The organism is Vibrio aestuarianus (assembly GCF_028858425.1).
GTDB classification, from domain to species: Bacteria; Pseudomonadota; Gammaproteobacteria; order Enterobacterales; family Vibrionaceae; genus Vibrio; species Vibrio aestuarianus.
Genome location: NZ_JAKNYQ010000001.1, coordinates 1495946 through 1553616, shown reverse-complemented (window position 1 = coordinate 1553616; position 57671 = coordinate 1495946). Strand labels below are relative to the sequence as shown.

Annotated in this window: 56 protein-coding genes and 4 tRNA genes (2 of these 60 running past the window's edge); 28 read left to right on the top strand and 32 right to left on the bottom strand. The window is 43.0% G+C overall.

Features of this window, described 5'->3' with window-relative positions; translation table 11 throughout:
• From pulA to MCT08_RS07360, 6 genes are all read right to left on the bottom strand, one after another.
• A protein-coding gene (gene pulA / locus MCT08_RS07385) for a pullulanase-type alpha-1,6-glucosidase (protein WP_274678144.1) crosses the window boundary here: on the bottom strand, positions 1–67 show its beginning. The gene continues 5975 nt to the left of window position 1, outside the view; the window shows 67 of its 6042 coding nt (coding positions 1–67); its start codon is at positions 65–67; its stop codon lies off the left edge, out of view.
• Between the two features lie 376 nt (positions 68–443).
• Positions 444–1235 carry a hypothetical protein gene (locus tag MCT08_RS07380; RefSeq protein WP_274678143.1) on the bottom strand — a complete coding sequence of 264 codons (792 nt, stop codon included), beginning with the start codon at positions 1233–1235 and terminating at the stop codon, positions 444–446.
• A 186-nt stretch (positions 1236–1421) separates the two neighbouring features.
• Positions 1422–2396 carry a chemotaxis protein gene (locus MCT08_RS07375; RefSeq protein ID WP_171979645.1) on the bottom strand — a complete coding sequence of 325 codons (975 nt, stop codon included), beginning with the start codon at positions 2394–2396 and terminating at the stop codon, positions 1422–1424.
• 24 nt (positions 2397–2420) lie between these two features.
• Complete coding sequence (locus MCT08_RS07370; protein ID WP_425609325.1) at positions 2421–3200, bottom strand: substrate-binding periplasmic protein; 780 nt, start codon at positions 3198–3200, stop codon at positions 2421–2423.
• Positions 3201–3420: 220 nt separating this feature from the next.
• Positions 3421–4101: a response regulator gene (locus tag MCT08_RS07365; protein WP_053309398.1), complete on the bottom strand. Its 681-nt coding sequence runs from the start codon at positions 4099–4101 to the stop codon at positions 3421–3423.
• Positions 4098–5717, bottom strand: coding sequence for an ATP-binding protein (locus MCT08_RS07360; protein ID WP_053309397.1), 1620 nt, complete (start codon positions 5715–5717; stop codon positions 4098–4100). Before MCT08_RS07360 ends, MCT08_RS07365 begins: the two co-directional genes overlap by 4 nt.
• Positions 5718–6073: 356 nt before the next feature.
• On the opposite strand from MCT08_RS07360, the gene MCT08_RS07355 reads away from it, so the two are divergent.
• The 5 genes from MCT08_RS07355 to MCT08_RS07335 all read left to right on the top strand — a co-directional run bounded on the left by MCT08_RS07355 (position 6074) and on the right by MCT08_RS07335 (position 11138).
• Positions 6074–6307 carry a hypothetical protein gene (locus MCT08_RS07355; RefSeq protein ID WP_053309396.1) on the top strand — a complete coding sequence of 78 codons (234 nt, stop codon included), beginning with the start codon at positions 6074–6076 and terminating at the stop codon, positions 6305–6307.
• A 134-nt stretch (positions 6308–6441) separates the two neighbouring features.
• A complete protein-coding gene (locus MCT08_RS07350) occupies positions 6442–7884 on the top strand; it encodes a TolC family protein (protein WP_053309395.1) in 1443 nt (480 codons plus the stop codon).
• Positions 7881–8855 carry an HlyD family secretion protein gene (locus MCT08_RS07345; protein ID WP_053309394.1) on the top strand — a complete coding sequence of 325 codons (975 nt, stop codon included), beginning with the start codon at positions 7881–7883 and terminating at the stop codon, positions 8853–8855. The genes MCT08_RS07350 and MCT08_RS07345 overlap by 4 nt, the downstream gene beginning before the upstream one ends.
• A 5-nt stretch (positions 8856–8860) precedes the next feature.
• Entirely contained in the window at positions 8861–10009 is a 1149-nt protein-coding gene (locus tag MCT08_RS07340; RefSeq protein WP_274678142.1) for an ABC transporter permease, read from the top strand.
• The gene (locus tag MCT08_RS07335) at positions 10002–11138 is read left to right on the top strand and encodes an ABC transporter permease (RefSeq protein ID WP_274678141.1); all 1137 of its coding nucleotides are present in this window, start codon (positions 10002–10004) and stop codon (positions 11136–11138) included. The genes MCT08_RS07340 and MCT08_RS07335 overlap by 8 nt, the downstream gene beginning before the upstream one ends.
• 2 nt (positions 11139–11140) lie before the next feature.
• On the opposite strand, the gene MCT08_RS07330 is transcribed toward MCT08_RS07335, so the two are convergent.
• Positions 11141–11515 (bottom strand): ATP-binding protein, encoded by a 375-nt coding sequence (locus MCT08_RS07330; RefSeq protein ID WP_261915578.1) that lies wholly within the window; start codon positions 11513–11515, stop codon positions 11141–11143.
• 186 nt (positions 11516–11701) lie between these two features.
• On the opposite strand from MCT08_RS07330, the gene metA reads away from it, so the two are divergent.
• Positions 11702–12643 carry a homoserine O-acetyltransferase MetA gene (gene metA, locus MCT08_RS07325; protein WP_274678140.1) on the top strand — a complete coding sequence of 314 codons (942 nt, stop codon included), beginning with the start codon at positions 11702–11704 and terminating at the stop codon, positions 12641–12643.
• Between the two features lie 142 nt (positions 12644–12785).
• On the opposite strand, the gene MCT08_RS07320 is transcribed toward metA, so the two are convergent.
• Positions 12786–15701 (bottom strand): HD domain-containing phosphohydrolase, encoded by a 2916-nt coding sequence (locus tag MCT08_RS07320; RefSeq protein ID WP_274678139.1) that lies wholly within the window; start codon positions 15699–15701, stop codon positions 12786–12788.
• A gap of 207 nt (positions 15702–15908) precedes the next feature.
• On the opposite strand from MCT08_RS07320, the gene pilW reads away from it, so the two are divergent.
• Positions 15909–16637, top strand: a complete 729-nt coding sequence (pilW, locus tag MCT08_RS07315; protein ID WP_053309389.1) for a type IV pilus biogenesis/stability protein PilW — start codon at positions 15909–15911, stop codon at positions 16635–16637.
• A gap of 45 nt (positions 16638–16682) precedes the next feature.
• Here pilW and MCT08_RS07310 read toward each other — a convergent pair whose 3' ends face one another.
• The 3 genes from MCT08_RS07310 to MCT08_RS07300 all read right to left on the bottom strand — a co-directional run bounded on the left by MCT08_RS07310 (position 16683) and on the right by MCT08_RS07300 (position 18514).
• Positions 16683–16904, bottom strand: a complete 222-nt coding sequence (locus tag MCT08_RS07310) for a hypothetical protein (RefSeq protein ID WP_053309388.1) — start codon at positions 16902–16904, stop codon at positions 16683–16685.
• A 63-nt stretch (positions 16905–16967) separates the two neighbouring features.
• On the bottom strand, positions 16968–18011 hold the full coding sequence (gene rlmF / locus MCT08_RS07305) for a 23S rRNA (adenine(1618)-N(6))-methyltransferase RlmF (protein ID WP_274678138.1): 1044 nt from the start codon (positions 18009–18011) through the stop codon (positions 16968–16970).
• On the bottom strand, positions 18011–18514 hold the full coding sequence (locus MCT08_RS07300; protein WP_171979637.1) for a M48 metallopeptidase family protein: 504 nt from the start codon (positions 18512–18514) through the stop codon (positions 18011–18013). The genes rlmF and MCT08_RS07300 overlap by 1 nt, the downstream gene beginning before the upstream one ends.
• Before the next feature lie 171 nt (positions 18515–18685).
• Between MCT08_RS07300 and MCT08_RS07295 the strand changes: the two genes are divergently transcribed.
• Positions 18686–18916, top strand: a complete 231-nt coding sequence (locus MCT08_RS07295; RefSeq protein WP_053309385.1) for a glutaredoxin family protein — start codon at positions 18686–18688, stop codon at positions 18914–18916.
• 10 nt (positions 18917–18926) lie between these two features.
• Here MCT08_RS07295 and MCT08_RS07290 read toward each other — a convergent pair whose 3' ends face one another.
• Positions 18927–19796, bottom strand: a complete 870-nt coding sequence (locus MCT08_RS07290) for a LysR family transcriptional regulator (RefSeq protein ID WP_168521846.1) — start codon at positions 19794–19796, stop codon at positions 18927–18929.
• Between the two features lie 117 nt (positions 19797–19913).
• Here MCT08_RS07290 and MCT08_RS07285 point away from each other — a divergent pair, with 117 nt between their 5' ends.
• From MCT08_RS07285 to MCT08_RS07275, 3 genes are all read left to right on the top strand, one after another.
• A complete protein-coding gene (locus MCT08_RS07285) occupies positions 19914–21128 on the top strand; it encodes an MFS transporter (RefSeq protein ID WP_274673225.1) in 1215 nt (404 codons plus the stop codon).
• 43 nt (positions 21129–21171) lie between these two features.
• Positions 21172–21744 carry a DUF1415 domain-containing protein gene (locus MCT08_RS07280; RefSeq protein WP_168521844.1) on the top strand — a complete coding sequence of 191 codons (573 nt, stop codon included), beginning with the start codon at positions 21172–21174 and terminating at the stop codon, positions 21742–21744.
• A gap of 96 nt (positions 21745–21840) precedes the next feature.
• A complete protein-coding gene (locus MCT08_RS07275) occupies positions 21841–22416 on the top strand; it encodes a nucleoside triphosphate pyrophosphohydrolase family protein (protein ID WP_053309381.1) in 576 nt (191 codons plus the stop codon).
• 236 nt (positions 22417–22652) lie between these two features.
• Here MCT08_RS07275 and btuD read toward each other — a convergent pair whose 3' ends face one another.
• From btuD to MCT08_RS07245, 6 genes are all read right to left on the bottom strand, one after another.
• The gene (btuD, locus tag MCT08_RS07270; RefSeq protein ID WP_274678137.1) at positions 22653–23423 is read right to left on the bottom strand and encodes a vitamin B12 ABC transporter ATP-binding protein BtuD; all 771 of its coding nucleotides are present in this window, start codon (positions 23421–23423) and stop codon (positions 22653–22655) included.
• On the bottom strand, positions 23410–24405 hold the full coding sequence (gene btuC, locus MCT08_RS07265) for a vitamin B12 ABC transporter permease BtuC (protein WP_274678136.1): 996 nt from the start codon (positions 24403–24405) through the stop codon (positions 23410–23412). Before btuC ends, btuD begins: the two co-directional genes overlap by 14 nt.
• A gap of 118 nt (positions 24406–24523) precedes the next feature.
• Positions 24524–25552, bottom strand: a complete 1029-nt coding sequence (locus MCT08_RS07260) for a succinylglutamate desuccinylase (protein ID WP_274678135.1) — start codon at positions 25550–25552, stop codon at positions 24524–24526.
• Between the two features lie 227 nt (positions 25553–25779).
• Positions 25780–26382: a histidine phosphatase family protein gene (locus MCT08_RS07255; RefSeq protein ID WP_274678134.1), complete on the bottom strand. Its 603-nt coding sequence runs from the start codon at positions 26380–26382 to the stop codon at positions 25780–25782.
• Between the two features lie 2 nt (positions 26383–26384).
• Entirely contained in the window at positions 26385–26933 is a 549-nt protein-coding gene (gene cobU / locus MCT08_RS07250; protein ID WP_053309376.1) for a bifunctional adenosylcobinamide kinase/adenosylcobinamide-phosphate guanylyltransferase, read from the bottom strand.
• Positions 26933–27733, bottom strand: coding sequence for an adenosylcobinamide-GDP ribazoletransferase (locus tag MCT08_RS07245; protein ID WP_274678133.1), 801 nt, complete (start codon positions 27731–27733; stop codon positions 26933–26935). Before MCT08_RS07245 ends, cobU begins: the two co-directional genes overlap by 1 nt.
• A 289-nt stretch (positions 27734–28022) precedes the next feature.
• Here MCT08_RS07245 and MCT08_RS07240 point away from each other — a divergent pair, with 289 nt between their 5' ends.
• From MCT08_RS07240 to purT, 8 genes are all read left to right on the top strand, one after another.
• Entirely contained in the window at positions 28023–28706 is a 684-nt protein-coding gene (locus tag MCT08_RS07240; protein ID WP_274678132.1) for an NAD(P)H-binding protein, read from the top strand.
• 433 nt (positions 28707–29139) lie between these two features.
• A complete protein-coding gene (gene sbcB / locus MCT08_RS07235; RefSeq protein ID WP_274678131.1) occupies positions 29140–30564 on the top strand; it encodes an exodeoxyribonuclease I in 1425 nt (474 codons plus the stop codon).
• A gap of 135 nt (positions 30565–30699) precedes the next feature.
• Positions 30700–31065: a CidA/LrgA family protein gene (locus MCT08_RS07230; RefSeq protein WP_053309370.1), complete on the top strand. Its 366-nt coding sequence runs from the start codon at positions 30700–30702 to the stop codon at positions 31063–31065.
• Positions 31065–31745: an LrgB family protein gene (locus MCT08_RS07225; protein WP_053309369.1), complete on the top strand. Its 681-nt coding sequence runs from the start codon at positions 31065–31067 to the stop codon at positions 31743–31745. The genes MCT08_RS07230 and MCT08_RS07225 overlap by 1 nt, the downstream gene beginning before the upstream one ends.
• A gap of 209 nt (positions 31746–31954) precedes the next feature.
• Positions 31955–32842, top strand: a complete 888-nt coding sequence (cdd, locus tag MCT08_RS07220) for a cytidine deaminase (RefSeq protein WP_053309368.1) — start codon at positions 31955–31957, stop codon at positions 32840–32842.
• Between the two features lie 172 nt (positions 32843–33014).
• Positions 33015–33890 carry an AEC family transporter gene (locus tag MCT08_RS07215; protein WP_274678130.1) on the top strand — a complete coding sequence of 292 codons (876 nt, stop codon included), beginning with the start codon at positions 33015–33017 and terminating at the stop codon, positions 33888–33890.
• Between the two features lie 118 nt (positions 33891–34008).
• Positions 34009–35322 carry a ferredoxin reductase family protein gene (locus tag MCT08_RS07210; RefSeq protein WP_274678129.1) on the top strand — a complete coding sequence of 438 codons (1314 nt, stop codon included), beginning with the start codon at positions 34009–34011 and terminating at the stop codon, positions 35320–35322.
• A gap of 105 nt (positions 35323–35427) precedes the next feature.
• On the top strand, positions 35428–36603 hold the full coding sequence (purT, locus tag MCT08_RS07205) for a formate-dependent phosphoribosylglycinamide formyltransferase (RefSeq protein ID WP_168521823.1): 1176 nt from the start codon (positions 35428–35430) through the stop codon (positions 36601–36603).
• Between the two features lie 59 nt (positions 36604–36662).
• Here the strand turns inward: purT and MCT08_RS07200 are convergent, their stop codons facing one another.
• A complete protein-coding gene (locus MCT08_RS07200; RefSeq protein WP_053309364.1) occupies positions 36663–37313 on the bottom strand; it encodes a thiopurine S-methyltransferase in 651 nt (216 codons plus the stop codon).
• 350 nt (positions 37314–37663) lie between these two features.
• On the opposite strand from MCT08_RS07200, the gene MCT08_RS07195 reads away from it, so the two are divergent.
• Positions 37664–38440: a RelA/SpoT domain-containing protein gene (locus MCT08_RS07195; RefSeq protein WP_274678128.1), complete on the top strand. Its 777-nt coding sequence runs from the start codon at positions 37664–37666 to the stop codon at positions 38438–38440.
• Between the two features lie 56 nt (positions 38441–38496).
• On the opposite strand, the gene ihfA is transcribed toward MCT08_RS07195, so the two are convergent.
• The 3 genes from ihfA to pheS form a co-directional block, all read right to left on the bottom strand.
• Entirely contained in the window at positions 38497–38793 is a 297-nt protein-coding gene (ihfA, locus tag MCT08_RS07190; protein ID WP_053309362.1) for an integration host factor subunit alpha, read from the bottom strand.
• A 418-nt stretch (positions 38794–39211) separates the two neighbouring features.
• Positions 39212–41599 carry a phenylalanine--tRNA ligase subunit beta gene (gene pheT / locus MCT08_RS07185; protein WP_274678127.1) on the bottom strand — a complete coding sequence of 796 codons (2388 nt, stop codon included), beginning with the start codon at positions 41597–41599 and terminating at the stop codon, positions 39212–39214.
• A 19-nt stretch (positions 41600–41618) separates the two neighbouring features.
• Positions 41619–42602 carry a phenylalanine--tRNA ligase subunit alpha gene (gene pheS / locus MCT08_RS07180; RefSeq protein ID WP_274678126.1) on the bottom strand — a complete coding sequence of 328 codons (984 nt, stop codon included), beginning with the start codon at positions 42600–42602 and terminating at the stop codon, positions 41619–41621.
• Between the two features lie 251 nt (positions 42603–42853).
• Here pheS and MCT08_RS07175 point away from each other — a divergent pair, with 251 nt between their 5' ends.
• On the top strand, positions 42854–43336 hold the full coding sequence (locus MCT08_RS07175; protein WP_168786674.1) for a GNAT family N-acetyltransferase: 483 nt from the start codon (positions 42854–42856) through the stop codon (positions 43334–43336).
• Here MCT08_RS07175 and MCT08_RS07170 read toward each other — a convergent pair whose 3' ends face one another.
• The 8 genes from MCT08_RS07170 to uvrY all read right to left on the bottom strand — a co-directional run bounded on the left by MCT08_RS07170 (position 43337) and on the right by uvrY (position 48601).
• Complete coding sequence (locus MCT08_RS07170) at positions 43337–44446, bottom strand: GGDEF domain-containing protein (RefSeq protein ID WP_274678125.1); 1110 nt, start codon at positions 44444–44446, stop codon at positions 43337–43339. It abuts the gene before it with no gap.
• Positions 44447–44840: 394 nt separating this feature from the next.
• Positions 44841–44916 (bottom strand) — tRNA-Gly (locus MCT08_RS07165).
• 23 nt (positions 44917–44939) lie between these two features.
• Positions 44940–45026: transfer RNA gene (locus MCT08_RS07160), tRNA-Leu, on the bottom strand.
• Between the two features lie 86 nt (positions 45027–45112).
• Positions 45113–45188: transfer RNA gene (locus tag MCT08_RS07155), tRNA-Gly, on the bottom strand.
• A gap of 3 nt (positions 45189–45191) precedes the next feature.
• A tRNA-Cys gene (locus MCT08_RS07150) sits at positions 45192–45265 on the bottom strand.
• 255 nt (positions 45266–45520) lie between these two features.
• Positions 45521–46078, bottom strand: coding sequence for a CDP-diacylglycerol--glycerol-3-phosphate 3-phosphatidyltransferase (gene pgsA / locus MCT08_RS07145; RefSeq protein ID WP_168521808.1), 558 nt, complete (start codon positions 46076–46078; stop codon positions 45521–45523).
• Positions 46079–46124: 46 nt separating this feature from the next.
• Positions 46125–47957, bottom strand: a complete 1833-nt coding sequence (uvrC, locus tag MCT08_RS07140) for an excinuclease ABC subunit UvrC (RefSeq protein ID WP_274678124.1) — start codon at positions 47955–47957, stop codon at positions 46125–46127.
• The gene (uvrY, locus tag MCT08_RS07135) at positions 47957–48601 is read right to left on the bottom strand and encodes a UvrY/SirA/GacA family response regulator transcription factor (protein WP_053309355.1); all 645 of its coding nucleotides are present in this window, start codon (positions 48599–48601) and stop codon (positions 47957–47959) included. Before uvrY ends, uvrC begins: the two co-directional genes overlap by 1 nt.
• A 441-nt stretch (positions 48602–49042) precedes the next feature.
• Between uvrY and MCT08_RS07130 the strand changes: the two genes are divergently transcribed.
• Positions 49043–51406, top strand: a complete 2364-nt coding sequence (locus tag MCT08_RS07130; protein WP_274678123.1) for a DNA polymerase II — start codon at positions 49043–49045, stop codon at positions 51404–51406.
• Between the two features lie 81 nt (positions 51407–51487).
• On the opposite strand, the gene MCT08_RS07125 is transcribed toward MCT08_RS07130, so the two are convergent.
• Positions 51488–52255, bottom strand: a complete 768-nt coding sequence (locus MCT08_RS07125; protein ID WP_274678122.1) for a nucleotidyltransferase domain-containing protein — start codon at positions 52253–52255, stop codon at positions 51488–51490.
• 134 nt (positions 52256–52389) lie between these two features.
• Here MCT08_RS07125 and yeiP point away from each other — a divergent pair, with 134 nt between their 5' ends.
• Both yeiP and MCT08_RS07115 read left to right on the top strand, forming a co-directional pair.
• Positions 52390–52956, top strand: a complete 567-nt coding sequence (gene yeiP / locus MCT08_RS07120) for an elongation factor P-like protein YeiP (protein WP_168521802.1) — start codon at positions 52390–52392, stop codon at positions 52954–52956.
• Positions 52957–52958: 2 nt separating this feature from the next.
• Positions 52959–53279, top strand: a complete 321-nt coding sequence (locus MCT08_RS07115) for an HI1450 family dsDNA-mimic protein (RefSeq protein ID WP_053309351.1) — start codon at positions 52959–52961, stop codon at positions 53277–53279.
• A gap of 90 nt (positions 53280–53369) precedes the next feature.
• Here the strand turns inward: MCT08_RS07115 and yqfB are convergent, their stop codons facing one another.
• Positions 53370–53705, bottom strand: a complete 336-nt coding sequence (gene yqfB, locus MCT08_RS07110; protein WP_053309350.1) for a N(4)-acetylcytidine aminohydrolase — start codon at positions 53703–53705, stop codon at positions 53370–53372.
• Positions 53706–53880: 175 nt separating this feature from the next.
• On the opposite strand from yqfB, the gene hutC reads away from it, so the two are divergent.
• From hutC to hutU, 4 genes are all read left to right on the top strand, one after another.
• Positions 53881–54594 (top strand): histidine utilization transcriptional repressor HutC, encoded by a 714-nt coding sequence (gene hutC, locus MCT08_RS07105; RefSeq protein WP_168786824.1) that lies wholly within the window; start codon positions 53881–53883, stop codon positions 54592–54594.
• 127 nt (positions 54595–54721) lie between these two features.
• The gene (gene hutI, locus MCT08_RS07100; protein ID WP_274678121.1) at positions 54722–55936 is read left to right on the top strand and encodes an imidazolonepropionase; all 1215 of its coding nucleotides are present in this window, start codon (positions 54722–54724) and stop codon (positions 55934–55936) included.
• On the top strand, positions 55929–56942 hold the full coding sequence (hutG, locus tag MCT08_RS07095) for a formimidoylglutamase (protein ID WP_274678120.1): 1014 nt from the start codon (positions 55929–55931) through the stop codon (positions 56940–56942). The genes hutI and hutG overlap by 8 nt, the downstream gene beginning before the upstream one ends.
• 72 nt (positions 56943–57014) lie before the next feature.
• Positions 57015–57671 carry the start of a urocanate hydratase gene (gene hutU / locus MCT08_RS07090; RefSeq protein ID WP_274678119.1) on the top strand. 1041 nt of this gene lie beyond the right edge of the window, so the window shows 657 of its 1698 coding nt (coding positions 1–657); the start codon lies at positions 57015–57017; its stop codon lies off the right edge, out of view.

The window sequence follows — 57671 nt, the reverse complement described above, 5'->3', positions numbered from 1 at the left end:
CATTACAACCCGCTAGCATACCAATTGAAGCAAACGCTAAAGTCATTCTTGTTAGGTTTGTTTTCATTGTTGAAATCCGTGTTTTAACGTTATTGCTAGTCCTGCTCTCACTACTGGCAGAAAACCATTGAGTCAGTAGATGTATGGCTACATTTACCTAAGTTAACGTTATAGTTACGGCACCACCCATTACCTCACCCTTGCTTCGCTATGTTTAAGGCGTAGAGCTAAAGGATGAGAGTCAAAACACAGAGTTCAATCACAATCAGGACAAACGAGATGAAAGGTAAACATCGGAATTTTGGGAAAAATGTGATCTGAAATACAAACCGTAGAATGAGGATCAAGTGAAGATGAAAGATTATTACATTTCAACCAATGTAATAGAGTTTGATCTTAGTCCCATCAACCACTTAGCCTGTTTAGTTAAGAGAGGGTTAAATTTATTCAGGTAATTGCAAGGGAATAATCGTTCTATTTTCAGGGTGAAGAGCATCTAGGCTATGACGCCAATGTTTATCAATTAGCTTATCCATTAACCCGCTGCTTCTTGCCTTAATCAAAGCCCGCTCTATGATCGGTTTGTAGGGTTTCGCATCTTGACTAAGGTAAAAAATAAAATCACTTTGATATTGCAATATCAAACGTTGCTCGATAGCAAGGTAAGGGTAAGATTCAGCCTCATAGGAGATCTCATTCATTCCTCTCGGAAAATAATGGATAGGACCTTCTACCGATAATTTCCGGTATAGCCCCCGCCACTCTCCGTCTTGTTCATAAACGTGAAGGTTATTTGCTCGCCATACGTCGACATCGTACCAACTAATACCGAGCCCTGCCGTTAAACTTGAACGCTGTAAATCACTCAAAGTGTGGATCTGGTCAAATGTGCTTTGTAGCTGTGGCGGAATTAACAATATTCTTTGCCCAATAAGCCCATTGGTCAGAGGTACGTTGACTGATGGATACTGCGCGTCGCGATCTTTGGTTTGAAGTAACCACATTACGGACAACTGATTATTTTCAACCATTTTAGTAATACGCTTTTGCGGAATACTCTTCTCCGTCGCCACAACATTGGCATTAATACCATCCGTTTTCAGTGCTTCAATAAGCAGTTCGTGATAATAAACGTGACCATCATCTTGCAGCGTAGGTAGACGTAAGGTTAGGACACGCTCATGTGCAAGCACTTGAGCACTAAAACAAACTAATAAAAAAGAAACCCATTTCATAATGCCATCCAAAGCCGTCAACCATCTCAACTATAGTTCGTTTATGGGAAATATGGTTTGTTTAGCGAGGGATAAAATACGTTTTTCAAACACTCAATGGATTTTGAGTACAATTTTGCAATAAAAGTGGAGGATTGCAGACATGGGCCTCAAATAGAGGCCCATGAAAGCTTAAATAACGAGCAATTATTCGAAGATATATTTATCCATCATCGTCACCATTTTACCAATTTCTGGTTTGGTAATGGTGTCATTCGCGCCTAAGGCCAGTGCCTTAGCTCGGTTATCCTCACTCATCAATGATGAGAACATGACAATTGGGGTATCACGGTACGCATCATTCTCGCGCAGACGTTTAAGTAAATGCATACCGTCCATGCGTGGCATTTCTACGTCAGTAACGATCGCGTCAACCAATTCTGAAACCGCCATATTTTCGGCTTTAGCAACACGTTCAATGTCCATTAATTTTTCGTAAGCTTCACCACCGTCTTTACAGGCGATAATGTTATAACCCGCTGAACTCAACGTATCTTGGATTAAACTACGAATAAACGCTGAATCATCAACAACCATAATGGTTTTTGCATTACGTTTATTGACCATTTTTTGATTCAAATCAACAGAACGATCCACCTTGACGTCGTATTTTTCCATACTCAATTCAGGGTTGATATCGGCAATAATTTTCTCAAAATCCAAGATCATGATCAGGTTACCGTCTTTACGTACCACGGCCACTACACAGTCTTGTTCACCAGCTTCAAGAAATTGGCTCGGTGATTCAACATCATTCCAAGAAATACGATGAATACGGCTAATACTGTCAATTAAAAAGCCATTAGTCATACGGTTAAAATCCGTCACGATAACAAATTTTCGCTCTAATGTTTGACTCGTCGGTACACCCAACCACCCCGCAAGATCAACCAACGGTGTGAGAACATCACGTGAAGAAAATACACCTATCATGTGGGGTTGTGCATTTGGGTAATCTGTTGTGTCAGGAACTTGTATCACTTCCCTTACTTTCGCAACGTTAATACCGTAATAACAGGTTTTCGTGCGTCCATCTGGCAGTACCTTTTCTAAATGAAACTCAATGATTTCAAGTTCGTTGGTACCACTTTCAGTTAAAATTGTACTACTTGGGTTGCTCATACTGGTCACTAATCTTAAAGGTGGTTATCGGTATTTGTTTAGTATGGCTTGATATCGATTCACGCCATCATCATTATTGGTATTTTTAACTTTATCAATACCCTTTTGTAAATCGTCTAACAGGGCTTGGTCCACATTTTTGTTAAAAGCATAGTAAAGTAATCCCTGTTTTAAGACATAAACCGTTTCAAACTGATCTGTTTTGTATCCCGCTTGCTTAATCCACCAATGCGCAGATCGTTCATCATAAGCGATTAAATCAATACGTTTTTTTATCAACAGTTTTGCCAGCATGGTGACATTGGTCGATTCTTGCATTGATTCCCTAGGAACGCCATATTGAAGTAATAATTGTTCGCCAACATCATCTCTTATGACACCAATCTTATATGATGTAATTTCTAAAGGTTCTTCTAGCGTAATATTACTTCCTTTACGCGCAATGATCGTCACTTTAATAGTATCAATCGGCCCAACCCAACGAAATAGATCTTCCCGATGTTCGGTTCTGGTTGTAGAAAAAAGCACTGCATCTTTTTTCAAAATAGCAGAGCGATACGAACGAGCCCATGGTTGCAAAACGACTTGACTGAGTAAAACCTCGTGCCCAGACAAAGTAGCAGCTTCTTGGAGTAAATCGACTGAAATCCCCGTCACAGCGCCTTGATCAACAAAATTAAAAGGCGGATAAGATTCCGTATAATAAGTCAGACTTTCAAGGCCATTCGAATGTACGGGTATCACGGTGAACATGGTCAACAAAACGGTAAGTAGAATAAAACGCATGGTTTTTAGTGTGCTCATTCTTTACCTCATGTAACGTTACCTGCCTTTTGTTCTTAAACTTTAGATGTACTTCGAAAAGTCGTCTAGTTAATCGAAAATTTCTACGAATAAATATAAAAACATCATGAGTTAAATAATAAATGAAGCTGGTAATGGAAATTCCCACGAAACAACAGCTAAGTAACAACTTTACCCTATACTTACATGCTGTGGAAAAAGACTCCTCTAATAGAGCCTGCTATCTCATCACTTTTTTATAGCAACGCTCAGGCCTTCCAACAGTGCCATAATTTAAATCTGCCTCTAATTCACCACCACTAATCAAATACTCAAGATAGCGCCTTGCCGTGGTTCGACTAGCACCAATCTGCTCTCCGGCTTCGTCGGCAGTTAGACTGCAAGGCTCGTTAAATAAATGACGTATTTTATCCAAGGTGACTGAATCGATACCTTTAGGTAAACGACGGTGAACCGATGATTCACCTGAGCTTGCGGTTAACATTTTGTCGACCAGCCCTTGATCAAGGTCAGTGGCAGAGCCAAGCTCGCTTTGCTGAATTTGGTACTTCTTCAATGCAGATTCTAAGCGTGGAAACATCACCGGTTTGAGAAGGTAATCCACAACACCACCGCGCATTGCCTGTTGTAATGTTTCAACATCACGAGCAGCGGTGATTAAAATGACATCACATCCTTGGTTATTGCCACGAACTTGTTGCAGAATGTCGAGCCCCGTGCCATCTGGTAAGTAGACATCCAATAAAACTAAATTCGGTTTTAATAGCTCCAATTGCATCACGGCTTCAGCCTGTGTCGTGGCTATGCCAACCACATCAAAACCGCTGATTTGTGTCAGGTAGCGATGATGCAATTGCGCAATAGCAATATCATCTTCAATGATCATGACACGGGTATTCATATTTGTTCTTCCTTAGGTAAATAAACGGTCACTCTTGTACCAAATGTTTTGTTGCTCTTCATTTCAAGACTGCCTTGATAACGATCAGTCAATTGCTTCACTAAATACAGGCCAACACCTCGGTTATGAGAAGCTTTACTCGACACCCCTTTTTTCCACAGCATCTCTGGTGACCATTGCGCAGGTAAACCACATCCTTGGTCATTCACTTCAAGGATGATTTCATTGCCGTAGTCACCAATAGAGACCTCTATAATACGCCGCTCTTGGGTAATTCGTTGTTCAGTTCGAATAGCAGTAAGTGTGGCATCAAACGCATTATCAATGAGATTGCCCAACAAGGTGACGATATCCTCAGCGTTGATCCTGTTAGGCAAAGGTTCTAAACGCGAACCTTCTTCCACAATCAATTCCAGCCCTAACTCACGTGCTCGTTCCGTTTTTCCTAGCAACATTCCGGCTATCAGCGGGTCTTTCACCGTTTCTCTTAAAAATTCGATAAGCTGTTGGTAGTGAGCGGTTTCTTGTCCAATCAACTGTTGTACTGCTTCTAACTCACCCATTTGCACTAATCCACTGATAGTATTGAGTTTATTTCTATGTTCGTGAGTTTGTGAACGCAACATTTCTGCATACTCTTTGGTTTGCGATAATTGCTCGGTCAATTCGTTGATCTCGTCCCGCAGACGGAAACTAGACACCGCACCAACCACTTTTCCATCAACCGTGATAGGACTACGATTCGCAATTAAACGCTGTTGATTCAGAAACAGTTCAATGTCGTTATCCGGCAGGCCACTTTCAATAACTGTCATCAAGTCACTTTGAGGCAACGAAAGAGAAAGCGCTTTATTGAGCGCGGTTTCTCTATCAATACCTAAAATGTCACAAGCACTCTTGTTAATGGAACGAAGAATACCTTGATGATCAATACTTAAAATACCCTCTTTCAAGGTACTCATAGTCACATCGAGCTCTACATACAAGCGCCCGATCTCTTCTGGCTCAAAACCTAAAATCGCTTTTTGAAAACGCCGAGACGCGTAGCTCGATACCACTGCATTGGCGGCAACAACCAACAGCGCCATTGCAATAAGATAAATTAAAAAGGGCTCGATGCGATCTTGTAAACGTTCAATTAAATAACCGACAGAGACAACACCAATAATCTGACCTTCTGCATTAAATACCGCGGCCTTGCCCCGAACCGACTTACCTAATGAGCCTTGTGCAAAAGAGACATATGACTGACCTTGCACCAAGGCTTGTTCGTTATCGCCTCCTTTCATCGGTAAACCAATGCGTCCATCAATGGGATGTACCAAGCGAATACCATTTTGATCGCCAATTACGATGAATGCCGCGCCAATAAGTTGTGTTAATTCTCGAAATCGTTCTTGGTACTCACTGCCACTGGCTGATTCGATCATAGTAACGACACTCGGTGACTGTGCTAAAAACGATGCAACACCGAGAGCTTTTAACCCCATTTCTTGTTCTTGCTCATGCTTGATGTAGACAAACCCCGCTGCAACTAATAGCAGTAATTCGATAAGTCCAGACAAGGTCATGATAATCAGCATCCGTTTACGAAAGCTGATACGACTCCAAACCATATTGTTCTCCTTCCGCCAAGAGAAAATAACATCAATTTAACATTCAATCGAAAAGATAAAGAGATAACTGTGAACACAAAGGGGCATGAGAATACTAAGAGGATAATGAATGTTTACTTTGCAATATCACCCACCAACAATAAGCATCAACACACATAAAACGTTGTGATTATTTTTTTGTGATGAGTATCACGCCGAATTTAGGTATTTTTTAGTTCATCACTGCATATGACTTGTATACTTAATGAGCAAAAACGATGAGGTAATGGCAGAACACACCTCGTTGGAGATAGCCCTATAATAACCATACCAATTGCTATCGATCGATTCACAACATTGTCAGAAGGAAACTTACAATGAAACGCGATGCCTTTGGAATTTGCCTTTCTCGGGACATGCTGTTTGATAACCTGCATTCAACGTTCACACACGTAAGAGCTTATGAACTCAAAACGGAGTCGAATGAAGACCTAAGGGTGTTACTCGCTTTCCCGCAGATGTCTGGAAAAGATGTCCTCTCCACCATGCAAGGTAGCCAAAAACTTGAATGGAGAGCCGATTACTTTTGCCCATCTCATCATAAGCATTGAATTTTATTGAGATGCATTCCGTGCTAGTGTCTATAATTCACGCCGCTAGTCGGCATTTCAATCATAAAAGTGCTGTTGACTTAGACAGCAAATAATTAGAGTATAAGCTCTAATTATTACAATTCGAGCTTAGCATGAAAGCGAAAACCATCAGTCTTGTACTATCTGCATTATTTGGCGCAGCTTCCTCTTCTCCATTTGCTGCGCCGATCTCCTTCCAACAAGCGTGGGAACTTTTGCAAGAAAGCAATAATTCTCTTGCTGCTGGTCGGGCTAACGTGGAACGTTATCAGCACATCAAAAATTCCACAAATAATTTAAACCTACCTTCCGTAACTCTAGGCGCAAACTATACACGTTTGGATCAAGATATCACGCTGTCTGGAAAACAGATCTTCGATAGCACAGGGCAATCTATTTCCCCTTCTTTACCTCCAATTTTCGGACCTATAATTGCTAGTGCTGGCGCAATAACATCAACCATTGCTGAACGCGATATTTTTAGCTCTTCGATCCGAGCTGTTTGGCCTATTTTTACTGGCGGACGAATTGATGCCGCACAGTCAGCAGCGGAAGGCCGGCAAGAAGAGGCACAAAGCCAGTTAGCGATGGAGACTCAAGCACGCTATGAAGATCTCAGCAAATACTACTTCAGTGTGTTGCTGGCAAAAGAAGTGTTAATCACACGCCAAGCCGCAGAATTGGGTCTAACTAAACATCGTGATAATGCATTGAAACTTGAGCAACAAGGTCAAATTGCACATGTCGAACGTTTACAAGCAGAAGCTTCTCTCGATAAGGCGATTGTAGAGCGCAAGAAAGCGCAAAAGAACTTAGATATTGCACAGAGTGCTTTGACACAAATTCTGGGTCAAAATGAAAAAGTTGAGCCCAATGGTTCACTGTTTATTAACAGCAGCTTGCCTCCTCTTTCGATTTTTGTTGATCAAACACTGAACACTTATCCAGGACTTGCGTTACTTGAAGCAAAGGAAAAACAAGCCAACAGTTTAATGAAAGCTGAAAAAGGCAAATACTATCCAGAAGTTTATCTTTATGGAGATTACAACCTCTATGAAGATGACTCACTGGCCAGCCAGTTAAAACCAGATTGGTTAGTGGGTGTCGGGGTCAACATTCCTTTGATCGAATCTTCTGGCCGTAGTGATCAAGTCAAAGCCGCCCATAGCGCTATCTCACAAGTAAAGTATTTAAAAGCACAAGCTAAGCAAGATTTGAGTGTATTAGTTGAAAAAACCTACCTCGAAGCAGAACAAGCCTTAGAAGAGGTTACTGGGTTAAATTCTAGCTTATCACTTGCCAATGAGAATTTACGCTTACGCCAAAAAGCTTTCAGCCAAGGCCTAGCAACGTCATTAGATGTCGTCGATGCCGAACTGTACCTAGCGAGCATTAAAACTCAGCGCTCATTGGCCAGCTTTAACTACTTACTCTCTTTGAATAAATTATTGGCACTAACCAGCGAAATGAATACGTTTCCTAACTACAAACAATCAGCAATTCCGTTAAATACAGCATTAACCAACCCATCAATTGATCAAAAGGATGCCTTATGAAAGCCGTAAAACCAACATTGATTGCTCTCTCAGCTATCATTGCGATCTCTTGGGTGGGTTATCGCTTTTATCAAGCTTATCAACCAGAGCCGATTCGTCTACAAGGTCAAATTGAGTCAGAGCAATACAGCATTTCTTCAAAAGTACCAGGTCGTATTGACCAAGTCTTAGTGCGAAAAGGTGACATTGTCGAACGAGGACAGCTTATTTTTACACTGCATAGCCCAGAAATTGAAGCCAAATTAGAACAAGCGATTGCAGGGCAAAAAGCCGCAGGTGCATTAGCGAAAGAAGCTGAAAATGGTGCTAGAAACCAACAAATTCAAGCAGCTAAAGATCAGTGGCTTAAAGCCAAAGCTGCTGCTGATTTGATGGAAAAAACCTACTTGCGCGTTAATAACCTCTACCGTGACGGTGTGGTAGCAGAACAAAAACGTGATGAAACTAATACCCAATGGCAAGCAGCAAAATATACAGAAAGCGCAGCTTTTCAGATGTACCAAATGGCAAAAGAAGGAGTTCGCTCTGAAACCAAGCAAGCCGCTGCAGAGAAAGAACGCATGGCTGCTGGTGCTGTAGCAGAAGTTGAAGCGTACGCAGCGGATACCAAAATTGAAAGTTGGTTTGATGGTGAAGTCTCACAAGTACTGTTAAAAAGTGGCGAATTGGCCCCACAAGGATTCCCAGTTGTTACCGTGGTAGATACAAAGCAGTCATGGGCGGTACTTAATGTCCGTGAAGATCAACTCAAGCACTTCCAGAAAGGAGCAACGTTTAATGCTTATATCCCAGCACTAGAGACCAACGTAGAGTTTCAAGTTGCTCATATTGCCGTGATGGGTGACTTCGCCACTTGGCGCTCGACTGATGCCTCTCAAGGCTTTGACCTACGTACATTCGAAGTTGAAGCGCGCCCGACAACGCAAATTGAAGGACTGCGTATGGGCATGAGTTTAGTAGTTGAGTTATAAGCCGTATGTCAATTCAACCTCGTTCACAGTGGCCTTTACTGCGTCATGACCCTTGGTTATTGTCGTGCCTAACCTGGGTGCCCATTGTATTGGCATTCAGTATTTGGTGGATCTTTTCACAAGGCATTGCTCGTGACTTACCGATTGGCGTCGTAGATTTATCTCATAGCCAGCTATCACGGCAATTGGTGAGGGAGCTTGATGCGACCTCTACCCTAACGGTTGAGAAACATTACCAAGACGTTAGTCAGGCTAAAGCTGCGCTTATTGAAAGCGATATTTATGCGTACGTTGTCATTCCGTATGGTTTCGATAAATCCATCATGCGTGGTGAACAGCCACAAGTTTCCACCTTTTTTAATAGCCAATATATTTTGGTTGGCAAGTTAATCAATTCTGCTGTTGTACAAGCTCAAAGTACCTTCAACGCACAGATTGATGTGATGAAAACGTTAGCGTCAAGCAACCAAACTACCCTAAGTGCAATGGGACGAGCCGTTCCAATACGCACCCAACTGACGCCATTATTTAATCTAAACACCAACTATGCCCAATTTTTAGTGTCAGCCGCTATACCCGCGATCTGGCAAATTGTGATTGTTGTTAGCACCATTATGATACTCGCGGCTAACTATCGTCATTTTGGGTTAAAAAACTGGCTGGGTGACAGACCACTATACGTATTAGTAAGAACTCTCAAGTACTATATCCCTTTATTTATGCTGCAAGGTATAGGGTTTTTGATCTGGTTTTATCAGTGGCTTGATTGGCCAATGCAAGGGAGCTTTGGCATTTTAATTATTGCGCAAATTTTCACGACTATAGCCTGCATCATCATGGGAGCACTGTTCTTTTTCTTGACCTTAGACTCAGCAAGAGCAATGAGTTTTGCTGGTGCTTACACCGCTCCAAGCTTTGCCTTTATGGGCATCACCTTCCCCGCAACAGATATGAACTCTCTCGCACAGTTATGGCGTAATATATTGCCTATTAGTCACTATATCGAGGTACAGGTCAGTCAAGTAAGTTATGATGCCAGCGCATGGCGTTCATTTGAATATTTGGTCCCTATGTTTGGCTATGCGTTACCACTAGCCTTGATACTATTGTTGATCAAAAAACATATTAAAGCAGAGCAGTTAAACCATGACTGAAACAATAAAATTCCTCGCTCTGCTTAAAGCGGAGTTAAAAGCATTCTTTACCAATCCGGTTGTCTTACTCACCGTATTTGGTGGGGTTGTTTTTTATTCGTTTTTATATCCACTGCCCTATACTCAACAAACACCAAGAGGGCAGCTGCTAACCATCGTCAACTTAGATAAGAGCCAAGCCAGTTATCAACTTGAACGCATGGTAGACGCAACCCCTCAAGTTAAGGTTGTTCAGAGAAATAGTACCATTGAAGAAGCTAAACACGCTTTCTTGGACAGACAAGTCAGCGGCATTCTCGTCATTCCTGAACATTTCTACAGAGATTTATTACTAGGCAAAAGCCCCACGCTCGCTTACGCTGGCGATGCTTCTTACTTTTTAGTGTATGGCACTATTGTTGAGGGGCTTGTGCAAGCTGGTGGTACGCTGGCCGCACAAAGTAAGGTTTCGCGTTTAGTTATTGAAGGTGAACCTATGGCGTTCGCTTCACAGCACTTTTCAGCAACAAACATCAATCTTAAGCCCACTTTCAATGCACGCATGGGTTATGTTGATTACGTCGTTCCTGCCGTGTTTGTTTTGATCTTACAACAAACCCTAGTGATGGCATCGGGGCTAATGGGAGGCACGCAAAAACATGGACATGGGTATTGGTCAAACACCACTCCCTTGCGGCTGCTACTGGCACGCAGTGTAGTTTTGGTTGTCGTTTATTATCTTCTCAGTATGTATTACTTTGGCGCGAGCTTTAGTTCACATGGTGTTAATACGATTGGCAATGCATCGCAAATACTGTTGCTGCTTTTACCCTTTTTACTTTGCTGTTGCTTCATCGGCATTTGGCTCGGTGCGATTACACCAAGACGTGAATTAGTTACCCTTGTGGTGTTGGTAAGCTCAATGCCACTGGTTTTCTCTGCTGGTTTTATTTGGCCAATCGAAGCGATTCCTAGTCCAATGGTGTGGATATCAAACCTATTCCCAAGTACACCAGCAATTCAAGGTTTCCTTGGTTTAAACCAAATGGGCGCATCCTGGTCTCAAATTGAGCCAAAGTGGTGGTTATTGTGGGCACAGACAGCTGGCTGGGGAGCACTCGCTCTTTATCAGTTACGTCGAGTTCACTAGCATTACTCTTGCCACTGTTGGCGCATTCGTTCAACAGTGGCGTCATCAACCTCATGAATATTTTGAAACTGCCCACGGCAAATGATTATTTTTAACCTCGCCTTGTAGCGTTTAGCTAATTGCTTATACACTTTCATCTCCCAATGACGGACAAAAGTATTCGACACGACCACGCTTTCCCCTTTAGCTAACCACTGCTGTGCTTGCCGTTGGCACCATTGGTGTGCTTGTTGGATTTTTTCCGGGTGATAATGGTATTCACCATGCTCATTAACAAAGTACATATCAGCTTCTAAATGCCGACCTGGCATTGCCTTGGCTAAGGTGGATTTCCCCGAGCCAGGTAAACCTCGAACTAAAGTTAGCGTTAATGTCATAAACGGCAGCATAATCAAATTGGACGTTGGCACACTATATACCCAAACGGCTTGAAGTGCAGATAAGCGGCGAGTTGGAAAGGTATAGCGAATTTTCAATTAGATTAACTTTACTGTCGACAATCAGTTTTTATTGAGTTAACTTTGGAAGTATAGACGTCCATGATATAGCTTAGGGAGAAAGCTGTGCCGATTAAGATCCCCGATCAACTACCCGCTAGTGATGTGCTGCGTAACGAAAACATTTTCGTGATGTCAGAAACACGCGCCTCGACTCAGGGCATTCGTCCACTTAAAGTTTTGATCTTAAATTTAATGCCTAAGAAGATCGAGACAGAAACTCAGTTTCTACGTCTACTGTCTAATAGCCCACTACAAGTAGATATCGAACTACTGAGAATTGATGACCGCCCAAGTAAAAATACGCCAAACGAGCATTTAGATAACTTTTATCGTCAGTTTGAAATGGTTAAACATCGCAATTTTGATGGACTGATCATCACCGGTGCTCCACTCGGTTTGGTGCAATTTGAAGATGTGCTTTATTGGGATCATCTAAAAAGTGTCATGGCGTGGGCAAAAAATCATGTTACGTCAACATTGTATGTGTGTTGGGCTGCGCAAGCGGGGCTAAAGCTGCTTTATAATTTGCCTAAACGCACACGAAAAGAAAAACTGTCGGGTGTTTACCATCATGAAATTCAGAATCCATTCCATCCTATTTTGCGTGGTTTTGATGACTCATTTTTAGCACCGCATTCACGCTACGCTGACTTTTCACCTGAATATTTAGCAGAGCATACTGATTTAGACATTCTCGCCACCTCTGATGTAGCAGGCGTGTATCTGGCATCAACCAAAGATAAGCGCAATGTGTTTGTCACCGGGCATCCAGAGTATGACGCCCATACTTTGCACGGTGAATATGTTAGAGATCTAAGTGAAGGTATGGAGCCTGCGATCCCTGTCAACTATTATCCCAATGACAACCCAGACAACAAACCAATAGCAAGCTGGAGAAGCCATGGCCATTTGCTATTTGCTAACTGGTTGAACTATTGTGTATACCAACAAACGCCATATGATCTTGAACACTTTAGTGAAGATAAATTTACAAAAGATACCTAAAGCACTTTCATTTTCGTCAACATCAAATTAGATCATGTATTAAGTAAATGACAGAGGATGGCTTGCTAAGTCACCTTCTGTCATCCTAGCCTTCCATTATTAACGGAATGCTGACTCAAGTTTGCTGGTTAAAACGCCTCTCTTACGCCGCTACGTATTTAGAGATATCAACGCTATCGATCTGCTCTGCGGCCATAAATTGCTCGGCATATTGCTGATAAATCCCCGATGTCAGAAATAGCTTAAATAGCTGGGCATCAATATGCTGATCCTTAGCCATAAAACTCATGATGTTAATCGACTCAGATAATGTTTTCGCTTTCTTATAAGGTCGATCAGAACTGGTGAGTGCTTCAAAAATATCGGCAATCGCCATAATTCTTGCTGTAAGTGGCATTTCCTCGGCTTTAAGCCCCATAGGGTAACCTGTGCCATCCATTTTTTCATGATGTCCACCAGCAATACTTGGAATATTTTTCATTGAGCTGGGGAACGGTAATCGCTCTAACATTTTTATTGTTTGAATAATGTGGTCGTTGATGATGAACCGCTCTTCCTCTGTCAAGGTGCCGCGTTGAATAGATAAATTATACCGCTCCCCCAAATTAGCTTGATATTGGGGTTTTACCATAGAGAACCGAGGGTCGGTTTCAGTAATAACTTTCCAATCAATAAGATGCTCAGGCTTATCTTGTAAAAGCTTCTCTTGCACTGGTAGTTGCTCTGGTTTGTCTGAGTAACGTTCTGCCTCTACCCATGACAGACCAAGTCGGTTGCTGAGTGTTCTGCCCCATGAACGGTTACCAATTTGTCCAATACGTTCAATTGACTCATGAGATAAAAACTCCCCCCCCTGATTAACCTGTGCAATAAAGGCAAATTCATCATCCAACTGCTGCCACTGTAATTCTAATTGCTGGCGTAATTCTGTTGGTAATTCATTCTTCAGCGCTATTTTATACATCTTAATTTCAGCATCTCGTTTTAGCACTTCAAAGCGTGTTCGTATTTCATGAATTCGGTTATATATCGTTTCTAACTTCACCGATTTATCAACCACATACTCTGGTGTAGTTATTTTCCCACAGTCATGTAACCATGCCGCAATGCGCAACTCTTCCCACTCTTCTTCATTTAAGCGAAAACTCCTATAAGTATCATCGTTATCATGAGCCGCTTTTGCCAACCATTGAGTTAACACAGGGACTCGTTGACAATGATTACCTGTGTAAGGAGATTTGGTATCAATCGTACTCGCCATTAACTGAATGATTGAATCTAATAATGCTTTTTGCTCCGCCGACATTTTACGAGCTTCAATGGTGACTGATATATAACCTGTCAGTGCTTCGATAAAATGAAGTTGATGAGCAAGAATACGCTGCTTATTTTCTTCCGAGGAAGAAAAGCCGATCGTACCAATCACGTTCCGTCTACGATCAAGCAATGGAAAAAAAAGATACCAGTCTGATGGCTGCGCAATGGGCTTGGACGAGAATTTACGAAGTTGCTGAGCCGATATTGCAGCATAAGTCTGTTGTCCAATAAGTTTATCCATCAATTGCTTTAGACGCTCATCATCAACATCTAAGGTTTGGTATTGTTCAACATTACGCTCTCCCGTACCCTCAGCCCAAACATAGTGTGGAACCAGTTTATTTTTTTCTGAATCTAAGAGATAAACGAACGTTCCTTTTGAACCCGTTGCACGTGCGGTATCTTTACACACTCGGCCCAAAAGTTGTTCGAGATTGTGTTCTTGTGCGATAGCATTGGTCATGGAGATAAAGCGGCTGAGTGTATTTTGCATCCCTGACAAAGAACCGCGCAGCTCATTGATTTCTTTAATGTTTGAAGGGGATAAAGGCGATACTGTAAAGTCCAACTTTTCAATAGACTTCGCTTTTAGCGATGCTTGTTTGATTGGCTTCGATACCCATCGAGATACATAATAGATCATCGGTAATAAAATCAGGAGTAACAAAAATGAGCTTAGCAATGCATTAAATAAGATCTCTTCACCACTATCAAATAAGTCCGAAGCTCGGGCGATAATCAAAAGATACAAATCTTCTTTCTTATAAATTGGGATATTCACCACCTGGGTGTACCACAGATCCCCATTTATCCACTCACTATGTAGCGTATTCTTTTCACTCTTAGATTCACTAGCATGATACTCAATAGCTGACAACATCACGGCTTCATTAATGTTCTTGACCATAGGCTCACTTTGATTGCTAAAATTAGCCTGCTTGTCAAATACCGAAGGGTCACTATAGGCATAAACATACTCACTGCTGTCATAAAGTACACGTATAGAAGACGGTTTTTTCAGCGTTTGCTGTAAAGTTCGCGACAGTTCCTTAGATAACAAATTAGCAGACACAACGGCACCAGAAGCATGTCGTTGACTCACATCCAAGCCAAATTGACCAAGTTTTTGTGAATAGTGAGGAACTGAGATATTAACCCCGTTTATTTTGGTATTTTGAAACCAAGAAAAAGTACGGCTATCAGTCCTGTTATCGACACTGCTTGTGGTAGCAAGCCACTGTTTATTCGCATCATAAAAAAGATGTGTATTCTCTTTCGTGGTAAACGAGTGGTTTTCGACCATAAACATCGTATTCGCTGGGGCATCAAAATCGCTGTTTTTAATATCAGGACCAAACATAGTCACAACAAATAAGTCCCCATTTGGATAACCAACTTGATAAACCGAATCTGCGGTTGAATCAGCTAACAACTCAAATATTACGGGCACAAATTTTTTACGCTCTTCAATATTACTCGCCGTCATCAAATCAGATGATGACAGTCCACGAACCGCAGAAAAGACCGAATGGTATTTCGCTGAGAATATCGTGTGAGTTTCACTGGCAATACGCTCAAACAACGCCTGATTTGACTGCAATAACATTTTGTTCAAACTGTTTTGCGTCAGCCAAATCTGAGTTGTACTAACCACAATGGCAACTGCAAAAAATAGCACCGAAACATAAACACGAATTGAAAAATTGAAGTTCGGCAGAATGCGACTTTTTCCAAATGCCATAATGTGTTCCCAAAAAAAGAAATGGATAAATTCATAGTAGGTTGTAACGCAATAGAACGAAAACCGAATACATAACTTGTTTGACTAATTTCTCACTATTAAACCATTGATAAAAAAACGGGGGCAACTCGCATAGTTGTCATCTCACTTTCCTTTAACAGCTTGACTTGCCTAATATAGCCCGCACATTTGCTGGGAGAAAAACTTATGATACGAATGCTGACCGCACTGTATCCTTTAGTACTTTCAGGGTGCATAACTGTTACAGAAAATCACCTTGCGCAGAACAGTGATTCAGAAATCAAGCATAATCCTATCGACATGGCTGAATCTCGTCTTGCGCTTGGTTTAGGCTATTTAGACAATGGCAATATGAGCAAAGCGCGTGAAAATTTAGAAAAAGCAATACACTATGCGCCAGATGATTATCGAACTCAGCTTGCCATGGCGCACTATCATGAAATGGTAGAGGAAACTGACGCCGCCCGGCATACTTACCATGCGGCGTTGAAAGCCCATCCGAAAAACGGCAATGTGCTCAATAACTACGGCACTTTTTTATGTAAGCAAGGACAATATGAACAAGCCGACCAATTTTTCAACCAAGCCATAATTCAACCTGATTACTACCTCACGGCCTCGAGTTATGAAAACGCGGCCTTTTGCGCCTTGAAGTCAGGAAATGAGGAAAAAGCACGCTACTATTTTACTCGAACATTAAATCATGACCCCGATCGTATTCGTGCCGCACTACAACTGACAAAACTAGAAATCAACGCCCAACAATATACTCAAGCTCGACTTCGTCTGATGCAATTAAACCAACGTTATGGTTATCAAAAAGCATCCTTACAACTATTGGTTGAACTGGAAAGAAAAGCAGGAAACACAACGTTAGAGAAAAAGTATCAGACATTACTCGATACTTTTTCTTAACTGAAAGAGGCTAACTTTTGCTCAGCGCTACTCAATAACTGAGAGTTACTTAATATTAGTAGGCCGGCCATCTTTGCCACCTTTGCGATCTCGATAGTGTGTCCTACGTAGTCGCTTTACTTTCTGGGAACGCTGAAGTTTTTTGTACTCTCGATACAAAATACGGATAAAAAAACCAAGCCCAACAACAAATAACAACGCAAATAAATAACCAAATGGCTGGCACAACCAGTCTGGTTGGCAAGGCATATAAATGTCAAATTCCATACCTCACTCCTATTATGCTGTTGCTCATTACTCTTTGATTGATAAACAGTTAGTTTGATTAGACTAACACTTTACCGCTAGCCACTGCTTGCGTTGGTTAGCATTTTGGAAACTCCACGCAATAAATCGACTCACTTTTTGCCCTTGTTGCATCTCAATGACTTTTACGCACTCGGCACCAACTTTATCTAGATTTTTCTTCATCCAACGAACATTGTCCTTTTTGGAGATCAAGGTTGTAAACCACAGTACTTGCTGCGCATAGTGTTTACTTTCAAATGCCATATTTTGAATAAAAGCCGCTTCACCACCGGGACACCATAACTCGGCTTTTTGTCCACCGAAGTTAAGCGTTGGCAGCTTACCTTTATTAACGCCTTGCGACACAAATTCTTGACCTTTTTTCGCTCGGTTAGCTTGCAAGTTTTTCAGTTTTCGTTCTGTACCTTGTTGGGCTTGTGCCATGGAAGCGTGAAAAGGCGGATTACAGGTCGTCACATCGTAGCGTTCACCATTTTCAATAATCCCTTTAAAAATGTGCTTTGAATCTTGCTGTAATCGACATTCAATACGCCCTATTAATGAAGGATTACCGGTAGCAATTAGATGAGCAGTTTTGACTGAAACAGGGTCAACATCACTACCAATATAACGCCAACCATATTCGCTCACGCCAACAATAGGGTAAATACAGTTTGCTCCAACACCAATGTCTAACGCGGTCACTTGTTGATGCTTTAGCTCAGCGCACTCTTCTAATAGTAAGTCGGCGACTCGGTGAATGTAATCTGCGCGGCCAGGGATCGGTGGGCACAAATAGCCCTCAGGAATATCCCAGTTAACAACTTGGTAGTGAAGCGCCAACAGCGCCTTATTGAGCATTTTGACCGCGCTAGGATCAGCAAAGTTTATACTCGCCGCTCCCTTTGGGTTAGTGATCACATACGCTTCTAGTTCAGGCATAGTTTTAACTAACGCGGGAAAATCATATTGCCCACGGTGTTGGTTTCGAGGATGTAGTCCTTGCTTAATATGAGAATTACCCTGCTTATCCTGAACGGAGGAAACTTGGCGTTTTTTATGCTGGTGCGTCGTTTTAGGTGGCATTATTGTCCCTCTTTTAAATCGAGATACATCATAAATAGTCGCGCATCTAACTCAAGTTGGTGATAGTTGGGTTCCATGTGACAACAAAGCTGATAAAACGCTTTGTTGTGATCTTTCTCTTTAATATGAGCAAGTTCATGTACTACCAGCATACGCAATAAAGGTTCTGGCGCTTGTTTAAAGGCACTGGCGATGCGAATTTCATTTTTTGATTTTATTTTTCCGCCATGCACTTTTGCCACATAACTGTGCAAACCTAATGCGTTGTTAATTATATGAATTTTATTGTCATATATCACTTTACTAATCGGTGGTGTCTTCTTCATATACTGGTTTTTAAGCTCAATGGCATAGTTGAATAACGCTTTTTCGCTTTGAATCGTATGGCGCTGCGGGTAGCGCTGTTCAAACCATGTGACTAGTTTTCCCGCCGTCACTAGCTGTTCGACCTGTGAAATGATATGTGGTGGGTAACCTTGTATATAGCGAAGAGATGGATGCATTGGATATCGACTGACAAAATAAAAGGCGCATAGTGTAACTGAATCACCTGATGCTTTCATCTATCTCACCCGAATCCACAGGATAAGCACACTGAGAGGGAACAGTTGAAACCATGCTGCGCTATCGGTAAACTGCTCAGCCTTTTGAAATAGATCCAATGAGTGAACCACATGAAACGCGTTGTCCTTTACGTTAAAGATAAATGCCCTCACTGCAAAGATGCACAACGCTACCTTGATGCCAAAGGCATCCAATATCGGCTATGCAACGCCAAAATGCAGCGTGGGCGTAAAGAACTAGACGCCATTGGTGCGCGCAGTGTCCCTGTTCTAAAAATTGGTGACCGAGTGCTGATTGGTTGGAACCCGACTAACTTCGAAAAAATCTACCAAAGCAACTAACGCCTTGCACCTAAACATATTGCTTCACGAACTCAATGAAGGTGCGATCTGCATTGGATAGATAACCCTCTTTACGCCATGCTAACGCTAAATCTAACCAAACCGGTGGGTTAAAAGGCACAGCTTGTACATCCGCTTCGTTTTCCGTTACCAACTCGAGCAATGCCGTAATAGCATATTCATGCTTGACGATACTAAGTATCATCGGTAGCAAGTTGGTTTCAAAGGAGAAATTGGCGCAAAGCTTATGTTCTTTGCACACTTTATCGATAAATTCTCGATGAAAGTAACCCGGTTTAAACATCACCAGTTCATGTTCAAAAAACGTATTAAAATCAATCGACGTTTGCTGCGCTAGCTCGTGTTGCTTACCGACTACTGCGACCATTTGCGATGACAGTAGAGGGTCAACTTCTAGATCGGGTGGAAGATCATGATTCAAAATTACGCCAATATCCAGCTCACCGCAAAGTAGCATTTTCCTAATCGATTGCGTACCCGCTTCAATTACCGTCATCTTCAAATTAGGAAAGTGGCTTTTAAACGCCATGACAATTTCTGGAAAAAAGTATGACCCCATCATACTTGGCGCACCTAACCTAACTTCACCTTTTACCAGACCTTTGAGTTCATCCATCGCCAATTGCGCATCTTCTAACTGCTGTAAAATTCGCGTAGCGTGTTCATACAGCACTTGGCCTTCGTGCGTTAATGTGACTTTGCGATCGTCTCGTTTAAACAGCACCACACCTAATTGCTGCTCAAATTTTTTAATGGAGATACTGAGCGCAGGCTGAGCTATGTGCAACATTCTGGCCGCAGATGTAAAGCTGCCGTAATTTGCAACAGCGGTAAAATGTTTCAGGTGGCGAGTGTCCATAGATATTGGCATCCATCTGGATATGCAAAATATATAACAATGATAATTTTAATATATTTTATCAATTCAGAAAGCACTGATATTGTGATCACGTTATTAAGAAATTGAGCAAAAATCATGATTGAAGTCGGCAGTAAAGCGTATCGAAAAGTGACCTTGGGTTTAGCTCTAGGCTCATTTTTGGTGTTTTGTAATCTTTATCTTTTTCAGCCAATGCTGCCCTATTTGGCTACTCACTTCCACGTCTCCGAAACACAAATCAACTGGTTATTTGCTGCATCGACTCTCGCTTTATCAGTTAGCTTGGTGCCTTGGGCTATCGGTTCTGAAGCGATTGGTCGAAGAAAAGTGATGCTTATGGGTCTATTTATGATGCCGTTTATTGGCGGTTTGATGCTGATAAGCCAACAATTGTGGGTTTTAATATTGGCGCGCGCATTGATGGGAATTGCGCTAGCCGCCTTTGCCTCTGTTGCCGTGGCCTACATGGCTGAAGAGCTCACTCCTCAGGCTTTTAATCAAGCAATTGGTGGCTACATTGCGGCCAATTCACTTGGTGGGATCAGCGGACGTATTTTAGGGGGAATCCTGACTGACGCTTTTGGATGGCAACAAGCGGTCATCGTCATCGCCTTCATTACCTTTATCAGTGCTATCGTGGTCGTATTGTTGCTGCCAACCCAACAAAACTTTGTGCCACAGCGCGGACTATTTTTCCATCATAATCGCGCCTTATTGAAGCATCTATCCAATCGCACCCTCTGGTTTGCGATGTTAATTGGTGGTACCAATTTCGCCCTGTTTGTAAACCTATATTCGGTGATGGGTTTTAGGCTAGTAGCGGAACCTTATTCGCTGCCCATTGGATTGGCTTCACTGATTTTCCTATGCTACTTAGCCGGAACACTCAGTTCTAAATTGACTGCTCACTGGAGTAGACGCTATAACGCGATTTCAGGCATGATGCTAGGAGCACTGCTCAGTTTATCCGGCATGTGGTTAGCACTGGTTGAATCGATTCCATTGATGCTTATTGGGTTAATGCTGATAAGCTCTGGCGCGTTTTTTACCCATACGCTTGCTTACGCTTGGGTCAGCCAGAAGGCGACGAGCGCCAAAGCAACAGCGACCGCTCTTTATTTGATGCATTATTATGTTGGTGGCAGTATCGGCGGCTTCTTCTTACTCTATTGTTGGCAACATGGCGGATGGGCGATGGTGGTGTCTGGCGGTATGCTGCTCTACGCCATCATGTTCTATTTATGCTGGAAGCTTCGCCACTACGACCGTTCCCTCGCAAAGCCCTCAGCTATTGGTGAAGTCTTAGGTTAACTCATGCTATGCTTGCGCTAAATTCATCAGCGCAATTACAATCATGAGCTCAACATTGAATACAGCGGTCATTACTGAACACGTCGAACAGTGGCTAAATGATGTCGTTATCGGTCTAAACCTCTGTCCTTTTGCCGCCAAGCCACAGCGTAATCAACAGATTAAAACCTTTGTCAGTACGGCTGATACAGAAGAGTTATTACTGCAAGATATTCTTGAACAGTTGCTTGAGCTAGATGGCTGTGAGGCAAAAACACTAGAAACTACGTTAGTTGTAGTACCCAATATGCTGCAGGACTTTTTCGACTACAACCTATTTATCGACTGGGTTGAAGCGTTAATTCGTCAACAAGATTGGGAAGGTATCTTCCAAGTGGCAACCTTCCACCCTGACTACTGCTTCGGTGGCACCGAGCCTGAAGATGATGAGAACCTAACCAATCGCTCTCCATACCCTATATTTCACTTAATCCGTGAAGAGAGCATGGAAAGGGTGCTCAAGCACTACCCTAATCCAGAGGCGATACCTGACACCAATATTGAGCGCGTCAGTAACCTTAGTGAACAAGAACGTCAGCAACTTTTCCCCTATCTTTTTTTAAATAGTCGACAGTGATTTTCTGCGCGAAGCACGAAGCATAATTCGCAGCATCGCCGTCAGTTTGTTACTATGCGACGCAATCAATACCAACCAACACAATGGACCGAGATAATGCATTTATCTAAGCTTACTCAAGAGATTTACGATCACCTTTACCGCGATATCACAGAGTTTCGTAGCACCTTTGACCTACCTGTTGCTGATGCTGGCAGTTTAGACAGCAAAGCCGACACGCTACATACCTCACTGGCGATTGAAGAGTTGACTGAACTTGCAGAAGCCGACAATAAAACCGAACAAGCTGACGCGATTATCGACACGGTTTATGTGTTGATGGGCCGTTTAGTCCACCTAGGCCATAGTAATATTGCTGACAACCTTGCAATCAGCTACCTGATCGATTTGCTGCTTAATGTTGCCGTTAACCGTGGTATCGATTTTATCCCGTGCTGGGATGAAGTACACAGCTCAAACATGAGCAAAGTGTGCCGTAACGAAAAGGAATATACCGAGACCAAAGCGCATTATGCAGAGCAAGGTATCGAACTAATGGCGGTACAGAAAGGCGATTATATTATTGCGAAATGCGCACAAGACTTCGTTTCTGACGCCAAAACCATTCGCCAAGGTAAAGTTCTAAAATCGGTTTATTACCGTCCAGCGGATCTAGCTTCACTGACGCAATAAATAAAAAAAACCACCTTGTGGGAGCAAGGTGGTTAAAGAGACTTATAAAAGCCTAACAAGAACGAGAATGTATCGATTCTAATAATGCGATTGGCATGCCAACTTTTTATTTAATTCAACACATTGTTTTTGTTAGTCTTTTTTTAAACCAAATTAGACTCACTGATAAGCACATGCTCCAAAGTTGTGCTTAATGCACGAGAGTTGTGCTATCGAACAAAAGTAATACGCTACGGTTAATCAAAGATAAGATAAGGTTTACCTTCCACATCAACGTGTTTTACTTGCGTTTGAAACACCTGACTTAATCGCTCACTGCTGAGCACTGTTTCCACCTTACCTAAACTTTGCAGAACTCCCCTTTCTAGCAGTAGTGCGCTGTCTGCATGGCGCAATGTCCGATTCAAGTCATGGTTAGCCATAATCACCACAATACCTTGCTGTGCAATATGTTCAATTAAACGATAAAGCAAAACCTCTTGTGCGATATCGAGCGGTGCACTCGGTTCATCCAAAATGAGCAATTTGGCGTATGGATTGATCGATGGCCAAATTTGTAAGCAGATTCCGGCCAAGCGAACACGTTGCCATTCCCCCCCCGAAAGCTGGTGAATTGAACGATGCAATTTATCTTCGATATTTAACAGATGAGTAATGTCATTAACCGCTTGGTTAACGGCCTCTGAATGAAGCTCTGCACAGCTTGGAATGGCTAACGAAAGGTATTGAAACACTTGTAGGTTAAAGGCTGGCTTATCGCTTTGAGAAAGATACGCTCGATGTAACGACAAAGTCTCTAACGACACTTCATTAATATTAACATCACCAATTTGCACCATGCCTTTACTTTCAATAACGCCTGCTAACGCCGCAAGCAGAGTACTTTTACCACTGCCATTAGGGCCAATAACGTGCAGCACCTCTCCCGCTTTGCAACGAAAAGAGAGCGGCAGTAAACGCGATCCTACTTGTAAACTGGTTACTTGCAACGTATTAACGTGAATCATGGTTTTTTAATAACATCCAAATAAAGATAGGAGCACCGAGCGTGGTTGTCACCACACCAAGCGGTAGTTCAGCACTGATTAATGCCGTGCGTGCAATAATATCGGCAAACACCAATAACAGCGCACCAAACAATGCAGACATCGGCAACAAATAACGATTTTCAGAACCGAACGCCAAACGCAGTAAATGAGGAACCACTAGACCGACAAAACTTATCACCCCCCCCAAAGCTACTGCTGTACCAACCAATACAGACACCGCTAAAATCAGTTTCCAGCGTAACCGTTCGACATCAACCCCTAACTGCTTAGCGTGTGTTTCTCCCAGCATTAATTTGTCCAAGGTTTTGCCCTGTAGCACAAGCCACGTAATAATCGGTAATGCTACAAGCGACAGCGTATGCTGATACCAACTTGCTCCACCAATACTGCCCATTAACCAGTAAACAAGCTGCCTTAAACCGAGATCATCACTAAAATAAAATGCCCAAGTGACGATCGCTCCAGACAAAATACCTAATGCGACACCAACCAATAAAAGGCGAGTCGTACTCAAACGCATCGCTTTAGCCATGCTCACAAGCAGTAAGGTAAATACCATAGCGCCGATTACCGCTGATAGCATAAAGACTTCCGGTGAAGCCAAGGTTGGGAATAAGAATAAGACAATGACCATCGCGACACTGGCTCCTCCGGAAATACCCAACACACCAGGTTCTGCTAGCACATTACCTAATAAGACTTGTAAGGTTGCCCCTGACACCGCCAGCGATGCACCAATCACGATAGCGGACAATAGTCGAGGAGCTCGAAGCTGTGCCACAAGTTGCCATTCAAGTGAGGTGAGAGCCTGAAACGGAAAGATAAACACCTCTCCTATCATTAAATAGAGTGTGCTAAAACCGACCAACAATGCCAACATCCAATACAAGGCAAAATGCCAGCGGTGCTGTTTCTTTAAGAGTAACTGATTGAAGTTCATGCACTTATTTGTATACAAGAGAAACAATAATGGCCTAACCTTACCGTTAAGCCATTAAAATAGAAAGCGCTATAGCCACAACCAGTCACCTTAAGCGCCTTAAAGTGATAACCATCGTTTAATCGTAGACTAATTGACCATCTTCATAACGTGTCGCGACTTTACAGACCATCAATGCTGCCCGCTGCCCTATTGCGACTTTGCGGTTAGGAAATACTACAGCCTCACCTTCATTTTTCGCCATCAACGGCTTATCACCATCGTGACCAAAGACTTCCCCATGCTTGAACGCGGTAAAGTTCTCGACACTATCATCAAACATAAAGTCGAAGTCTTGATGCATGCGTACTATGGTACGACTAACACGATACATTACCGCTTTCTTGGGTAAATGCTCGGGAGTCTCAGCTGAAACTAAGTCACGCATTGCCAAATCAAAAGCAACCAAGCGCTTTAAATTATTTTCGCCAATACGCGCCACTTGTCCAAGCTCGAGCGTTAATGCCTGCGCCGCAAAATGTTCAGCGCTATACCAGCTAAAGGTGCTGGAAGGTGAGTTCGACAATAAAACCGCTTCCACATGCGCACTATCGATAAACGACATTAAAGCATGGCTGCGTACTGGATGACGAGACTTAGGGCTCACTGCAAATGAATAGTGTTTAGACAATCGAATCGCACAGTGCAGATCGAGGTGCCAGCGGCTAACTTCCGTCGTGTTTTTATAAAAGTGCCCTACCAACTGTTTCAGGTTTCGTGCAATATCGCGCTCTAACGTCGGATTCTCCGTTTTATTATCAAACAGACGATTTAAGTTTTCTTGTACAAAGCGAGTGTGTTGATTAGTGGCTTGAGGGTGAGCAATGATGAATAAGCAGCGATGTTTGATAGCTTGAAACCCAGATAGAATATCATCTACCAGTTTATTTACTAACTCCATCGGGGCAGTTTCATCACCATGAATACCACAAGAGATGATGATATTTTTACTATTAGCACTGTAGTTAACGGGAATGACTTCCAATACGCCTCGCTGAAGTACTTTGAGTGTAATACCTGCTGTGGTTTTTATTTCACCTGAGGCCATTTCTTGGCCTAAATCTAGGCTATCAGCTAGAAAAGATTGGCGGAAGAGGGACTTCGTCATGCGTTACTCCTTTATTGCACAGCGGTATGTTAATGAATTGTGCTGATGAATTATGTAGAGACGATCCCACTTATTAAGACATGCAGAGGCAAAACATTTAAAAATTGGCGATAACTTTATCAACTTGTTCGAAAAACACACTAAGCCATATACTCGGCTTTGATTGCGGAAAATTCTATCATTAAATCTAATAGTTACTCCATACTCTGTAATGTACAAACATGTTGCTAGAGTGGAATTCCAATGCTTCTCACCGTTAAATGAATCGCCTCTTTTTTCAGCACTTGAATATGAGTGACGGACTGATTTCCTATCTGTAATGTGGAATACCACGCGGGATTTTGCCAGTCACTCCCCAACACATGCGCTAAGATCATCCGGATTGTTCCGCCATGAGCAATAATCAAAGTATCATTACTCAATAACTTTAAACGCCGCTCCCAAGCATTGGTGACTCTTTGGTGAAAATCCGCCAGACTTTCTGCTTGTGGCAATTGGTGTGTGGCGGGATCTGCCCAAAATGTTTCTAAAATAGGCCACTGTGCTTGGAGCTCATCAAATGGGACACCATCAAAACAGCCAAAATCCATCTCTTGGAAACCAAGTTCGAAATCACACTGTCTAACAGCATGGTTAGCGACCAAGCTACGGGCTAGATCCGAGCAACGCTTGAGTGGTGACGAAATAAGGTGTTGGAATGAGTAGCCAGAAGCCATTAATTTATCGCAAATTTGATCCTGATGATGTGCAGCAACTAAAACATCAGTTCGACCATTTAAAGCGGGCTTACCTTGCGTTTTTCCATGCCGCAGCAAGTAGATATTGATCATCACTAGCTTTTCAACGTCATCGGTAAGCCGGCAGCAACAAAACTCACTCGTTGTGCAACTTTCGCTAATGCTTGGTTCATCCAGCCTGCATTATCCACAAATAACCGTGAGACTTCTCCCATAGGTATAACGCCTAAACCAACCTCATTAGAGACAAGAATAATCTTAGCCGCCGATTGTTCAACGGCTTCACACAACCCGCTAACCTGCTGTTTGATTTGTGTCTCACTAGCTTGCTGCCCATGGTTATAAATAATGTTATTCATCCACAACGTTAAGCAATCAACCAATACTATATCTCTACATGAGAAATTTTTTAACTGCTCAACCAATTGATAAGGGCATTCATGTTCTTGCCAATTATCGTCTCTTTGCTGCTGGTGATGTGCAATACGCGCACGCATTTCATCATCAAAAGCGATGGCCGTAGCGACATAATGAAGCTGTGCGTGTGGGTGTTCTGCTAACAACATTTGGTAGGCTTGTTGAGCATTCTGCTCAGCAAATCGAGATTTACCACTACGAGCACCGCCTAAGATGAGATGCACCATTATTCGATCACTCCCATCGTTAGAAAACCATATTGAGCAAACGCAATCAGCAATAAGTAGATCAACAGCTCCATAATCTGCTGGGCAGCTCCCAGACAGTCACCAGTGAACCCTCCGATGCGAGCCATTAGCCAAGATTTAAATAAAGTGCGAAAAACGACAGCCAACCCAATCAAAGCGATAACCACAGGCAAACCCAACCAAAAGCAGGGCAATAAACCGCACAACAGTAAAAAACATAGCTCTGAAAACGTCTGTTTATTAGCAAGCGGCTTGCTTTTACTGGTATCGAGATCACTCACATAAGGCATATCAAAAATCAGCGATGCCGCAATGGCGCGGCTATACCCATAACCGACCAGCCATACCACAAACAGATTACTGTACCCTACCAGCGTACTGAGCAAGAGATACTTACAGAGTAACGCCATGACTAACGCTGACGCGCCATAAGTACCAATACGGCTATCTTTCATAATAGCGAGACGGCGTTCAACCGTCATTCCACCACCGATACCATCAGCCATATCGGTCAGACCATCTTCATGAAAAGCGCCAGTGAGCAATAAGCTAATGACCATGGTTAATGCAATGCTGACCTCAGCAGGAAAAATAAGGCTCAATCCGCTGTAGCATGTTGCACATATTGCACCTAGTAGTAATCCAACTAAAGCAAAATAGCGTCCAGAGCGATTCATTCTATCGCTAGAATAAGGAGTCTTTTCAGGGATTGGCAAACGTGAAAAAAAACTTAACGCCAACCAAAACAGTTCCAGTTGATACTTTAATGCGCTGAGCATTACACTGTCACTCCGGCGTCTGTAATACGGCGCTCACCAACAAACACCAATACGGTCTGGCGAATAATTTGTCTATGTTTTTGTTTTAACATCTATTGTTCAGGTCTTCCGTGAAAAATCATAGTTTACTTGTATTGAGATAAATCGGCTATGCTTCAACAAGATATACCCAAACAACTTGAAGTTGCGGGTAGACGGCAAGTGAGTTCAGCGGAACGCTAATAATAAGTCTAATAGATAAGTAATACTGAGATACAATAGTGATGAACATAAGAAAATAGAGGCAACGATGGATAAGCGAAGTATGGCTGTGATCATGGCTGGTGCGTCAGGTCTGGTTGGACAGCACGTATTAGAAATGATGCTAAAGGAACAAGCCGTCTCTCGTATCTATTCGCTGGTACGAAAAAGCTCTGGAATTAAACACAAGAAACTGCACGAGTTTATTCAAGCAGATTTACAAATCACTCATTGGGATGAAGAAAATATCAGCCCCGAGCTTGGTGTTATTACTTTAGGCACAACATTAAAACAAGCAGGCTCAAAAAAGGGGTTAGAAAAAATAGACTACGAATTAGTATGCCAAGTCGCGCAAACTATGAAAACACTTGGCGTAAAGCGTTTAGCGGTGGTTTCAAGCCTTGGGGCCAAAGCACAATCATCATCTCATTACTTAAGATGTAAAGGACGTATGGAAGAAGCCATACGTCGCATGGGTTTTGAACAAATAACCTTCGTTAGGCCTGGACCACTGGTTGGCAAAAGAGCTGTTGAACGTACCGATGAAAAATGGACACAGCGTATCCTTTGCTTGATGAAACCACTATTGGTCGGAAGGATGAGAAACCTAATTCCGATCTCAGCTCAAGATGTAGCGCGAAGCCTTTTATATAGCCTTTTTCAACAGCAAGTTCGCCATGTTGAAGTTCTACATTCTTCCGAGATGTTAACACTGCTTAACAAATACCGATAAATAAGTCAGATTTCAACCAAAGTGAATTAAAATCAATCAAAATAAATGCATTGATAACCTTTTGTTCTAAATAATATTTATTTCATATTTTCATTCACGCTATGTGTCCGATATGTTCATCCTCAATTACTCTTTCTTTTATAAAACCCAAAGTCGGTGAAGTTGTTTTAAAAACGCAACGTTATCGCATTGAATGTCTCAGGGGCGATGACTGCGGGGACAATTACTAGCCGCCTGCTTGGTGATAAAACACCACAAGTGCAACAGCAGCAAGCGTAAGCGCTTACTGTTAATTACTCGTGAACAACCGATGCCTATGCATCGGTTTTTTCTTTTTCGCTGATGATTACAGCTCCATATCGCTTCACACATTGCTATGTAAGACGGGCAATGGTCTAATAAACCTAACCTTTCAGCAACTGGATACTATTGAATGCGACAAGAGCACACGCCTACTTTCTTCTTTTTTGATTATGAAACTTGGGGAGTAAGCCCAGCAAAGGATCGCCCTAGCCAATTTGCTGGTGTTCGCACCGACATGGATTTCAATATTATTGGCGAGCCGTTGGTTATCTATTGCCAACCTCCTGCTGATTACCTCCCCTCTCCAGAAGCGGCGCTTATTACTGGTATCACCCCACAAAAAGCGATGAGTCATGGTATTAGCGAGCCAGAATTTATAGCTAAAATACACGCTGAGCTATCAACCCCTAATACCACCAGCCTTGGCTATAACAGCATTCGATTTGACGACGAAGTCACACGCTACACTTGCTACCGAAATTTTATTGATCCGTATGCATGGAGCTGGCAAAAAGGCAATTCACGTTGGGATTTACTTGATGTTATGCGTGCATGCCATGCATTACGTCCAGAGGGTATCAACTGGCCAGAAAATGAAGATGGGTTCACCAGTTTTAAATTAGAGCATTTATCTGTCGCTAACGGTATCGAACACGCGAATGCTCATGATGCAATGGCCGATGTTATCGCTACTATCGAACTTGCAAAGAAAGTCAAAGCCGCGCAGCCTAAGTTGTTTGATTACTTTTTCAATATGCGCCACAAACGTAAACTCAATGACCTCGTTGATATCGTCAACATGACGCCACTGATGCACGTTTCTGGCATGCTCGGCCGTGAATGCCAATACACCAGTTGGATTGTACCAATCGCTTGGCACCCCACTAACCAAAACGCGGTGATTGTGGTTGATCTTGCGAAAAACCCGCAGCCATTGATAGACCTAAACGTCGAAGAGTTACAGCAACGCTTATACACAAAGCGAGACGATCTTGCACCGGATGAGCTGCCCGTGCCAATCAAGCTGGTGCACCTTAATAAATGCCCTATTTTAGCACCGGCCAAAACGTTAACCGCGGAAAATGCAGAAAAGATAGGGATTGATCGAACGGCATGTTTGCAAAACTTAGCCATGATTAAACAGCACCCTGAAATCCGAGAAAAACTGGTTGGCCTTTACAGTATCGAGCGAGAGTATCCGGCCAATGATGATGTCGATAGCCAGCTGTATGACGGATTCTTTTCGCCTTCGGATAAAGCCGCTATGGATATTATCCGTGAGACCGACCCGGTAAATTTATCTGCTTTAGAGATTAGCTTTAGTGATAAACGGATTGAGCCCCTACTATTTCGTTATCGCGCGCGCAACTACCCTTTGACACTGAGCGATGAAGAACAACAGCGTTGGGCTGCACATTGCCGTGAATATTTTGAAAATCGTATTGAAGAATATAGCCTCAATTTGGAAAACTTAGTTCATACCTATGAGAGTGACGAAAAGAAAATCGCTATTTTAAAATCCGTTTACCATTACGTGGAAACTATTACCCGTTGAAAATATGACTAGCTGGCAGTAAGACGATTTAACTATTTAGGCAACAGCATGCGAAGCGGTTGCCTAGCTCATTCAGTCTTACCTTGTTAACCAACAGCACTCAACGTTTCTGACTTAGACACGGCACAATTTTTTATGTTGAATACATTCGCAAAATACATTGTCTCATTAGGCCTAATTCTACTTTGCCTACTAGCGGGCATTAACCTACAAACTTGGCTTGGTATTTCTATTCCAGGCAGCATCATTGGTATGCTGATCCTATTTGCACTAATGGCCAGTGGATTGGTCCCTGTAGAGTGGGTTAAACCAAGTGCTAGCCTATTTATTCGTTACATGATTTTGCTTTTTGTTCCGATAAGCGTTGGCTTAATGGAGCATTTTGAGATACTCATTAACAATGCGTTACCGATACTTGCTAGTGCCGTTGGTGGCACATTAATTGTGCTTGTTTCTCTTGGCTGGCTGCTGGATCGTTTTTTGAAAAAGGGGAATAAGTAATGTGGCTGCTAGTAACTATCTTGGTGTTTTTTTTCACGCGCTGGCTTAGCAAAAAATGCAAAACACCACTGATGAACCCTTTATTAATCAGCCTTGTAATCATTATTCCTATTTTGCTGTTTTTTAAAGTCCCTTTTGAAACCTACTATGCAGATAATCAATGGTTAAGTTTGCTATTGCAACCTGCCGTGGTAGCGCTTGCTTATCCTTTGTATGAACAACTGCCACAAATACGTTTGAACTGGCGCATCATTACATTGGCCTGTGGTGTAGGCAGTGTTATGTCGATGCTGACCGCCAGTATGATCGCTGTGTATATGCAAGCCGATATTCAGTTAATCGCCAGTTTGCTGGGTAAATCCGTAACTACACCGATCGCAATGGAAGTGTCGAGTAACTTAGGAGGAGAACCTGCGGTTGCCGCCATTTTGGTGGTTATAGTTGGATTATTTGGCGCGATTCTCGCCTACCCTATCTATAACCTGTTAGGTATTACGCACCCGATCGCTAAAGGATTAACAATGGGAACCGTATCGCACGCCTTGGGTACCGCAACCTGTGCTGAGAAAGATCCTCGTGATGCCGCTTTCAGCTCTCTGGCTTTAGTCGTGTGCGGTGTCATTACATCGGTTTTAGCGCCAAGCTTTTTTGCCTTTTCAGTGTGGTTAGCAAGCCTATAATCATTACAATAACCGATAGATTACAAACAAACATTGACAGGAAGTATTTGACATCTTTCACTTAATCTCAGGCTGCAATCGATATCATGTGTGACCTCACTCTAATTATGAAAAATGAAATATCGTTACATTTATCAATGTGATCACAATCACGGAGAATTTTCATTTGTCACCTAGAATAGACTTCAATACATTGATAAGGATTCACTATGAAAAGCCGTATTGAACAAGCACTAGCTGATACACCAAAACCGATTGCAGAGTTTTTGGCCGCTATTATGCTGTCAGATGACTTTGATGCAACTCTATCACCAGAACAGTTTGAGCAGTTGCTTGCAATATCTGGATTAGAAGACTCGGAATTACGCCTCGCCTTGCTGCCTTTCGCTGCAGCTTATGCTTATGTGCCACTTTCTAACTTCTATGTGGGAGCAATTGTAAGAGGCTTATCAGGTCGCTTATATTTTGGTGCCAATATGGAGTTTTCCGGCGCACAGTTAGGCCAAACCGTTCATGCGGAGCAGTGCGCAATCAGCCACGCTTGGATGAAAGGTGAACAAGGTATAACTGATGTCACCGTGAATTTCAGCCCATGTGGTCACTGCCGTCAATTTATGAATGAGCTAACCACCGCTAAATCACTGACCATCCAATTGCCAGAACGTGACGAAAAATCTCTCGATGAATACTTACCTGATTCCTTCGGACCTTCTGATCTTGGTATCGAATCAGGCCTGATGGCGAGTGCAGATCATGGCAAAATGACCAGTGAGGGTGATCAATTAATACTGGCCGCGCTAACAGGTCTAAACCGCAGCTATGCTCCTTACACAAAGAACCTAAGCGGTGTTGCCTTACGAGTCGAAAGTGGCAAAACCTTTATTGGCTCTTATGCTGAAAACGCGGCTTTCAATCCGAGCCTACCACCACTACAAGTTGCCTTGACACAGTTAATGATGAGCGGTGAGAGTTTTGACCAAATTACTTCCGCGGCACTAGTAGAAATGGCCGAGGGAAATATTAGTCACCTCGCAGATACACAATCAACTCTCGAAGTGATTAACCCTGACATTCCCGTTTCCTACCTGATGGTTTAACCACATCATAGTGGCATAAAAAATCCTCGAGCAATCGGGGATTTTTTATTGGCGGAAAAACAACAAGCGATACTCATACCATTTAATAAAAATCCCTTCAAAACCATGACGGCATTGTGAAAGGCTGTTAATTTAGCGTAAGGGTTTCATTTAAAGATCAACGGATTGATTTATGTTTGAGCAAGTGGTTAATATTCTTTTCCCGGTCATAGCCTTAGTGGGCGTAGGGTTCATGATAGGTCGTTGGCAAAAACCAGATTTTCGCCCCATTAATCGCATCAATATGGACGCTTTCGTTCCGGCTCTTGTTTTTTCATCTCTAGCAACCATGCCACTCGACACTCAGCAACTTCCCTTGATTGTAGCTTCCTTAGTGGCCGTTTTGATCCCCGCTCTTTTGATGATTCCCATTTGTTTGATGATGAAAATTAACTATAAGGCGTGGGCTCCATTACACATGTTTCGCAATAGCGGTAATTTAGCGATTCCGCTTTTCACCTATACATTCGGCGAGTCTGCATTAGGGTCAGCCGTCTTATTATTTGTGGTTTCAGCATGTCTACATATTAGCCTTGGCCTAGCACTTCTTAGTAAAGGCAATCCATTTAAGCAGATCATTTCTACGCCGTTATTCATCGCTGCCGCTATTGCTATGACATTGAATGTATCGGGCATTACCGTTTGGAAACCTCTTTATGAAGCGACGTCATTACTGGGACAAGCCGCGGTTCCCGTGATGTTAATTTCTCTCGGTTCTCAGATGATCAATTTAAAATTATCAGGGTTCAAAGTCGGGGTGATTTCTAGCTTGTTATCTTTAGCCACTGGGGCTGTGAGTTTTCTGCTGATTTACTACTTCATTCCATTACCCACTATGCAGCTACAAATGATGGTTTTGTTCACCATGCTCCCCCCTGCCGTCATGAACTATCTGTTTGCAGAACGTTTTAATATTGAACCAACAAACGTCGCGTCAATGGTATTGTTTGGTAATTTCTTTTGCCTGATTACACTACCAATTCTACTCACTGTTGCCCTCTTGCTATAGTTCATCTTACTTATAGAACAAGCAAGAACCATTGAATGTAAAGATTGGTGAATTAGGTTCACAGAGCATCACCAGAGGTCTAAGATAATAACCATGTCAATTTTGTGGGTTATCAGTCATGAAAATGATCTTCTTGGTTTGCCTATTGCTTTGGTTGCCCTCAGTGGTGGTGACATGGGATAACACCGTAGACTTCTTCTACTGGCGACATCACTTTGTTATCTTGACTGGCTTCCTTGCTTTAGCCTATATGAGTGTTGCAATGCTGACCGCAATGCGCTTTTCGAAAGTGGAGCAATGGCTAGACGGGCTGGATAAAAGCTACGCGGTACATAAATCGCTCGGGATACATGCCACAATAGCTTTAACCTGCCATTGGCTACTTATGAAAATCCCCAAATGGCTAATATTATTGGGTTGGCTCGAACGACCGCACCGACAAAATCGTATCCACCAAATACAAGATGCTATTCCTTGGGCCGCACTAGCTAAAGATGTGGGAGAGTTCGCTTTCTACGCGTTCGTTATTTTTGTTGGAATCAGTTTGTTTCAGGCGATCAGCTATCGCCATTTCAAATTCACGCACAAACTTGGCGGTGTCATCTTCATGGCCGGAGCGTTCCACTCCATTGTCTTAATTGATATTAGTTCGGAAACGATGGGCATGAATATCGTCATTGTTAGCCTAGCGCTACTTGGTTCGGTTTGCGCCCTGATCTCCTTATCAGGACGCATCGGGCAAGCAAACAAAGTGACCGGGCAAGTTAGCCATGTTCAACCGATCTTAGATGAAAGCGGTCATGGTGATATTGTGCACTTTTCAATTCAGCTATCCAAATCGCTCTCTTACCAAGCTGGGCAGTTTGCTTATTTAAGTTTTGATGATAAAGAGCCACCTCACCCATTTTCCATTTTGTCTTACCAGAGGCATAACAATCACATTGAGTTTGCCGTAAAAGATCTTGGTGATTATACCCACCACTTAGTCACCTCTATCTTCGTGGGACAAAAGGTAACGGTTGAAGGTGGATATGGGAAATTCAACATACCCACTAGTCGTGAGCAAGTATGGGTTGGAGCTGGCATTGGTATCGTACCTTTTCTTGCTTGGTTACAAAGACTTAGCTCTACTCCCCATAATAATAGCCAGCACATCACACTCTATTACTGCCGTGAATCAGACCATCAACAATATTTTGTTGAATTACTCAATCGGCTGGTTCCAAAACTACCCAATGTGACGTTGCAAGTGTATACCGCCAGTCATAACCAACGTTTATGTGCCCAACGAATCGCAAACCAATTAGATTTACAACAAGGTGAAGTGAGTTTTTGTGGCCCAAAAGTTTTTGGCCAAACGCTCAAAGAGCAGTTAATCAGCATGGGGTTAGATCGCTGTCATTTTCATAATGAACTCTTTAACATGCGCTAAAAATATTGATTACAGCACAAAAGCAAACGTTTGCTTTTGTGCTGATTTTCAGTATCATTCTGGCTGTTTTCGCTATTACTTTTTGCATGAATGTAAGGATTCACTATGTTTGGTACTGCTACACGTGAAAATGCCACTCGCGTTTTACTGCTTGGTTCAGGAGAATTAGGTAAAGAAGTGGCGATTGAATGTCAACGTTTGGGTTTAGAAGTGATCGCATGTGATCGTTATGCCGACGCACCAGCGATGCAAATTGCACACCGTAGCCATGTAATAGATATGCTCGATGGTGATGCGTTACAAGCAATCATTGAACTAGAAAAACCAGACTACGTTGTACCAGAAATCGAAGCGATTGCCACCAGTAAACTTGTCGAATTGGAAGCGCAAGGCCTTAACGTTGTCCCTACGGCTAAAGCTACTCAACTGACGATGAACCGCGAAGGAATTCGTCGCCTTGCCGCAGAAACACTCTCCTTACCGACATCGCCTTACCAGTTTGCCGACAGTCACGACGATTTTATCGCAGCAGTAGAACAAGTTGGGATTCCATGCGTAGTAAAACCCGTCATGAGCTCGTCTGGTAAAGGACAAAGTGTGATCAAGTCTTCCGAGGATGTGGAAAAGGCATGGACTTACGCTCAAGAAGGCGGCCGAACAGGAGCAGGTAGAGTCATCATTGAAGGTTTTATCGATTTTGACTACGAAATTACGCTACTCACTGTGCGTGCCGTTGATGGTGTGCACTTTTGCGCCCCAATCGGACATCGCCAAGAAGACGGTGACTACCGTGAGTCTTGGCAGCCTCAAGCCATGTCAGCTAATGCCATTAAAGCTGCAGAGTACGTAGCTGAGCAAGTTGTGAATGCGTTGGGCGGTTACGGTCTGTTTGGCGTCGAGCTGTTCGTAAAGGGTGATAAAGTCATTTTTAACGAAGTATCACCTCGTCCACATGACACGGGAATGGTGACCTTAATTTCTCAGGACATGTCTGAATTTGCCTTGCACGTTCGTGCCTTTACCGGCATGCCAATCCACTCCATTACTCAATATGGCCCCAGCGCTTCAGCAGTGATTCTCGGCCAAGGATCATCAAGCAATATTCGCTTTGATGGCATTGACGAAGCTCTTGCCATGCCGAAAACTCAAATTCGCTTGTTTGGTAAACCTGACATTGATGGCCGACGTCGACTTGGTGTGACCTTGACGCGCCGCTCTTGTGTTGAAAGCGCAATTGAAGATGCGATTGATAGTGCTAAAAAAGTCAAAGTCATTTATTAGCTTATATTGATCTCTAAATAGAATAGGCAGATACCCTGCCTATTTTTACTTTCACTATATTAGTTTGCTTCAATAAGCCATACGTCTTCAGCAAAACGAGTCAACCCTTGCTTATTGATTTTAGGATGTGATTCATCGGCATCATCACGCAACAAATGGGTCACAGTATAACCCGAATACAACTGGCGTATTTCCTCTTCAGACACACTAAAAGGAGGGCCAGACATTTCATCTTGAACATAATCCAAACTAACCAACAAAATGCGACCTTTTGGCTTTAAAAGTGATTTTAGCCTATTTGCATATTCAATTCGCATTTCTGGCGGCAAAGCAACCAAAGCCGCTCGATCATAGATGATATCAACCGCCTCAATAGGGGCTGTAAAATAGTCACCAGAATAGATCGATAATTCATCAAACTGGTAAAGTTCATGCCAGCTATTGATACGTGTCACTTGTGGTGTATAAAAATGTTCGGAAAAAAATGAACGAACCGCGATTTCACTCAGCTCTACACCTTGAACGACATCATGCTTGGAAGCTAACCAGATTAGATCTTCACTCTTTCCGCACAAAGGAACAAATACGCTATCTTCTCGCTGCGGCTTAGTATGCCCCCAAAACTCAATCAACAGTGGGTTTACATCCTCTAAGTGGAAACCTATTTGATTAGCAGCCCATTTATTGTGCCAAAACTCAGGATCTTTCATCTTATTGCTTGCTCTCATCACTCATATATACGTGCCGTTAAACGACGTAAGTTCACTAGCCTAACCCATCTATTGCGCATCCGGTAGCATCAAAACAAATTCATTCATGTTTGGTTAATCTTCACCCGCTACACTTGGTTACAACTTGATGAGAACAAAACTACTACACTAAAGTCAAACTACGTGAGCAACTTCAAAGTTAACAGTTTTGCTGATTCATCAAGGTTGAGTTTCACTGATTGAACCCAAGATAGTCTTTAGACATCTCCGGTTCGTTGCATAATTCGAGCTAGACGTTTTTAGGATCTTTTAAGTTTCCCTTTTGCCTAAACGTCCCGTAAGGAGAGTCAATGAGCTTATTTCTACGAACCACAGCATTGATGCTACTGGTATTAAGCCGTGCACCAGCGTTTGCTGCTGTTCCACTGATTTCGGAAAGTGCTCCTGAAGTCAACGAGTCTCAACAAGACCAATTATCATCAAAACTCTTCAAACATAGCCTTAGTGGTCTCTATGGCATTCAATCGACCAACACCCAACCTTTGCAACCATATAACGACTTTGAAGTACTCTATAGTAAAGCGCATCAAGCTCAGTTTGAACTTGAAACGCTATGTAAAAGTGCTGCGCTATTGACGTCAACCGAAGCGTATTTCGCGGGTGTTAAATCAAGAGAGCGCGCACTGACAAAAATTGCACATGAACTCGATGGGCGCGCAGATAGGATTACCGATTTAGCTCGAGCAACCATTGTCGCTAACGACGTACCTAGCCTGGTTGAAGCCTATGAGGTACTCAACCGTGAAGCAACAATTGTTAAAGTAAAAAATCGTTTTAAATCGCCAAGTGCTTCTGGCTATCGCGATTTAAACTTACTAGTCCAACTGCCTAAGACCAATGTCATTGCGGAGGTACAATTACACCTCAAAGCGATTGCCGATGTGAAAAATGGCCCAGAGCATGAACTGTATGAAAAAATCCAACAATTTGAACGTAACGCTGCCAGCGAACGCCGTGCGTTGAATGAATTTGAAATGGCGAAGATAGCTCAGTTCAGACGTCAATCTATAGAGCTTTATCAAAATGCATGGCAGCCTTACATAACTACTCATATTCAAGCAGCTTAAGACTCAATTTAGGATAAATGCAAAAAGACCACGCTAGGCGTGGTCTATTGCTCGGTCTATTTTTCGACTTTAATGTTCTCGACTCGGGCTTTCAATTTCTGCCCTGGGCGGAACGTTACGACACGTCGAGCGGAGATAGGAATATCCTCACCTGTTTTTGGGTTTCGACCCGGACGTTCATTCTTGTCTCGAAGATCAAAATTACCAAAACCAGATAGTTTTACCTGTTCGCCACTTTCAAGCGCCTTACGAATCTCTTCGAAAAACACTTCAACCGTTTCCTTGGCATCCCGTTTACTGTATCCAAGCTTTTCAAACAGGTTTTCAGCCAATTCGGCCTTTGTGAGCGCCATAAAACTTCCCTCAAAGCTATGTTAAACCTTGCTGCCAGTCAGCAGCACCGAAGCATTTTCGCTTAGCCAATCAACAACCTATCGGCTCTACTTGAAAAGTGTATGCCAAGCTTCTGATTTTCGCCAACTTTTTTATTCTCAACAAAATTAATAATTTCATCAAAAAGACGCATATCATGGCTATATAGCTAGTGTTTGGCATTGACGATTTCAAAAAAGTACTGATAATTTAGTGGTTTATGTCGAATTCACAAGCCGATACAGAATTTCACACTATGAACAACTATCATTATTTTTTTATGAAAAAATTTATTTTCTATAAAATCATAGACTTGTTGGCTGGGAAATTCATTGTTCAACGCATAAAAAAGCAGGCTCTAATGAGCCTGCTACCTGTCACTAATTTGTTAAGTAGTGATTAATCACGCAGTGCAGCACCATATTGCTCACCAACAGCAGAGACAATAGCGTCTACCGCGCTAACAATATCGGCTTCTTCTAATGTACGCTCAAGCGACTGAAGGCTAAGCGCAATAGCCAAGCTCTTCTTACCCTCTTCCACACCTTTGCCTACGTAAACGTCAAACAGTTTTGCGTCTTTTAGCAATTCACCACCAGCTGCACGACATGCATTTACTATGTCGCCTGATGCTACTGAGTCATCGACAACCAATGCGATATCACGACGGTTAGATGGGAACTTAGAAAGCGAAACTGCTTCTGGAATTACTCGGCTGTCAATCGCAGACCACTCAATCTCAAATACGACCGTACGACCATTCAAACCAAACTTGCGTTCAAGTTCTGGATGCACAGTACCAATCACACCAATAACTTCGCCATCAAGAATAACTGCAGCAGATTGTCCAGGGTGTAACGCAGGGTGCTTAACCGCTGTAAAGCTGTATGCTTTACCATTAGCCGTTAGTTCTAGAATCGCTTCTAGGTCGCCTTTCAAGTCAAAAAAGTCAACCGTTGCCGTTTCCATATTCCAATGTTCTTCACCACGAGTGCCTGAGATAACACCCGCTAGCATCGGTTCTTGACGCATGCCATTTTCTGCCGTTGCTTCAGGAATAAAACGCAGGCCATATTCAAATAAACGAACACGTGGCTGCTGACGTTTTTGGTTATGAACAACAGTATTTAATAGGCCTTGAATTAGGCCTAGGCGCATGGCTGACATATCCGCAGAGATTGGATTTGGCAGAACCAATGGCTCAATACCAGGAACCACTAATTTTTGCTGTTCAGGTTCAACAAAGCTGTAAGTAATAGCTTCATGATAACCACGATCAACCAGAAGGTTACGAACGCGTTTAAGCGGTAAGTTAGCTTCTTTATGATCATTCATGCTCAACGCAGCAATAGGGGCTTGATTTGGGATGTTGTTGTAGCCGTATATACGACCCACTTCTTCGACCAAGTCTTGCTCTATCGCGATATCGAAACGCCATGTCGGTGCAGTTGCACTCCAACCTTCATCAGTCACTTCTACCGTCAAACCAAGACGCTGTAGAATCTCTACAACATCAGCATCTGAGATGGAGTGGCCTAGCAAATTGTCTAACTTAGTACGACGTAATGTAACCGTATTTGGCATTGGAAGGTCTGTTGCAGACTCTACAGCAACCACAGGCGCGACTTCACCACCGCAGATTTCAACTAGAAGCTCCGTTGCGCGCTCCATTGCGCTTGCTTGTAGTGCGTAGTCAACACCACGTTCAAAACGCATTGAAGAATCTGTATGTAAGCCATAGCTGCGCGCACGACCACGAATATGATCTGGTGCAAAGAATGCACACTCTAGCAATACATCTTTTGTTTCTGAACTAACGCCCGATCCTTCGCCACCAAAAATGCCCGCAATCGCTAATGCTTTATTGTGGTCGGCAACTACGAGTGTATCTGCATTTAATTCAGCTTCCGTACCATCAAGAAGCGTTAGCTTTTCACCTTGCTCAGCCAAACGAACAACAATACCACCATCGATCTTAGCTAGATCAAAAGCATGCATTGGTTGGCCTTGTTCTAGCAAAACGTAGTTTGTAATATCCACGACAGGATCGATAGAGCGAATACCACAACGACGCAGTTTTTCCTGCATCCATAGTGGGGTTTGCGCTTGAACATTCACATTCTTAACTACTCGGCCAAGATAACGTGGACATGCCGCTGGTGCTTGCACATCAATAGCGACAACATCATCAATAGATGGCGTAACGCCTTTAGCCATTGGCTCTGTAACATCTGCACGGTTTAAAACGCCAACTTCACGCGCAAGACCACGAATACTGAAGCAGTCTGCACGGTTAGCGGTTAAATCTACGTCTACCGTTACATCATCGAGATTAAGGAATTCACGGAAATCGGTACCGATAACGGCATCTTCAGCCAATTCCATAATACCATCTGATTCAACGTCAATACCTAGCTCAGTAAATGAGCAAAGCATACCGTGAGAAGGTTGACCACGTAATTTTGCTTTTTTGATTTTGAAATCACCTGGCAGCACGGCGCCAACCGTAGCCACGGCAACTTTAATTCCTTGACGGCAGTTAGATGCACCACAAACGATGTCCAGTAGCTCTTCTTCGCCAACGTCAACTTTGGTGACGCGCAATTTGTCTGCGTCAGGGTGTTGAGCACACTCAACTACCTGGCCTACTTTTACGCCAGTGAATTCGCCAGCTACAGGTAGAACATCGTCTACTTCTAAGCCAGCCATTGTGATTTGGTGTGTTAACTCGTCAGTTGTAACCGCAGGGCTTACCCACTCACGAAGCCATGATTCGCTGAATTTCATTGTATCTCTACCCTTTGAATTACTTGAACTGTTTAAGGAAACGTAAGTCGTTCTCGAAGAACGCACGTAGGTCATTCACGCCATAACGAAGCATCGTCAAACGTTCAACACCCATACCGAAAGCAAAACCAGAGTATTTGTCAGGGTCAATACCAACACTACGAAGTACATTTGGGTGGACCATACCGCAACCTAAAACTTCAAGCCACTTACCGTTTTTACCTTTTACATCCACTTCTGCTGAAGGCTCTGTAAACGGGAAATAAGACGGGCGGAAACGAACCTCAACTTCTTCTTCAAAGAAATTACATAGGAAATCGTTGAGAATACCTTTTAGCTGCGCAAAGTTTACATTCTCATCAACTAACATACCTTCTACTTGGTGGAACATTGGCGTGTGAGTTTGATCGTAATCATTACGGTAAACGCGACCTGGAGCGATAAAGCGGAAAGGTGGCTTGCCGTTTTCCATGGTACGAATTTGCACACCAGAAGTATGGGTGCGCAGCATCAAATCAGGGTTGAAGAAGAAGGTGTCGTGATCAGTACGAGCTGGGTGATCTTCCGCAATATTCAACGCGTCAAAGTTGTGAAACGCATCTTCAATTTCTGGACCAGACTCAGTATTAAAACCAAGCTCACCAAAGAATTGTTCAATACGCTCAACCGTGCGAGTCACTGGGTGAAGACCACCATTTTCAATACGGCGACCAGGCAAAGTAACATCGATGGTTTCAGCGGCTAATTTCGCTTCTAGTTCAGCACGTTGTAGCTCATCTTTACGAGCTGCAATCGCTTGTTGAACCGTTCCTTTTGCAACGTTGATCTCTTGACCTGCTGCACGACGTTCTTCTGGTGGCAATTTACCCAAGCTTTGGAGTTGAGTCGTTAACTCACCTTTTTTGCCTAGGTACTGAACACGCACTTCATCAAGTGCGACTAACGAATCCGCCGCGTTGATCGCAGCGGTCGCATTAGCAATAATCTCTTCTAGATGTTGCATCGTTTCCTCATCTACCCGTTGGTAGTGTCCGTATCGGATGTTTTGTATTTTTCAGATAGCTACACATAGTATCTAAAGCCACAACTAAAGCCAAATTGAAATGATATCAAGCCTTTCTATTGGTGAAAAAAAACACATTATCTTTGCTTTGTTGATTTGTCGCGGTCAACACATCCATCAATAGCTTGATATTTCCATTCGTAAGACCAATAACTATACCCAAACAATCATGTTTAATAAGAGAAACACATATGGACATTACCATTACTGAAATCACACCCACCGATGATCAAGATATCTGTCACATCATCAAATCGGTAGGTGCAGAATTTGGCGCTGTTGGTGAGGGTTTTGGCCCTTCAGATGCAGAAGTTGAACAAATGAGCCAATACTACGGCATAGAAACAAAAAGTATTTATCTGGTCGCAAAAATGGATGGAAAAGTAATGGGGGGGGCTGGTATCGCTGCATTTAATGGCAGTCAAGAGGTTTGCGAACTCAAAAAATTGTTCTTGTTGCCTGAAAGTCGCGGCCACGGATTAGGGATAAAACTCAGTGAAATCTGCATGAAATACGCTAAAGATATGGGCTATCAATCGTGTTATTTAGACACATTATCCAATATGACATCGGCCATTCGTCTATATGAAAAACTTGGGTTTTCCCACTTAAATGAGCCGATGGTGGGTACGGAGCACAATGGTTGCGATGTCTGGATGATCAAGGAGCTTTAGTTACATCGTTGGATAAACGCAATTCTTACCAGCTTGTTTAGCCTTATACAGTGCGTTATCCGCCTCTTTGATTAATTCATCGTATATTTTCATATCGGCACTGATTGCCGCGACACCAATACTGATACTTCCACGCCAATCTGTTGCCCCGGTGCTAACACACATTTTGGAAACACGTTGGCGCGTTGATTCAGCAATATGCAGGCCGCCTTTTAGATCAGTATGCGGGCATATAACGAAAAACTCATCGCCACCAAGACGACATACAATGTCATCACTACGGAAGGCATATTTTAATTCGTGAGCCAGCTCAATCAACACCTTATCTCCTGCATCATGACCACAGCTATCATTAATTACTTTAAAATGATCGGCATCGATCATGATGCAAACTAATGGATATTGATGTTGCACAGCTTCTGTCCAACATACATGTAAGTGATGCATAGCACTACGGCGATTAGGAAGCGACGTCAGTGCATCGGTTAGCGACAACTCTTCTAAACGTTGATTCGCCTCTAATAGCTGTTTAGTCCGTTCCTCAACTTTATACTCGAGTGATTGGTTGAGTTTTAATAGCTCCTTATTGCGCATCGATACTTGTTCAAATAAACCATTCAACGCATTTAGCAGTGGCTCTGTTGCAGAGTCTCGCTGCCGTTCTTCTTGTCTGTACGCCTCTTCAGGCGATTGACCTGACTCAATAGCCTTTATCTGCCGAGCCAAGTTTTGATCAATACCGAGTATGTGATAAGCCAACCAGTGAATTAAAAAATCCAACAATTGCTCTGCCGAGCCGTCATCCTGTTGATGAATAAAACTCTGCATACTCGCAACTTCAGCCATAAAAGCTCTATGGACCTTAATATGCTGTTCTATATGACTAGGATAAACTCCTTTGTCTCTCATCAATTGCTCTTCTTCCTTAAAATGGAATTCGGCATATCGAGAAAGCTCAAAAAGTGCGACTCGAACATCTTCCTCTGCAATATTATTTTCAGAAATAAGCGCGCCATATTGGTTGATGATCCCAACCAAATATTGATGTTGTTCATCAACATCGCCAATTCCCGTTTCAAAATGTTTATCCCAAAGAAATGATTTCGTCACACTATCCACCCATAAAGCCTGCAACCATACAGACAATAAAACTAGTCCATGAAAATATATACCCAAACTACTAGGAGTTGCAGGTAGGCGGCAAGTGAGTGAATCCCCATGAACATAGATAAACTATGGGATTAGGGTGAGCAAACGCAACCAACACCGCAGCAACTTCAAATAGGAAGGGTTTAGTGGAATTATATATCAATTTATTCACAGCCACTGAGTCAGAAATGAAAACTATATGTTCTCTATCAGCATCATCGATCACAGATTAGAAATTTAAGATAGGGGAACAAAAGCGTGACCTCAACCTTGCCAAGGTTGCGCTACGCACAAGGAAAAATGCCGAGTATTTAGATGTAAAAAAGCCCCAGCATTTCCGCTGAGGCTTTAATTTTGGAGCGACACACGAGGTTCGAACTCGTGACCTCAACCTTGGCAAGGTTGCGCTCTACCAACTGAGCTAGTGTCGCATACTGCTTATGCAGTTAAAAGATGGTGCCCCGGGCCGGACTTGAACCGGCACGACTCGAAAGTCGAGGGATTTTAAATCCCTTGTGTCTACCAATTTCACCACCAGGGCACGCAATTCTTGATTGCGATGCTGTTTACAAAATTAAGTAACACCATCTTAAAGATATCGAAATTAGATTCAATATCGCAAAATTTTGGAGCGACACACGAGGTTCGAACTCGTGACCTCAACCTTGGCAAGGTTGCGCTCTACCAACTGAGCTAGTGTCGCAAATGGAGGCGCGTCCCGGAGTCGAACCGAGGTCCACGGATTTGCAATCCGCTGCATAGCCCCTCTGCCAACGCGCCTCTGTTACTTCAATCGAAGCGCTACTTTGTTGCGTTCCTCTTGAGTACGGGATGCATTCTACGGATTCGATGAAATGAGTCAACACTATTTTTTTAGTTTTTAAATCGTTTGACTACTTTGCATTCAAAAACGGCTGATTTGCTCAATTTAATAGCAAAATATGGCGTCATTTCTATGAGATAACTGTACTTTACCGCAGATAAAAACCGATAACAGAACCGACTAAACGTAAAAAACGGGCCGTAGCCCGTTATTTAATGATGTTCTTCATTGAGGAGGTCATCTTTGGCCGCCATCAAATATTGAGCCATAGACCAATAGGTCAAAACTGTGGCGACATAAAGCGCGGCATAACCTAACCAGACCATCCAATCATCATAGCGCCAGATAAGGATCCATAGTGCGAACATCTGCGTACCGGTTTTAACTTTCCCCACCCAAGAAACAGCGACACTTGCACGTTTGCCAATTTCTGCCATCCACTCTCTTAGTGCGGAGATAATAATTTCACGAGCAATCATTGTGACCGCAGGAATGGTAATCCAAATACTATGATAATGTTCAGTAATCAAAATAAGCGCTGTAGCAACTAAGACTTTATCAGCAACAGGATCGATAAAAGCACCAAAACGAGAGGTTTGGCCTAGTTTACGCGCCAACATTCCATCAAGCCAATCGGTAAACCCTGCGACCCAAAACACCATTGCTGCCGCAAAAGGCCCCCAGCCATAAGGAAGGTAGAATACAACGACAAATACCGGTATTAGGAAAAGTCGTAGCAAAGACAAAATGTTGGGAATATTTAAACGCATATTTTTAGGCTCTTATCCATGGCGCGTTAATGTTGCGTCATTTTACTTATTGTTTCAATGCCTGATAAATGTTTTCAGCTAAAGAATGGCTGATCCCCGGCACTTTGGCGATTTCTTCAACAGTTGCCCGCTTCAACTCTTGTAATCCACCCATATACTTTAATAAGGATTGTCGGCGCTTTGGCCCTACCCCTTCAATCTCTTCTAACGCACTCGTTCTACGGGTTTTTCCGCGCTTGGCTCGATGACCAGCAATAGCATGATTGTGGCTTTCATCCCGAATATGTTGGATAAGGTGTAAAGCAGGCGCATCACTAGGAAGATTAAACTCCTCACCTTCTATAGTCACCAGTGTTTCCAAGCCCGGTTTACGAGTTATCCCTTTAGCGATACCAATCAATATCGGCCTTTTAGGCCAATCTTGCCAATGCGTGGTGATGATTTGATGCGCTCGATTGAGTTGGCCTTTACCGCCATCAATAAAAATCACATCCGGTATTTTTTCGACATCAATTTGTTTTGAATATCGACGTTCTAGTACCTGCCCCATCGCGGCGTAGTCATCACCTCCGGTAATGCCAGTGATGTTATAACGACGATATTCTTGCTTCACCGGACCTTCTTGATTAAAGACCACGCAAGATGCAATGGTGCTTTCTCCCATGGTGTGCGAAATATCAAAACACTCCATGCGCATAATATTTTCAACGCCTAATACCGACTGAAGTGCTTTAAAACGCTGGCCGATAGTCATCCGATGATTAATTTTGGTTGTAATTGCGGTCAATGCATTGGTGTTCGCCAATTTCAAGTATCGACCACGTGTACCAGTAGGACTGACATGAAAAGAGATTTTACGACCAGCGACACTTTGCAATGCATCTTGTAATGGCTTTGCATCTTCAAGCAATCCTGAATTTAAAATAATGCGGCTAGGGATCGTACGAGCCTCATTGTGGTTTAAATAGTATTGACTTAAAAAGCTATCGAACACCTCTTCTTGAGTGGTGTTATTGGGAATTTTAGGGAAATGGCTGCGGCTTCCGAGGATTTTACCTTGGCGGATCATTAAAATATGAATACACGCAATGCCACTTTCTTGAGCAAAACCTAAGACATCCATATCGTCCATGCTATCTTCGGAAACAAACTGTTGCTCTTGAACGCGTCGTATGGCTTGAATTTGGTCTCGAAATTGAGCCGCTTGCTCAAATTGAAGCGTTTGGCTCGCTTGCTCCATTTTCTGAATCAAGATTTCCAATACTTGGTTGTCTTTGCCTTGTAAGAATAAGCGCACGAAATTGACTAACTCAGCATATTGTTGATCAGAAATGATGCTGCTGACACAAGGCGCAGCACAACGGCCAATTTGATACATTAGACACGGTCGCGTTCGGTTACTGTACACCGTATCCTCACACTGCCGTACTGGGAATATTTTCTGGATGAGATGCAAAGATTCCCGAACCGCACCCGAGTCAGGATACGGGCCAAAATACTCTCCTTTGCGCTTTTTTGCACCTCGGTGCAAAGAGAGCCGAGGGTGTTTATGCCCACTGATAAAAATATACGGATAAGACTTGTCATCGCGCAATAACACATTGTATTTAGGTAAATACTGCTTGATATAATTGTGTTCGAGGATCAACGCTTCCGTTTCAGTATGCGTTACGGTAACGTCAATTTTGGCGATATGGCTAACAAGCGCGCGCGTTTTCTCGCTATCGATGTTTTTCCGAAAGTAACTAGAAAGGCGCTTTTTGAGGTCTTTAGCTTTGCCAACATAAATAATATCAGCCTCGGCGTTATACATTCTGTACACACCGGGCTGATTAGTGACTGTTTTAAGGAAAGCAGCCGAATCAAACGGAGTCGTCACTACAGAGTCTCAGTGTCTAACATTCCGTGTCGAATAGCTAAGTGAGTCAACTCTACATCACCATTAATAGCCAGTTTGCTAAATAGACGGTAGCGATAACTGTTCACCGTTTTAGGGCTAAGGTTAAGCTGCTCAGAAATATCCGTCACTTTCTGACCTTTAGTGATCATCATCATGATCTGCAACTCTCTTTCTGAGAGATCAGCAAATGGATTTTCAGAAGCTGGTGAAAATTGGCTTAATGCCATTTGCTGAGCGATCTCTGGTGAAATATAGCGTTGACCGCTATTCACTATCCGAATCGCATTAACCATTTCGTCAGGACCAGCCCCTTTGGTTAAATAACCGGCGGCTCCTGCTTGCATCACTTTGGTAGGAAACGGGTTTTCAGTATGAACAGTCAACACTATAATTTTTACGTCTGGGTTAAAACGTAAAATCTTTTTCGTTGCTTCTAAACCACCGATCCCCGGCATATTCATATCCATTAAAACAACGTCGACATGATTGTTGCGACACCATTTTACAGATTCTTCACCGCTGACAGCTTCCCCTACTACGTTCATTCCACGGACGTCTTCAATAATACGTCGTATCCCTGTGCGAACCAGCTCGTGATCATCTACAAGGAAAACACTAATCACTCTTGTATCTCCACACTCATCTATTGGCTCTGCACCCACTTGGTAGTGGATAACAGCATGGCTGCCTATATTAACTTAAAATCTGGTTTTTGCTTACACTGAATATGTGCTCTAACCGAAATTTTGGCAAGTACTTATTTACCTTGCTAATCAATCCATGAGAATTTATCAACAAATCAATAGCTTCATTATATTAGCAAATAAGTGTCCATCAATTGAGATCATTTTTTGACAAATTTGAAGCTCACCATAAAAATGCAACCAGCCTCATAGCAAAGCAAAATAAAAGCAAATCAATTGGTTACTAGTGATTTGCGCAGCATATCGAATTGTCGCAGGCAACAACATATCATTAACCAGAATATGAGAAGCCAAGTATTTGGACCCGAGCTCTGATATGATGCAGCTTAAGAAAATGACTACAATCTGGATCAACCACGCTTGAGTATTCAACAAGGCTTTTTGCTCACTCGTCATGCAAGAGACATCAAAGGTGCCACTCATATCGAACTTTGGCTAGCAACTCCGCAAGGACCGAGCCAGTTGATCATCCGTGGCGAAAAGCCAGTATTTTTCATCTCCCAACTGGAGATAGAACAGGTTCAGAGTTTGGCAAGCCAACACAGCTTGTCTGTCAATTGTAAGGCATTGGAATTAAAAGATTTCGAACATAACCCATTGGCCGCCTGCTATTGCCCGACGCTCCACACCTATGCAGCACTGATTACCCTCTTAAAACAGCAACAGATTCAAACTTTAGAAGATGATATCAAGCTGGCCGATCGCTTTCTGATGGAACGCTTCATTAAAGGCAGTGTTGAATTCACTGGTTTACTCACTCACCAAAGCCGTTATTTAAAAGTTGAACAGGCCAAATGTCGCCCCGGGCATTACATTCCTAGCCTCAAAGTCGTCTCTCTCGACTTAGAATGCTCAGAAAAAGGCATTCTCTACTCAATTGGCTTTGATAGCCCAATGGATAGTCGTGTGATTATGATTGGCGAACCGCAGCCCAGTGAAACAGCGATCCAATGGGTAAAAGATGAACGTGCCTTATTGCAAGCGCTTATCGACTGGTTTAAGGCGTTTGATCCGGACGTCATCATTGGTTGGAACGTGATTGACTTTGACTTCCGGTTATTACACAAACGAGCAGAATGGCACAACACCAAATTAACCATCGGACGTGGTAATCAACACAGCTTCTTTCGTACTTCAAACCAAAGTCAGCAAGGTTTTATCACCATTCCAGGACGTGTAGTACTTGATGGGATTGATACTTTAAAAACGGCGACTTACCACTTTCGCTCATGGTCGCTCGAAGCCGTTTCTCAAGAATTACTGGGTGAAGGCAAAGACATCCACAACGTGCATGATCGTATGGATGAAATAAACCGCATGTTTAGAAAAGACAAACCGTCGTTAGCTAAATACAACCTGCAAGACTGTGCGCTAGTAAATAATATTTTCCAACATACGCATTTACTGGATTTTGCTATAGAGCGCTCACGTCTCACTGGGGTTGAGTTAGATCGCGTTGGTGGTTCAGTGGCTGCATTCACGAATCTGTATCTACCGCAATTGCATCGTGCCGGTTATATTGCGCCCAATTTACAGCCAGAAAACTGGGTTGCTAGCCCCGGTGGCTATGTTATGGATTCTATCCCTAACTTATATGATTCAGTGCTGGTGCTCGATTTTAAGAGTCTTTATCCCGCTATCATCCGCTCATTTCTCATCGACCCGCTAGGGTTAATTGAAGGATTACAGCTCACAGTGGGTAACAATGAAAACGAAGCAGTACCAGGCTTTCGTGGTGGGCAATTTCATCGTAACAAACACTTTCTGCCCGAGATGATCGAAAATTTATGGGCGGCTCGAGATCTCGCTAAGAAGAACCATGAAAAAGCTTTTTCTCAAGCAATAAAAATCATTATGAACTCATTTTATGGGGTATTAGGGTCTTCAGGTTGCCGCTTTTTCGATACACGTTTAGCTTCGAGCATCACTATGCGTGGGCATGAGATCATGAAGCAGACCAAAAAGCTGATTGAAGAAAAGGGTTATCAGGTCATTTACGGTGATACCGATTCAACCTTTGTCTCTTTAGGTGGCGAATTCTCACAGCAGCAAGCGGATGATATCGGCAACGCACTGGTCGACTTTATTAATCAATGGTGGGCCGAGCATTTACAAGAAGAGTATCAGCTTAGCTCAATTTTAGAGCTTGAATACGAAACCCACTACCGTAAGTTTCTTATGCCAACGATCCGTGGTTCAGAAACCGGCTCTAAAAAACGCTACGCTGGATTAATTGGTGAAGGTGAACAAGAACGGCTGATTTTTAAAGGGCTTGAAAGTGCGAGAACCGACTGGACACCGCTCGCACAACGCTTTCAATATCGGCTGTATTCGATGATTTTTAAAGGTGAAAACCCCGAAGCTTTCATCAGAGAGATTGTCGAGCAAACACAAAGTGGTCAACTCGACCATGAACTGGTTTATCAAAAACGTCTACGACGTAAGTTACATGAATATCAAAAAAATGTGCCACCACAAGTCAGAGCAGCTCGCCTAGCCGATGAGATCAACATGCAACTCGGACGACCACTGCAATATCAAAACCGAGGACGCATCGAGTACTTAATCACTATTAATGGTCCTGAGCCTAAAGAGTATTTAAAAAGTCCTATCGATTATCAGCACTATATCGATAAACAATTGCAGCCCGTCGCAGAAGCCATTTTGCCTTTTGTTGAACTGAATTTTGAACAGCTTAGTCAACCTCAGTTGGGCCTCTTCTAAAATAGAGGCTAGCAACGAAATATCTAAGTACTACCAACGTCATCATTTATCATGCGCTAATACGATGGTACCAGCGCACGATCAGCCAATCCGAAATTCTGTTTTTTTGTACTGCTTTACAAGCCAGTGACCATAGGAATCTAAAATACCGATCACCGAACGTTTGGCAATCGGCCGCCCAGATAACAAAATACCGAGCCTATCGATTTCAACTTCCTTTTCTGGGTGATAACGAAGAAATTGTTGGCCACATTCAATCGGGTCATCAAACCAACCTTTATCACGATACATCACCAGTGAATAACTTGCTCGCAATAGCTTTTTAGCAATCACAATCTGTGCTTTGCTCTGCTCACTGGCAGAATTGGCTTTGGCGATTTTATCGCGGTAAAAAAGCACCCAATCTTCAACATCCATATTCCAATGCTTGGCAATCTCCCAACTGGGTTCAAAATCACCAAAGCACTCAGCTAAGTCATCCCCCCAAACACAAACACAGCAGTGGCGAAGCATAAAGCCCCACGTAAAAATACTATCGAGCGAGGCAACCTCCGATACTAACGCCGTTTTTATCGACACTTCCGTTATGTGTGGAAAACTCTTTTGGAAACGCCATTTAATGGTGTTGAGTAACGTGGTTCGAGTTTCGGGGAAATCCGCGTGTGTGACCACCACAACGTCTAAATTTGAGCGACCATAACGTGCTGTTTTTCTCGCCACACTGCCATACAAATAAACACTGTGCAGATTGTCTCCCAAACCCGCACGAAGAAACCTGATGAGATCATCAATCGCCGCTTGGTATTCAGTTTGAAAAGCTTGTTTAGGGTCAATAACCGATAAATACATAACAAAAAACGTTAATTAATAGAGAAATGGAACACGCACATCATGTTCTACCATGCAAACCGATCAATCAAGATATTCCTTTTCTAGAGCTGCAAGGTATAATGCGCCGAAATTAAGTATGAAGGAAAAATTCCATGCCAAAGGCGAATGAATTAAAGAAAGGTTTTGCCATCGTTTCTGGTGGTAAAACACTACTCATCAAAGATATCGAAGTGACTACTCCAGGTGGTCGTGGCGGTTCTAAAATCTACAAGTTGCGTTGTACTGATTTAAACACTGGTGCTCGTGTTGATGAACGTCTAAAAGCTGACGATTTTGTTGATACCGTAGATATGAACCGTCGCGCTGTATCGTTTTCTTATGTTGACGGTGACGAGTACATTTTCATGGACAATGAAGATTATACTCAGTTCACGTTCAAGAAAGACGAGATCGCAGACGAACTACTGTTCATCACTGAAGAAATTCAAGGTATGTTCGTCGTCGTTGTAGACGGTTCAGCGGTTGCGCTAGATGTACCTTCATCAGTAGAACTTGTAATTGAAGAGACTGACCCTTCTATTAAGGGTGCTTCTGCATCAGCACGTACGAAACCTGCACGACTAAGCACTGGCCTAGTTGTTCAAGTACCAGAATACGTAGCAACGGGTGATCGCATAATTGTGAACACTGCTGAACGCAAATACATGAGCCGAGCATAATAATGTCTGATTTAATTTCTTACGACGACGCGATCGACGCTGCCTATGACATCTTCCTTGAGATGGCTCCTGACAACTTAGAACCAGCAGATGTAATTCTATTTACCATGCAGTTCGAAGAGCGCGGAGCTGCCGAGTTAGTTGATGTAGGCGATGATTGGGTTCAACACGTGGGTTTCGACGTTGATAAGGAAGATTACGCGGAAGTATTGATCGGCCTTGTTAATGAACAAGACGATGTGCTAGATGATGTGTTCGCAAGAATGCTCGTCAGCCGCGACCCAGACAAAAAGTTTTGCCATATCCTATGGAAACGCGATTAATCGTATCTCTATCGGAATACAACGCCAATCGCTTTGATTGGCGTTGCTGTTTCTAAACTAGGTAACGCATATCTTTACTTTTAAGTCGTGCTATTTGTGTCTGGCATCGCTTTCCACCAGTTGGTAATGAATCACATACAACTGCTCTATCCCAGGATAAATATCTTGGATAACTTGCTTGAGCGTTTCCAGGCTCATATTTTCTTGCGCAGCGTGAAACTCACTCAGTTCACTGAATAAAATAGGCTCTACCGCGTCAATTTTCAGTCGACAAAACCACTTCCCTTCTTCCAACGTGCTCACATCTACGATCGAACCAGCCTGATAGTGGCTCTCACTTTCATCTCGAATGGTGATTACTTTCTTTTTTGCCAAAATATCCGCTTCGAAACGCGCGAAAAAAGTCATTTCAGTGGGTATAGTCATTTATATTTTCTCTAATTTATCAAACAAAAACATTCTAAGGGGTTATTCACCAAAGCCCAAATAAGTTTATTGATGTGAGATGAGTGGTAACATCACGCATCGACAGTATCTAAACATTGCATTTTTCAGTCACTTCATTAATTATTTGTATATTCAATTAAAACCGATAATACCGATGTCAGCCTCACCATTATATAAACAAATAAAACAGTTTATTTTAGATAATATAGAAACGGGTCACTGGCCGGTAGGTCATCGTATTAGTACTGAGTTAGAACTGACTGAACAATTTAATGTCAGTCGAATGACCGTCAATAAAGCGATTAGAGACTTGGTTTCTGATGGCAAACTACAACGCCGGCCTAGGCTCGGTACATTTGTTTGCGCCCCTGAAGAGAAAGCAGAATCACCGCTGCTGGATATCCGCAACATCGCTGATGAAGTGATTAGCCGCGGGAAAAATTACCACAGCAAAGTGCTCAAACAAATAGCATTAGCCGCCGACGAAAATGTAGCGACCAAACTTGGCGTCATGCTTGGATCGCAAGTTTTTTATAGTGAAATCATACATTTTGCGAATAAATCACCCTTACAGCTAGAGGTGCGTTGGGTCAATTGCCGCTATGCACCTCACTACCTTGAGCAAAATTTCTCTTTAATCACTCCTAATCAGTATTTATCGCAAAACTGCCCGTTAAGTGCCATTGAGCATACAGTAGAAGCGATTATCCCCGATTCTCATACTAAGCAATTATTACAGTTAACAAGCAATGAGCCTTGCTTGCTGTTAAATCGAAGAACATGGAGTGGCGATAAGTTAGTCAGCTCTGCACTGCTTTATCACCCAGGTTCTAAGTACAAATTAACCTCTAAAGTACTGCTCAGCTAAAGTTTAACATTCCATCATTTGATCACAGTTCCGCAACATTACTCTTGCACAAGCTGCCTTTTTGCCTTATTTATTTGTATATACATTTAAGCATTTGTAAACTTGCATAGAGAAAGTGAGAGCAACCATGGATTTGATACTGACTAATGCTCGAGTTGTCAGCATGGAAAAGGGTAAACAAGGCTACCGGCCCAGTGCGCCTCAAACCATTTATATTCAAGCAGGAAAAATTCACTCTCTGCTCAGTGCTAACGAACCTATCTATCCTAACTATGACTGCCCTATTATTGATTGCCAAGACAAGCTAGTAACTCCGGGGTTGATCGATTGTCATACGCATCTGATCTATGCCGGTAACCGTGCCAATGAGTTTGAAATGCGCTTGCAAGGTATTCCCTATCAAGAGATCGCAAAACAAGGTGGCGGTATTTTATCAACCGTCAACGCGACAAGAGCGGCTTCGGTTGAAGAGTTGGTTGAGCTTGCTCTGCCTCGTTTAGAGGGGCTCATCCGATCAGGAGTCACCTCTGTAGAGATCAAATCCGGCTACGGTTTAACGCTTGATGATGAAATAAAAATGCTCAAAGCAGCTAAGATGCTGGAAAGCCATCGCCACATTAAAGTCGTCACCACGCTACTCGCTGCCCACGCCATTCCACCAGAATTTCAAAACCGCGCCGATGACTATATCGACCATATTTGCCAAACAATCATCCCGCAAGTTGCTGAACAAAAGCTAGCAAGCAGTGTCGATGTGTTTTGCGAATCGATCGCCTTTAATCTCTCGCAAACAGAGAAGGTCTTCCAAGCAGCAATCAAACATGGTTTACAGGTTAAAGGCCATACCGAGCAACTATCAAATTCAGGTGGAACCGCTTTAACGGCGCATTATCAGGGTTTATCCGCAGATCATATCGAATACTTGGATGAGCAAGGCGTAAAAGCGTTGGCGCAATCCAATACGGTAGCAACATTGCTACCCGGCGCATTTTACTTCTTGCGTGAAACCCAAAGCCCACCAATAGAGTTACTGCGTAAACATACTATTCCCATGGCGATTGCCACCGACATAAACCCTGGCACTTCACCATTTGCAGACCTTACATTGATGATGAACATGGCCTGTACTCTCTTCAATTTAACCCCAGAGGAAGCATTACGTGGTGTGACTCAGCATGCAGCGCAAGCACTCGGTTTTGCGCAGTCGCGGGGGGTCATCGCAACAGGGTATGACGCCGATTTAGCCATTTGGAACATAACCCACCCTGCTGATTTAAGTTATCAAGTGGGTATTCCTCGTTTATATGCTCGCGTAGTTGACGGAGAACTCACTCATGACTAACCCAAATTTACCTAGCGCCCAACATAGCTTTAACTGGCAAGGTCGTGATGATGTGGAAGATGGCGAGTTAGGCACTCGTGTACATCATCGGGCTCATCGCTGCCAAGTCGATGAACTTCAAGCACTACATATTGAACGTCATCACGCCGTTGCTGTCGTCGGTCTTGAATGCGATGCTGGCGTTGCGCGTAATAAAGGACGTATTGGAGCTCAACATGCTCCGAACCTAATCAGACAAGCGTTAGCTAATTTAGCGTGGCATAAAAAATCAACATTTTACGATTTAGGTAATATTCGCTGCGAAGGGGACGAACTTGAACAGGCTCAAACAAGTTGTGCGGATATCATTGCTAAAGCACTCAATCATATGCCCGTCATAGTGCTAGGCGGGGGACATGAAGTGGCGTGGGCAAGTTTTCAGGGCCTTGCTCGACATTTTAAACACAACCAAACAAAACAACCGACAATCGGCATCATCAACTTCGATGCACATTTTGATTTACGCGTGTTTGAATCAGACACGGCAGAGATAAAACCAAGTTCAGGCACACCCTTCAATCAAATTCACTCATTTTGTCAGCAGCAGGGTTGGGATTTTAACTACGCCTGCTTAGGTGTGAGTCGTGCCAGTAATACTCCAGCGCTGTTTCAACGAGCTCAAGAACTGGGGGTTTTGTATATGGAAGACTCTCAATTTTCGACATTAAGCCCAATTGATCACCTCCGTGAATTACAGCATTTTATCAACCGATGTGATTATCTTTACCTCACCATTGATTTAGACGTTTTCCCCGCGGCTACCGCGCCAGGGGTCAGTGCCCCAGCAGCTCGCGGTGTCAGTTATGACGCGCTGGCCCCTTATCTCGATAAAATTCTCTATCACAAAAACAAATTGCTGATTGCCGATATCGCTGAGTACAACCCTCAATTTGATGTCGACAACCAAACTGCACGCCTTGCCGCACGGCTGTGCTGGGACATCGCCAACGCGATGACCAACGATTAACTTTTTTGAACAACCCTACACTTGGCAACATAACAACAATAGCCAATGGAACCAAACACAAGGAGTCTCAACATGACGCAGCACCACTCTCAAGGTCAACGTCTGGATACCACACGTACTATTCGTGCGCCGCATGGCACCACACTGCGCGCTAAATCATGGCTAACCGAAGCGCCGCTTCGCATGCTGATGAATAACTTAGATCCTGATGTGGCCGAACACCCACATGCGCTCGTCGTTTACGGTGGCATTGGCCGAGCAGCTCGTGATTGGGCATGTTTTGATAAAATTGTAGAAGTGCTAGAACGTCTGGAGGAAGACCAAACCTTGCTGGTTCAATCCGGTAAACCCGTGGGCGTATTCCCTACCCATAAGAATGCGCCTCGGGTGTTAATTGCGAACTCTAACCTAGTACCACACTGGGCAAATTGGGAACATTTTAATGAGCTCGATAAACAAGGGTTAATGATGTACGGCCAGATGACCGCAGGTTCGTGGATTTACATCGGCTCACAAGGCATTGTTCAAGGAACCTATGAAACCTTTGTCGCAGTTGCCAAAAAACACTTTGCTGGTAATGCGAAAGGCCGCTGGGTATTAACCGGTGGTCTGGGTGGAATGGGTGGCGCACAACCGCTAGCTGCCACCATGGCGGGCTTTTCAATGATTGCTGTTGAGTGCGATGAGTCACGTATCGACTATCGTCTTCGCACTGGTTATGTCGACAAA

What these genes read in the sequence shown, in the direction of transcription:
- MCT08_RS07380 (WP_274678143.1), bottom strand. Translation starts at nt 1,235, where the DNA reads ATGAAATGGGTTTCTTTTTTATTAGTTTGTTTTAGTGCTCAAGTGCTT.
- MCT08_RS07375 (WP_171979645.1), bottom strand. Translation starts at nt 2,396, where the DNA reads ATGAGCAACCCAAGTAGTACAATTTTAACTGAAAGTGGTACCAACGAA.
- MCT08_RS07370 (WP_425609325.1), bottom strand. Translation starts at nt 3,200, where the DNA reads ATGAGCACACTAAAAACCATGCGTTTTATTCTACTTACCGTTTTGTTG.
- MCT08_RS07365 (WP_053309398.1), bottom strand. Translation starts at nt 4,101, where the DNA reads ATGAATACCCGTGTCATGATCATTGAAGATGATATTGCTATTGCGCAA.
- MCT08_RS07360 (WP_053309397.1), bottom strand. Translation starts at nt 5,717, where the DNA reads ATGGTTTGGAGTCGTATCAGCTTTCGTAAACGGATGCTGATTATCATG.
- MCT08_RS07355 (WP_053309396.1), top strand. Translation starts at nt 6,074, where the DNA reads ATGAAACGCGATGCCTTTGGAATTTGCCTTTCTCGGGACATGCTGTTT.
- MCT08_RS07350 (WP_053309395.1), top strand. Translation starts at nt 6,442, where the DNA reads ATGAAAGCGAAAACCATCAGTCTTGTACTATCTGCATTATTTGGCGCA.
- MCT08_RS07345 (WP_053309394.1), top strand. Translation starts at nt 7,881, where the DNA reads ATGAAAGCCGTAAAACCAACATTGATTGCTCTCTCAGCTATCATTGCG.
- MCT08_RS07340 (WP_274678142.1), top strand. Translation starts at nt 8,861, where the DNA reads ATGTCAATTCAACCTCGTTCACAGTGGCCTTTACTGCGTCATGACCCT.
- MCT08_RS07335 (WP_274678141.1), top strand. Translation starts at nt 10,002, where the DNA reads ATGACTGAAACAATAAAATTCCTCGCTCTGCTTAAAGCGGAGTTAAAA.
- MCT08_RS07330 (WP_261915578.1), bottom strand. Translation starts at nt 11,515, where the DNA reads ATGACATTAACGCTAACTTTAGTTCGAGGTTTACCTGGCTCGGGGAAA.
- MCT08_RS07320 (WP_274678139.1), bottom strand. Translation starts at nt 15,701, where the DNA reads ATGGCATTTGGAAAAAGTCGCATTCTGCCGAACTTCAATTTTTCAATT.
- pilW (WP_053309389.1), top strand. Translation starts at nt 15,909, where the DNA reads ATGATACGAATGCTGACCGCACTGTATCCTTTAGTACTTTCAGGGTGC.
- MCT08_RS07310 (WP_053309388.1), bottom strand. Translation starts at nt 16,904, where the DNA reads ATGGAATTTGACATTTATATGCCTTGCCAACCAGACTGGTTGTGCCAG.
- rlmF (WP_274678138.1), bottom strand. Translation starts at nt 18,011, where the DNA reads ATGCCACCTAAAACGACGCACCAGCATAAAAAACGCCAAGTTTCCTCC.
- MCT08_RS07300 (WP_171979637.1), bottom strand. Translation starts at nt 18,514, where the DNA reads ATGCATCCATCTCTTCGCTATATACAAGGTTACCCACCACATATCATT.
- MCT08_RS07295 (WP_053309385.1), top strand. Translation starts at nt 18,686, where the DNA reads ATGAAACGCGTTGTCCTTTACGTTAAAGATAAATGCCCTCACTGCAAA.
- MCT08_RS07290 (WP_168521846.1), bottom strand. Translation starts at nt 19,796, where the DNA reads ATGGACACTCGCCACCTGAAACATTTTACCGCTGTTGCAAATTACGGC.
- MCT08_RS07285 (WP_274673225.1), top strand. Translation starts at nt 19,914, where the DNA reads ATGATTGAAGTCGGCAGTAAAGCGTATCGAAAAGTGACCTTGGGTTTA.
- MCT08_RS07280 (WP_168521844.1), top strand. Translation starts at nt 21,172, where the DNA reads ATGAGCTCAACATTGAATACAGCGGTCATTACTGAACACGTCGAACAG.
- MCT08_RS07275 (WP_053309381.1), top strand. Translation starts at nt 21,841, where the DNA reads ATGCATTTATCTAAGCTTACTCAAGAGATTTACGATCACCTTTACCGC.
- btuD (WP_274678137.1), bottom strand. Translation starts at nt 23,423, where the DNA reads ATGATTCACGTTAATACGTTGCAAGTAACCAGTTTACAAGTAGGATCG.
- btuC (WP_274678136.1), bottom strand. Translation starts at nt 24,405, where the DNA reads ATGAACTTCAATCAGTTACTCTTAAAGAAACAGCACCGCTGGCATTTT.
- MCT08_RS07260 (WP_274678135.1), bottom strand. Translation starts at nt 25,552, where the DNA reads ATGACGAAGTCCCTCTTCCGCCAATCTTTTCTAGCTGATAGCCTAGAT.
- MCT08_RS07255 (WP_274678134.1), bottom strand. Translation starts at nt 26,382, where the DNA reads ATGATCAATATCTACTTGCTGCGGCATGGAAAAACGCAAGGTAAGCCC.
- cobU (WP_053309376.1), bottom strand. Translation starts at nt 26,933, where the DNA reads ATGGTGCATCTCATCTTAGGCGGTGCTCGTAGTGGTAAATCTCGATTT.
- MCT08_RS07245 (WP_274678133.1), bottom strand. Translation starts at nt 27,733, where the DNA reads ATGCTCAGCGCATTAAAGTATCAACTGGAACTGTTTTGGTTGGCGTTA.
- MCT08_RS07240 (WP_274678132.1), top strand. Translation starts at nt 28,023, where the DNA reads ATGGATAAGCGAAGTATGGCTGTGATCATGGCTGGTGCGTCAGGTCTG.
- sbcB (WP_274678131.1), top strand. Translation starts at nt 29,140, where the DNA reads ATGCGACAAGAGCACACGCCTACTTTCTTCTTTTTTGATTATGAAACT.
- MCT08_RS07230 (WP_053309370.1), top strand. Translation starts at nt 30,700, where the DNA reads ATGTTGAATACATTCGCAAAATACATTGTCTCATTAGGCCTAATTCTA.
- MCT08_RS07225 (WP_053309369.1), top strand. Translation starts at nt 31,065, where the DNA reads ATGTGGCTGCTAGTAACTATCTTGGTGTTTTTTTTCACGCGCTGGCTT.
- cdd (WP_053309368.1), top strand. Translation starts at nt 31,955, where the DNA reads ATGAAAAGCCGTATTGAACAAGCACTAGCTGATACACCAAAACCGATT.
- MCT08_RS07215 (WP_274678130.1), top strand. Translation starts at nt 33,015, where the DNA reads ATGTTTGAGCAAGTGGTTAATATTCTTTTCCCGGTCATAGCCTTAGTG.
- MCT08_RS07210 (WP_274678129.1), top strand. Translation starts at nt 34,009, where the DNA reads ATGAAAATGATCTTCTTGGTTTGCCTATTGCTTTGGTTGCCCTCAGTG.
- purT (WP_168521823.1), top strand. Translation starts at nt 35,428, where the DNA reads ATGTTTGGTACTGCTACACGTGAAAATGCCACTCGCGTTTTACTGCTT.
- MCT08_RS07200 (WP_053309364.1), bottom strand. Translation starts at nt 37,313, where the DNA reads ATGAAAGATCCTGAGTTTTGGCACAATAAATGGGCTGCTAATCAAATA.
- MCT08_RS07195 (WP_274678128.1), top strand. Translation starts at nt 37,664, where the DNA reads ATGAGCTTATTTCTACGAACCACAGCATTGATGCTACTGGTATTAAGC.
- ihfA (WP_053309362.1), bottom strand. Translation starts at nt 38,793, where the DNA reads ATGGCGCTCACAAAGGCCGAATTGGCTGAAAACCTGTTTGAAAAGCTT.
- pheT (WP_274678127.1), bottom strand. Translation starts at nt 41,599, where the DNA reads ATGAAATTCAGCGAATCATGGCTTCGTGAGTGGGTAAGCCCTGCGGTT.
- pheS (WP_274678126.1), bottom strand. Translation starts at nt 42,602, where the DNA reads ATGCAACATCTAGAAGAGATTATTGCTAATGCGACCGCTGCGATCAAC.
- MCT08_RS07175 (WP_168786674.1), top strand. Translation starts at nt 42,854, where the DNA reads ATGGACATTACCATTACTGAAATCACACCCACCGATGATCAAGATATC.
- pgsA (WP_168521808.1), bottom strand. Translation starts at nt 46,078, where the DNA reads ATGCGTTTAAATATTCCCAACATTTTGTCTTTGCTACGACTTTTCCTA.
- MCT08_RS07125 (WP_274678122.1), bottom strand. Translation starts at nt 52,255, where the DNA reads ATGTATTTATCGGTTATTGACCCTAAACAAGCTTTTCAAACTGAATAC.
- yeiP (WP_168521802.1), top strand. Translation starts at nt 52,390, where the DNA reads ATGCCAAAGGCGAATGAATTAAAGAAAGGTTTTGCCATCGTTTCTGGT.
- MCT08_RS07115 (WP_053309351.1), top strand. Translation starts at nt 52,959, where the DNA reads ATGTCTGATTTAATTTCTTACGACGACGCGATCGACGCTGCCTATGAC.
- yqfB (WP_053309350.1), bottom strand. Translation starts at nt 53,705, where the DNA reads ATGACTATACCCACTGAAATGACTTTTTTCGCGCGTTTCGAAGCGGAT.
- hutC (WP_168786824.1), top strand. Translation starts at nt 53,881, where the DNA reads ATGTCAGCCTCACCATTATATAAACAAATAAAACAGTTTATTTTAGAT.
- hutI (WP_274678121.1), top strand. Translation starts at nt 54,722, where the DNA reads ATGGATTTGATACTGACTAATGCTCGAGTTGTCAGCATGGAAAAGGGT.
- hutG (WP_274678120.1), top strand. Translation starts at nt 55,929, where the DNA reads ATGACTAACCCAAATTTACCTAGCGCCCAACATAGCTTTAACTGGCAA.